The 57671-nt window shown below is 57.7% G+C and carries 46 protein-coding genes and 7 pseudogenes (2 of these 53 running past the window's edge); 21 read left to right on the forward strand and 32 right to left on the reverse strand.

Translation table 11 applies throughout. From position 1 onward, the window contains the following. From LT974_RS08250 to ilvA, 12 genes and pseudogenes are all read right to left on the reverse strand, one after another. Nucleotides 1-522, reverse strand: partial view of a UbiD family decarboxylase gene (locus LT974_RS08250; protein ID WP_408611714.1) — the 5' end (the start) only. 975 nt of this gene lie to the left of the window's left edge; 522 of the gene's 1497 nt are visible here — the first part of the coding sequence; the start codon lies at nt 520-522; its stop codon lies off the left edge, out of view. A 9-nt stretch (nt 523-531) separates the two neighbouring features. Further along, nucleotides 532-1032: a hypothetical protein gene (locus tag LT974_RS08255; protein WP_232587203.1), complete on the reverse strand. Its 501-nt coding sequence runs from the start codon at nt 1030-1032 to the stop codon at nt 532-534. Between the two features lie 232 nt (nt 1033-1264). Beyond that, nucleotides 1265-1717 (reverse strand): annotated as a pseudogene (locus LT974_RS08260) (integrase core domain-containing protein); the annotation flags it as partial. Between the two features lie 8 nt (nt 1718-1725). Further along, complete coding sequence (locus LT974_RS08265) at nt 1726-3009, reverse strand: amidohydrolase (protein WP_232587204.1); 1284 nt, start codon at nt 3007-3009, stop codon at nt 1726-1728. Nucleotides 3010-3052: 43 nt separating this feature from the next. Further along, nucleotides 3053-3811 carry a hypothetical protein gene (locus LT974_RS08270; RefSeq protein ID WP_232587205.1) on the reverse strand — a complete coding sequence of 253 codons (759 nt, stop codon included), beginning with the start codon at nt 3809-3811 and terminating at the stop codon, nt 3053-3055. Between the two features lies 1 nt (nt 3812). After that, the gene (locus LT974_RS08275; RefSeq protein WP_232587206.1) at nt 3813-4523 is read right to left on the reverse strand and encodes a DUF5058 family protein; all 711 of its coding nucleotides are present in this window, start codon (nt 4521-4523) and stop codon (nt 3813-3815) included. Nucleotides 4524-4721: 198 nt separating this feature from the next. Continuing rightward, nucleotides 4722-5121, reverse strand: a pseudogene (locus tag LT974_RS08280) (lipoyl synthase); the annotation flags it as partial. Beyond that, nucleotides 5118-6542: an aminomethyl-transferring glycine dehydrogenase subunit GcvPB gene (gcvPB, locus tag LT974_RS08285; protein WP_232587207.1), complete on the reverse strand. Its 1425-nt coding sequence runs from the start codon at nt 6540-6542 to the stop codon at nt 5118-5120. The gene gcvPB and the pseudogene LT974_RS08280, both read right to left, overlap by 4 nt. Then, complete coding sequence (gcvPA, locus tag LT974_RS08290) at nt 6542-7903, reverse strand: aminomethyl-transferring glycine dehydrogenase subunit GcvPA (protein ID WP_232590235.1); 1362 nt, start codon at nt 7901-7903, stop codon at nt 6542-6544. The genes gcvPB and gcvPA overlap by 1 nt, the downstream gene beginning before the upstream one ends. Before the next feature lie 19 nt (nt 7904-7922). Then, nucleotides 7923-8306, reverse strand: a complete 384-nt coding sequence (gcvH, locus tag LT974_RS08295) for a glycine cleavage system protein GcvH (RefSeq protein WP_232587208.1) — start codon at nt 8304-8306, stop codon at nt 7923-7925. A gap of 27 nt (nt 8307-8333) precedes the next feature. Continuing rightward, entirely contained in the window at nt 8334-9425 is a 1092-nt protein-coding gene (gene gcvT, locus LT974_RS08300; protein WP_232587209.1) for a glycine cleavage system aminomethyltransferase GcvT, read from the reverse strand. Nucleotides 9426-9521: 96 nt separating this feature from the next. Continuing rightward, nucleotides 9522-10742 carry a threonine ammonia-lyase gene (gene ilvA, locus LT974_RS08305; RefSeq protein WP_232587210.1) on the reverse strand — a complete coding sequence of 407 codons (1221 nt, stop codon included), beginning with the start codon at nt 10740-10742 and terminating at the stop codon, nt 9522-9524. A 383-nt stretch (nt 10743-11125) separates the two neighbouring features. Here ilvA and LT974_RS08310 point away from each other — a divergent pair, with 383 nt between their 5' ends. The 3 genes from LT974_RS08310 to LT974_RS08320 all read left to right on the forward strand — a co-directional run bounded on the left by LT974_RS08310 (nt 11126) and on the right by LT974_RS08320 (nt 14957). Continuing rightward, nucleotides 11126-11881, forward strand: coding sequence for an IclR family transcriptional regulator (locus tag LT974_RS08310; protein WP_232587211.1), 756 nt, complete (start codon nt 11126-11128; stop codon nt 11879-11881). 461 nt (nt 11882-12342) lie between these two features. Then, nucleotides 12343-12951: a rod-determining factor RdfA gene (gene rdfA, locus LT974_RS08315; RefSeq protein ID WP_232587212.1), complete on the forward strand. Its 609-nt coding sequence runs from the start codon at nt 12343-12345 to the stop codon at nt 12949-12951. 53 nt (nt 12952-13004) lie between these two features. Next, nucleotides 13005-14957 carry an archaea-specific SMC-related protein gene (locus tag LT974_RS08320; protein ID WP_232587213.1) on the forward strand — a complete coding sequence of 651 codons (1953 nt, stop codon included), beginning with the start codon at nt 13005-13007 and terminating at the stop codon, nt 14955-14957. 496 nt (nt 14958-15453) lie between these two features. On the opposite strand, the gene LT974_RS08325 is transcribed toward LT974_RS08320, so the two are convergent. Beyond that, nucleotides 15454-16140 carry a hypothetical protein gene (locus tag LT974_RS08325; RefSeq protein ID WP_232587214.1) on the reverse strand — a complete coding sequence of 229 codons (687 nt, stop codon included), beginning with the start codon at nt 16138-16140 and terminating at the stop codon, nt 15454-15456. 159 nt (nt 16141-16299) lie between these two features. Here LT974_RS08325 and LT974_RS17930 point away from each other — a divergent pair. Continuing rightward, a pseudogene (locus LT974_RS17930) lies at nt 16300-16386 on the forward strand (pirin family protein); the annotation flags it as partial. 39 nt (nt 16387-16425) lie between these two features. Here LT974_RS17930 and LT974_RS08330 read toward each other — a convergent pair. Both LT974_RS08330 and LT974_RS08335 read right to left on the reverse strand, forming a co-directional pair. Continuing rightward, nucleotides 16426-16896 (reverse strand): FKBP-type peptidyl-prolyl cis-trans isomerase, encoded by a 471-nt coding sequence (locus tag LT974_RS08330; RefSeq protein ID WP_230890351.1) that lies wholly within the window; start codon nt 16894-16896, stop codon nt 16426-16428. 52 nt (nt 16897-16948) lie between these two features. Next, complete coding sequence (locus LT974_RS08335; protein WP_232587215.1) at nt 16949-18034, reverse strand: M24 family metallopeptidase; 1086 nt, start codon at nt 18032-18034, stop codon at nt 16949-16951. Between the two features lie 261 nt (nt 18035-18295). Between LT974_RS08335 and LT974_RS17935 the strand changes: the two are divergent. Beyond that, a pseudogene (locus LT974_RS17935) lies at nt 18296-18412 on the forward strand (IS6 family transposase); the annotation flags it as partial. Between the two features lie 25 nt (nt 18413-18437). Here LT974_RS17935 and LT974_RS08340 read toward each other — a convergent pair. Beyond that, nucleotides 18438-19073, reverse strand: coding sequence for an IS6 family transposase (locus tag LT974_RS08340; protein ID WP_232587216.1), 636 nt, complete (start codon nt 19071-19073; stop codon nt 18438-18440). 631 nt (nt 19074-19704) lie between these two features. Here LT974_RS08340 and LT974_RS08345 point away from each other — a divergent pair. Continuing rightward, nucleotides 19705-20308: pseudogene (locus tag LT974_RS08345) on the forward strand (IS6 family transposase); the annotation flags it as partial. A gap of 611 nt (nt 20309-20919) precedes the next feature. Here LT974_RS08345 and LT974_RS08350 read toward each other — a convergent pair. Further along, nucleotides 20920-22401, reverse strand: coding sequence for a sodium:solute symporter family protein (locus LT974_RS08350; RefSeq protein WP_232587217.1), 1482 nt, complete (start codon nt 22399-22401; stop codon nt 20920-20922). Between the two features lie 3 nt (nt 22402-22404). Beyond that, a complete protein-coding gene (locus LT974_RS08355; RefSeq protein WP_232587218.1) occupies nt 22405-22659 on the reverse strand; it encodes a hypothetical protein in 255 nt (84 codons plus the stop codon). Nucleotides 22660-22858: 199 nt separating this feature from the next. Here LT974_RS08355 and LT974_RS08360 point away from each other — a divergent pair, with 199 nt between their 5' ends. Further along, a complete protein-coding gene (locus tag LT974_RS08360) occupies nt 22859-24985 on the forward strand; it encodes an oxidoreductase (protein ID WP_232587219.1) in 2127 nt (708 codons plus the stop codon). Between the two features lie 6 nt (nt 24986-24991). Here the strand turns inward: LT974_RS08360 and LT974_RS08365 are convergent, their stop codons facing one another. Both LT974_RS08365 and LT974_RS08370 read right to left on the reverse strand, forming a co-directional pair. Beyond that, nucleotides 24992-26662, reverse strand: coding sequence for a (2,3-dihydroxybenzoyl)adenylate synthase (locus LT974_RS08365; RefSeq protein ID WP_232587220.1), 1671 nt, complete (start codon nt 26660-26662; stop codon nt 24992-24994). Between the two features lie 1426 nt (nt 26663-28088). Continuing rightward, on the reverse strand, nt 28089-29363 hold the full coding sequence (locus tag LT974_RS08370) for an IS4 family transposase (RefSeq protein WP_232590237.1): 1275 nt from the start codon (nt 29361-29363) through the stop codon (nt 28089-28091). 355 nt (nt 29364-29718) lie between these two features. On the opposite strand from LT974_RS08370, the gene LT974_RS08375 reads away from it, so the two are divergent. The 4 genes and pseudogenes from LT974_RS08375 to LT974_RS17940 all read left to right on the forward strand — a co-directional run. Continuing rightward, nucleotides 29719-30483 (forward strand): IclR family transcriptional regulator, encoded by a 765-nt coding sequence (locus LT974_RS08375; protein WP_232587221.1) that lies wholly within the window; start codon nt 29719-29721, stop codon nt 30481-30483. Nucleotides 30484-30748: 265 nt separating this feature from the next. Beyond that, entirely contained in the window at nt 30749-31384 is a 636-nt protein-coding gene (locus LT974_RS08380; RefSeq protein WP_232587222.1) for an IS6 family transposase, read from the forward strand. Between the two features lie 169 nt (nt 31385-31553). Beyond that, a protein-coding gene (locus LT974_RS08385) for an IS630 family transposase (RefSeq protein WP_232587223.1) occupies nt 31554-32554 on the forward strand; the annotation gives its coding sequence in 2 pieces (ribosomal slippage) (nt 31554-32043 and nt 32043-32554; 1002 coding nt in all). A 30-nt stretch (nt 32555-32584) separates the two neighbouring features. Beyond that, a pseudogene (locus LT974_RS17940) lies at nt 32585-32941 on the forward strand (response regulator); the annotation flags it as partial. Between the two features lie 387 nt (nt 32942-33328). Here LT974_RS17940 and LT974_RS08390 read toward each other — a convergent pair. The 5 genes from LT974_RS08390 to tcuA all read right to left on the reverse strand — a co-directional run bounded on the left by LT974_RS08390 (nt 33329) and on the right by tcuA (nt 39503). Next, the gene (locus tag LT974_RS08390) at nt 33329-34495 is read right to left on the reverse strand and encodes an ISH3 family transposase (protein ID WP_232587224.1); all 1167 of its coding nucleotides are present in this window, start codon (nt 34493-34495) and stop codon (nt 33329-33331) included. A gap of 121 nt (nt 34496-34616) precedes the next feature. Further along, the gene (locus tag LT974_RS08395) at nt 34617-35381 is read right to left on the reverse strand and encodes an IclR family transcriptional regulator (protein ID WP_232587225.1); all 765 of its coding nucleotides are present in this window, start codon (nt 35379-35381) and stop codon (nt 34617-34619) included. Between the two features lie 492 nt (nt 35382-35873). Then, entirely contained in the window at nt 35874-36860 is a 987-nt protein-coding gene (locus LT974_RS08400) for an aminopeptidase (protein WP_232587226.1), read from the reverse strand. A gap of 70 nt (nt 36861-36930) precedes the next feature. Continuing rightward, the gene (locus tag LT974_RS08405) at nt 36931-38094 is read right to left on the reverse strand and encodes a 2-methylaconitate cis-trans isomerase PrpF family protein (protein ID WP_232587227.1); all 1164 of its coding nucleotides are present in this window, start codon (nt 38092-38094) and stop codon (nt 36931-36933) included. Continuing rightward, nucleotides 38094-39503, reverse strand: a complete 1410-nt coding sequence (gene tcuA / locus LT974_RS08410; protein ID WP_232587228.1) for an FAD-dependent tricarballylate dehydrogenase TcuA — start codon at nt 39501-39503, stop codon at nt 38094-38096. The genes LT974_RS08405 and tcuA overlap by 1 nt, the downstream gene beginning before the upstream one ends. A 588-nt stretch (nt 39504-40091) precedes the next feature. Between tcuA and LT974_RS08415 the strand changes: the two genes are divergently transcribed. The 7 genes from LT974_RS08415 (at nt 40092) to icd (ending at nt 47857) form a co-directional block, all read left to right on the forward strand. Further along, on the forward strand, nt 40092-41069 hold the full coding sequence (locus LT974_RS08415; RefSeq protein WP_232587229.1) for an aminopeptidase: 978 nt from the start codon (nt 40092-40094) through the stop codon (nt 41067-41069). A 125-nt stretch (nt 41070-41194) separates the two neighbouring features. Next, nucleotides 41195-42229, forward strand: coding sequence for a Bug family tripartite tricarboxylate transporter substrate binding protein (locus LT974_RS08420; RefSeq protein ID WP_232587230.1), 1035 nt, complete (start codon nt 41195-41197; stop codon nt 42227-42229). Between the two features lie 109 nt (nt 42230-42338). Continuing rightward, nucleotides 42339-42929 carry a tripartite tricarboxylate transporter TctB family protein gene (locus tag LT974_RS08425; protein ID WP_232587231.1) on the forward strand — a complete coding sequence of 197 codons (591 nt, stop codon included), beginning with the start codon at nt 42339-42341 and terminating at the stop codon, nt 42927-42929. After that, on the forward strand, nt 42917-44410 hold the full coding sequence (locus tag LT974_RS08430; RefSeq protein WP_232587232.1) for a tripartite tricarboxylate transporter permease: 1494 nt from the start codon (nt 42917-42919) through the stop codon (nt 44408-44410). The genes LT974_RS08425 and LT974_RS08430 overlap by 13 nt, the downstream gene beginning before the upstream one ends. A gap of 53 nt (nt 44411-44463) precedes the next feature. After that, nucleotides 44464-45912 carry an SLC13 family permease gene (locus LT974_RS08435; RefSeq protein ID WP_232587233.1) on the forward strand — a complete coding sequence of 483 codons (1449 nt, stop codon included), beginning with the start codon at nt 44464-44466 and terminating at the stop codon, nt 45910-45912. A gap of 44 nt (nt 45913-45956) precedes the next feature. Further along, nucleotides 45957-46385 (forward strand): universal stress protein, encoded by a 429-nt coding sequence (locus LT974_RS08440; RefSeq protein WP_269785364.1) that lies wholly within the window; start codon nt 45957-45959, stop codon nt 46383-46385. A gap of 212 nt (nt 46386-46597) precedes the next feature. After that, nucleotides 46598-47857, forward strand: a complete 1260-nt coding sequence (icd, locus tag LT974_RS08445) for an isocitrate dehydrogenase (NADP(+)) (protein WP_232587235.1) — start codon at nt 46598-46600, stop codon at nt 47855-47857. 130 nt (nt 47858-47987) lie between these two features. Here icd and LT974_RS08450 read toward each other — a convergent pair whose 3' ends face one another. Beyond that, complete coding sequence (locus LT974_RS08450; protein WP_232587236.1) at nt 47988-48785, reverse strand: SDR family oxidoreductase; 798 nt, start codon at nt 48783-48785, stop codon at nt 47988-47990. A gap of 92 nt (nt 48786-48877) precedes the next feature. On the opposite strand from LT974_RS08450, the gene LT974_RS08455 reads away from it, so the two are divergent. After that, the gene (locus tag LT974_RS08455; RefSeq protein ID WP_232587237.1) at nt 48878-49948 is read left to right on the forward strand and encodes a hydroxyacid dehydrogenase; all 1071 of its coding nucleotides are present in this window, start codon (nt 48878-48880) and stop codon (nt 49946-49948) included. A gap of 11 nt (nt 49949-49959) precedes the next feature. Here the strand turns inward: LT974_RS08455 and LT974_RS08460 are convergent, their stop codons facing one another. From LT974_RS08460 to LT974_RS08470, 3 genes are all read right to left on the reverse strand, one after another. Next, nucleotides 49960-51393, reverse strand: a complete 1434-nt coding sequence (locus LT974_RS08460) for an MmgE/PrpD family protein (RefSeq protein ID WP_232587238.1) — start codon at nt 51391-51393, stop codon at nt 49960-49962. A 157-nt stretch (nt 51394-51550) separates the two neighbouring features. Beyond that, nucleotides 51551-52735, reverse strand: a complete 1185-nt coding sequence (locus tag LT974_RS08465) for an MFS transporter (RefSeq protein ID WP_232587239.1) — start codon at nt 52733-52735, stop codon at nt 51551-51553. A 156-nt stretch (nt 52736-52891) separates the two neighbouring features. After that, the gene (locus tag LT974_RS08470; protein WP_232587240.1) at nt 52892-53353 is read right to left on the reverse strand and encodes a phosphoenolpyruvate carboxykinase (ATP); all 462 of its coding nucleotides are present in this window, start codon (nt 53351-53353) and stop codon (nt 52892-52894) included. A 433-nt stretch (nt 53354-53786) separates the two neighbouring features. On the opposite strand from LT974_RS08470, the pseudogene LT974_RS08475 reads away from it, so the two are divergent. After that, nucleotides 53787-54458: pseudogene (locus LT974_RS08475) on the forward strand (IS6 family transposase). Between the two features lie 256 nt (nt 54459-54714). Here LT974_RS08475 and LT974_RS17750 read toward each other — a convergent pair. Further along, the gene (locus tag LT974_RS17750) at nt 54715-54837 is read right to left on the reverse strand and encodes a hypothetical protein (protein WP_269785365.1); all 123 of its coding nucleotides are present in this window, start codon (nt 54835-54837) and stop codon (nt 54715-54717) included. A gap of 202 nt (nt 54838-55039) precedes the next feature. Then, entirely contained in the window at nt 55040-56197 is a 1158-nt protein-coding gene (locus LT974_RS08480; protein WP_232587241.1) for an aminotransferase class I/II-fold pyridoxal phosphate-dependent enzyme, read from the reverse strand. Between the two features lie 187 nt (nt 56198-56384). Between LT974_RS08480 and LT974_RS08485 the strand changes: the two genes are divergently transcribed. Continuing rightward, a complete protein-coding gene (locus tag LT974_RS08485) occupies nt 56385-57407 on the forward strand; it encodes an NADP-dependent oxidoreductase (protein WP_232587242.1) in 1023 nt (340 codons plus the stop codon). A gap of 24 nt (nt 57408-57431) precedes the next feature. Here LT974_RS08485 and LT974_RS08490 read toward each other — a convergent pair whose 3' ends face one another. Then, on the reverse strand, nt 57432-57671 hold the end of the coding sequence (locus tag LT974_RS08490; protein ID WP_232587243.1) for a pyridoxal phosphate-dependent aminotransferase. The gene runs 906 nt beyond the window's last position; 240 of the gene's 1146 nt are visible here — the last part of the coding sequence; its start codon lies off the right edge, out of view; the stop codon is at nt 57432-57434.

Here is a 57671-nt window from a genome sequence, read left to right on the forward strand (position 1 = left end):
GTGGATCATCGCCCGATGGGCCGACCAGTCCGTCCACGTCGAATCCGGATCATCAACCACCATCGTATGCAAATTTGAATACCGGCCGCCATCGCCAGCATGGATGTATGGCCACGGTAATGTGAGCAAATCGGCGTCGTCTCCGCGATGTACGACCGATTTACAGGCCGCCTCGTCACGATCCACAACTTTCGATTCGATCGGATGTTGTAATCGGTCGATGATCTCCTCGTAGTAGTCGTCTGCGGAAAGGTCAGCGGGAAGTCCAAGCGCAACTGCGATGTGGTCCCATGGACGCTCCCGGCTACCCCGGTATGGGTCTCCAACGAGCCGGGCGTCGACTTCCGAACCTTCGACAGTTTCAAACACGGGGATCTTGTCATCCCGACGGTTCGCGAGCATCGTGACTGCGCTTGCCTCCAAGTCCCACGAGATAGGTGTTTGAATGCGGTTCAGAACTTCGTAGTCGTCGAGGCGGTCCAAATACTCTCGGAACCCACTGACAGGTTTTGATACCGACATATCAGTCATTTATTCATCATCTCCGACGAGCCGTTGTGACATTTGTTCGTGCTTGAGATCCATTCGCTGGCTAACATACTGATCAAGCAGGTCTGACTGTGTCTCCGAGAGGTGGTTCAGAAATACCGTACGGACAACTTCCGAGACGGAGTCGTATTCACCAACTTCTACGAGATACGTCGCGAGCGCCCTCACTTCTTCACTGCGAACTGTGACCACATTAGATTTCGACTGACTCTCCCTGATACACTTACGGAGCACAGCTTCGTCGATCGGACGCGTGCTCGGCTCCGTTTCGATGACCTCGATGTACCACTGTTCTTCAGTGTTCTCGTGGGGGCCACGCATAATTGTCAGCATATCTGGGTCATCAAGCTCGTCCGCCTGACGAGACAAACGAGCACGCGTCTGGAAAATCTCTTTTGTCTCCTGATCTGTGACCTGGATCGTGACCTCACCATCTGTGTCCTCAGGGACGTGATCCTCCGAAGTAATGTACGTCGTACTCATTTTCCACCACCACGGTGTGAGACTATTCCTGACATACCCATACCTTACTTTCCTGCTAGTATAAATCTACGGTAGTGGTAGTAGCCATTCCGAATCTGCTCCACGGTCTCCACTGACCGGCATCGACCGGGGTTGACTGTCCGGTAAGCTAGTTCGTGGGCAGGAAAGTCGCCAAGACAGGGAGATCAGATGATTGTAGAGTGACCTAATGAGAACCGTGGCACGGGCTGGTTTAGCACTCTTGAGCGGGCGCTCTTCCATCGAGCGATTGATGCGGTCTCTGATGGTTGTAGTAATGTACGAACTGTTCAAGTCATTTGCATGCGCTCGCCCGACTGCCCACCCACGAGTTATGGAAACTGTCGAGCCGCATTTTGGGGGAGTGAAACCATTTTTCGGCGAGGGTTCGGTCGGGATAGTCTACTCGACCGTTCAATCCTAATCAAGGGATGATAGTTCGATAGATGGGCTGATCAACGACAAGCACAGCATCAGAGCTATCGTGTTCCTCGCCGAATCCAGCCAAGAATGCAGCCACTGGATTACTGCCATGTCGTCCGAACAACTGGACATCGGGGGTCAACTTTGCATCGGGTTATATTGCATTATATTATCAAGACCATTCATCATTAATCTTGATAGTAGTTTCGTCAACGGCGACCCGCTTCGGCTGCGCCTCAGCGGGCGGGAGGTTCACGACAAGAGGTCGAGGATGGCTCCTGAGAGAACCGAAACACCGATCAACAGACAATCTTCGTCAATATCAAACGTTGGGGTGTGGTGTCCACTAGGATTACCGCCACCAATTCCGACATACGTTGCTTTCCCGCCGTTCTCTTTAACGGCTCGCATAAGGTAGGTCACATCCTCGCTAGCACCTGTACTACCGCGTCGATGTACTGAAGAGACCTCGTCGACATCGCCTGCAATCCCGTCGACGAGATCAACCAGCTCTTCGTCGCTGTCTTCACGGATCGCTTCTCCAATAAGCGAGGTCTCGGCCTCACAGCCCTGCGCTTCCGCCGCTGAATCGATGTGCCGGAGAACTGAATCGCGCATATACTCCATCAATTCATCCGAATCCCCGCGCACTTCTACCGTTGCAGTCGCTTTGCTGGCGATTACATTAGCGGCGTTGTCGGAATTTATCTCCCCGACGTTTACCCGAGTGGCTCCATCTCTGTGACGCGGAATGCCGTAGATATTGCTCGTGGCATCCACAAGTGCTTGGACCGCATTCTGGCCCTGATTCGGGGCTAACCCGGCGTGGGCAGATTCGCCAGTGAACGTGACATCGAAGCGCGAGAAGGCAAGTACTTCGTCGAGGCCCGCAACCACGGTTCCGGTCGGGTGGTCGAGTCCGACGTGTGTACCGACCAGGTAGTCCACATCATCGATGTGCGACCCGGCAGCCATCGCTTTGCCGCCCCCGAGGAGCTCCTCCGAAGGTTGGAAAAAGACCTTGAACGTCCCGCTGAAATCGCTTTCGAGGACTGTTTGAAGCGTTCCCAAGCCGAACGTGATGTGTGCGTCATGGCCGCATGCGTGCATAAACCCCTCATTCTCGGAGCGGTAGCCAGCGCCGGTCGGCTTATGGCTCTCGTTGGCCGACTCGGTGATCGGGAGAGCATCGATATCAACGCGAAGCCCTACCGTCGGACCGTCACCGCGATCGACAACTGCGACAACCCCAGTATGCCCGCCTGCAACCTGTTCGAGGATGTCGTCTCGGTCCGTCCGAGCTGCCGCTCGTTCGAGCCATTCGGATTGTGCCTGTTCGTCTGGAACCCCTAATCGCTCGTCGGGATCGAGCGCTTCAGCCCCGATGTGAATCTGGTCAACATCCAGGCTTTCGAGTTCTTCGACGATTCGGGTCGTTGTCCAGAACTCACGCCACCCGGGTTCCGGGAATTCGTGGAATTCACGCCGGAGAGCGATGAGTTCCTGCTCCGTTGGTAGGTTCATGTTCGTTGTCATGGGTGCTTGTAATGTGTGATCGTTCGTAGTGCAAATATCTTTGTTACTCGCTTGCCTCGTCGGGCGGTGATATCATATCGCGTTGCCACATCCAGCGAGCGATAAGCGTTGTACCGAATACAGAGACGATTATCACTGCATACAGGGGATAGCTCGGCAGGAAAGCTAAGTAACCAAGTTCCAATAACAGCGTCATGGTCAACGCGATCGTGAACCCGATACCCGCAACCTTCGGGTAGTCTCTCCCGAACTGTGCGAAGATCGCACCGAAGACTGCGGGTACTAGGTACGATTCGAGCGCGCTTCTCCAGATTTCGGGGAGTGCCTGGAACGCTGATACGAGTGCGACCGCACCAATTCCCAAGACCACCGTGTTAACGAAAATCGAAGCAGCGATTGCTACCGTCGAGATGATACTCGCCTGCGGCGTTCCTGCCTCGACGTCTGACGCTTCCTGGGCCGCTGCGGCACAGGGTAGTCGAAGATTTGAGATATTCCCCGACAGGAACGCCATATACGTCCCAGGAATCCCCAACACCGGATAATACGACAGCGGTTCGATAACCCAAGCCCAACCGAACGTGATCGCGACCGATGTGAACGCTCCGACAATCGCCGCTGAGGGGGGAAGGATACCGAAGACGGCCAGCAGAGTGACTCCTGGCCCCAACGAGAGTACGACCGCAAGCAGGTTGGTCCTCCTCCCCCATTTATTGATATACGGAACGAAATTATCCTGATAAATGTCACTACTGTCTGTCGTTTGAGACTTGTTGACTTGTTCGCTCTGACCTTTAGACATCTTACCACCAACCCCCGACGGTCACTTGGATTGCGACACCGACTAGGAGGCCAACGAACATCGCCGCCCCTAGTGCCCACTCTCTGAGCCACTGAATGCCTCGTCTTTCGGCGAGTTCCAACAGCATGAGCATCACAAGACCCCCGGCCGCGATGGAACCAGTCTCCGGAGTCCCAGCAGTGACTTCACCACTCAGAAAGTACGCGAACGCCCCAAGCATCGCTGCGGCGCTGATGATCGGTATGAGTTTTTCGTCGCCGTTGCTGATCTTCGTTCTGACTGCCTCCATATGCCGCGTGCCAAAGGCTGAAACGAGTAACCAACCAGTCCCACCGAGTGTCATCGACCAGACAGCCGTTGCGTACGCCGTCTCAGTGATGTCCCCATCACCAAGGCTGTATCCGAACTGGCTGACGCCTAGCTCAGCAGCTGGGAGCTCAAACGCCACCGATCCGATCACTGAAAGACGCATCCATGCAACAGGACCACCGACAGTCGCAATCAGGGCCAACATCCCAGCTAACACCGCGACGGAAGGGCCGATAGACGATATCACCCCCGTCTTAAATCCCGTCTTCAGTTTCTCTTCTGATAGCCCCATCTCTTTCCCGTCATGCCACGCACGACGGAGGAAGATGACAGCTTGCAACAGTACGACTGAAACAACTGGTAGCGTCGACAGCCACAACCAACGACTATTGGCAATATCCATATACGCTGGTGCTATCGGTGCTAATGTATGCCATACCATGGCATATCCCCAATATACGAACAAATATATAAAACCAGTGGTGACCTTAGAAGGCCGTGACCGTATAGACGTAACCAGGTGAATAGAAGGTTCGAGGCGAAAATCCACGGCTTCAGCCGTGGGTCGTTCGACCTCGTATCCGGCTTCTGCGTCTGTTTACTACTTGGTCCGTACTCGCTCGCGTGCCCGTTCGATATCTTCGCCGTCGAGTACTGCGTCGACGAACAGTTCACCGGCACGGTAGGAGGACCGAACCATCGGGCCGGCGGCACAGTAGCGGAAGTTCAGTTCCTCTTCGGCGACGCGCTGCCAGGTATCGAAGGCGTTGGGGGTGGACGTACTCGGTAACATCGAGGTGCGATCGGGAGGGCTGAAGGTACTGTCCCAACGTCACGATGTCAACCCCGACCTCCCGGAGATCCGACAGCGTCTGATAGATCTCGTGAGCGTACTCGCCGACCCCCAACATCAGACTCGTTTTCGTGTAGATATCCGACTCCCGGTTCACCTGATAGAGCGCGGAGAGTGACTGTTCGTAGCCGGCGCGCCACTCCCTCACTCCAGCGCGTGCCAGGAGAGACGGGGATTTCGAGCCGCGCTCGTCTGGTCGATGCGACGGGCCGCCGTCGATGTCGGTGCCGTCGACAGCGACTCTTCATCCTCTCCGGCCACCGCATTAAACGCCTCGGCGAGCTGGTCGAGGGTCGCTTTCCCTTCGATTTCCGTCGGTTCGGTCATGAGGGCCTCGGATACGATCTCGGGCCACTTCGTCGTTGGCGGGTGGACGCCGTAGTCGAGCATCCGCTTCGCGAAGTCGGCGGCGTCACGGTCGCCGGCGCTGGCGACGAACTCGTGATGGAACGGACCGAACGGAATGTCGAGGTCGATCTGCGATCCGAGATAGTTCGCGTTCAGTACCGCCTTCGCGCTCGTGTCCGCCAGTCCCTCGTCACCGAGCCGTTCGATGTAGGCGTAGGCTTTCAGAAGGACGAGCCAGTTCCCCATCGCGCCGTGAACCTTGCCGATGGAGTGTTCTGGCTCGTACAGTTCGTACTCGTCGCTGTCGGCTCGCACCTGTGGTGAAGGGAGGAATTCCGCGAGGTCCTCGGTGACGCCGATCGGGCCGGCTCCGGGGCCACCGCCGCCGTGGGGCGTCGCGAACGTCTTGTGGAGGTTGAAGTGCATGATGTCGAACCCCATGTCGCCCGGTCGGGCCTGACCCAGTAAGGCGTTGAGGTTCGCGCCGTCGTAGTAGAGCAGGCCGCCCGCGTCGTGGACAATTTCGGCGATCTCCTCGATGTCGCGCTCGAAGAGCCCGAGCGTGTTCGGGTTCGTGAGCATCAACGCCGCCGTGTCGTCGCTGACAGCCCCTTCCAGCGCGTCGAGGTCGACGCGGCCGTCCTCGCCTGGCGGGAGTTCGACGACCTCGTAGCCCGCCATCACCGCGCTCGCGAAGTTCGTTCCATGCGCGCTCGACGGAACAATCACCTCGCTACGGTCGCCCTCGCCGTTGTGCTCGTGGTACGCTCTGGCGACGAGGATACCGGTGAACTCGCCGGACGCGCCGGCGGGCGGCTGGAGCGTCACCGCGTCCATCCCGCCGATGCGCGCGAGGTAATCCTGCAGGCGTGCATAGACCGCGAGCGTGCCCTGCGTGCTCTCGGCCGACCGGTCCGGATGAACGGCCGCGTCGGCGAGCGCGGCGACCTCCTCGGTGAACTTGGGATTATACTTCATCGTGCAGGACCCCAGCGGGAATGGGCCGCTCTCGACCCCGTAGTTCATCTGGGAGAGGCGCGTATAGTGTCGCGCAATTTCGGGTTCCGAGAGCTCCGGAAGCGTCACCGATTCGCGAGTCAAATCGTCGGGGAGCGCAGTCCGTTCCTCGACGTTGACTGTCCGTTCGTTCTTTTCCGCGAGTAGGGGCTCGTACCGAGGGCCATCGGTCTCGCTCCAGACGGCCTGATCGTACTGCTGCATCAGGCCACCACCTCAGTAACTGCCTGGACGAACTCGTCCCGTTCGGAGCGGTTCGCGTCAGTAATGCAGACCTGGATTCGGTGGTCATCGACGGCATGAACCGCGAACCCGGCACTCTCGAGGTCAGCGACAACCCGCTCGGCATCCTGGCGAGTCTCTGCGAGGAACTCGCGGAGATGGTGCTGATCGTGGACCGGTGCCGTAACCCCCTCGATGTCATCGAGGTCAGCCGCCAGTTCCCGGGGGAGTTCAACGCACTCTTCGGCCAGGTCGACCAGCCCGGTCGCGCCGAGCCAGGTGACGTGGATCGCGGTCCGCAAAGCGACCCACGCCTGATTCGTGCAGATATTGGAGGTGGCTCGCTCTCGGCGGATGTGCTGTTCACGGGTCTGCAGTGTCAGTGTGTAGGCGCGGTTGTCGTTTGCGTCCTCGCTCACGCCGACGAGCCGTCCCGGTACTTGCCGGAGGTAGTCCTCACGGCAGGCGAAGAGACCGAGGCCCAGCCCATAGGCCGGTGACAATCCGAGGACGCTCGCATCGCCGACGACGACGTCCGCGCCGACGGTGGCCGGTTCCTCGAGCAGCGCGAGCGCGACAGGGTCGGTCCCCAAGCAGAAGGTGGCGTCGTGCTCGTCGGCGACATCGCCGGCCGCCGAGAGGTCCCCCTCAACAGTGCCGACCGACGTGGGATTCTCGACGTACACCATCACCGTCTCGTCGGTGACGTGGTCAGCGAGCGCTGTCGGATCAGTTGTCCCGCCCGCAGTCGGATACGTCTCGATCGTCAGCTCGGTACCGGTAAGGTAGTTCTCGAGGACCGACAGCCGTTCTTCGCGGACGAGATCCGAGACCAGCACCTGCGACCCGCTGGTTCCGCGGACGCGATCGGCCAACAGCGCTGCCTCGCCCAGCGCCGTCGCCGCATCGTACATCGAACAGTTTGCGACTTCGAGGCCGGTGAGTTCGACCAGCATCGACTGATACTCGAACAACGCCTGCAGGAACCCTTGAGCGATCTCAGGCTGGTACTGTGTGTAACTCGTCAGGAATTCCGAGCGCAACGAGAGAGTATCGATGAGCGAGGGCACGTAGTGGTCGTACCGGCCGCGTCCGAGGAACTCCGTAAGCTGGTCGTTCCGCGCAAGCGTGTCCGATACGTCTCGGACGACCGCCTGTTCCGACGCGGACTCAATCCCGAACGATCCGTCGAACTGAACGGACCGCGGAACGTCAAATAGAGCCTCGATAGACTCGGTGTTGATGGCGTCGAGCATCGCCTCGACGTCTGCTTCGGTGTGCGGTGCGAAGGGGGTTCCCTCGGATCGATGCTCGCGTCTCGTGTCCTGTATTTGCTGTGTCATTATTGCTCGCCCCGCATGATTATTCGATCTGCTCTCGATACTCGTCGGCGGACAGGAGCGATTCCGTATCGAGATCGCCATCGAGCTCCAGTTCGATCAGCCAGCCGTCACCAAAGGGGTCCTCGTTGACGAGTTCGGGCTCGGACTCCACAGCCTCGTTAGCGTCTCCGACGACGCCAGCAGCGGGGACGTAGACGTCGGAAACGGCCTTGATACTCTCGATGACGGCGAGCTCGTCGCCGCCGTCGAGTTCGGTTCCGGTCGCCGGCAATTCCACGAAGACGATGTCGCCGAGTTCGTCCTGGGCGAAGTCGGTGATCCCGATCTTCGCCGTGTCTCCGTTCGGGTCGATCCACTCGTGCGATTCGGTGTAGTACGGTCCGTCGGGTACGTCAAATTCCATTAGTGGTATTCCTCGTTCGCTGGTAGTTCAATCACGATGCTCCTGGAGGAAGCGGTGGTTCGCGACTGTCGCCGCTACCGTCTGGTTCCGTACCTCGACGCCCAGTGAGGTCCCCTCATCAACGTGCGCGGCATCGACGTAGCCGAGCGCGATCGGCACCTCGAGCGTCGGGCTCATCGTCCCGCTGGTCACGTGGCCGACCTGCTCGCCGTCGCGTAGGATCGGATACCCGTGGCGTGGGACGGCCCGTTCGTCCAACTCCAGTCCGACGAGCAGTTCGTTCGGATGGTCAGCATCTCGGAGCGACTCCTGTCCGACGAAGACGGGCTTCGAACTGTCGACGACGAAGCTCAGCCGCGCCTCGTAGGGTGTGCGCGGTTCGTCATCCGGGTGGAAGTCCTGCCCGGAGAGCAGCAGTCCAGCTTCGAGCCGGAGTGTGTCGCGTGCCCCGAGCCCGCAGGATTGCACACCGTCGAACGCATCCCAGACTGTCTCGGAGTCGTCGGCGTCGAAGATCAGTTCGAAACCGTCCTCGCCGGTGTAGCCAGTCCGAGCGGCGAGGCAGTCGGCGCCGTCGATTGTCGTCTCGCGGGCGCTGAACGGAGCCATATCCTCGAGGGGATCGGCCGCAGCCGCCTGGACGTTCTCGACCGCGTTTGGGCCCTGCACGGCGAACATTCCGAGAGCCGCGGTCCGATTTGAAACAGTTGCGTCGAGGTCGTGTGCCGCCGCGTGGTCGATCCAGCGGTCGGTCATCATCTCGTCGTTCCCGGCGTTGGGAACGAAGAGATATTCATCGCCGCCGGGCTGGAAGTAGACGACGGTGTCGTCGATGATCGTTCCGTCCGCTGCTAGGATGCAGGCGTACTGAGCGTCGCCCGGGTCGAGCTCGGTCACGTCGTTGGTCGTGAGCCGATTCATCAGATCTGTCGCATCCGGACCGCCTACGGTGACTTCACCCATATGACTGACGTCGAAGATGCCGGCTGAGTTGCGGACCGCCGCGTGCTCAGCCGTAATCGAGTCGAACGAGACCGGCATGTCCCAGCCGCCAAAATCGGTGAAGTCGGCCCCGGACTGCAAATGCTTCTCGTGGAGTGGTGGCCTTCTGATCGACACGCTTTGGTTGCTTTCCTGCAACAGTATATAGCTTACCGTGGGCACAATCCCGGTTGTGTGACACTATCGTTCAGTCGCGAGACTGCGTGCCGCACATCAGTTGAGGCGGGTGATTTCGTAGCCCGCGTCTTCGATTGCTCGGCTGATTTGGCGGGTGTGTCGGTCGCCACTGGTTTCGATCCGAATGTCGAGGTACGCCTCGCCGACTTTCAGTTCGTCGACGGCTCGTTCGTGATTGACGGTTCGGATGTTGGCGTTCTGGTCGGCGATGATGTTCGAGATGTCCCCCATTTTTCCGGGTTCGTCGATGATTCGAACCCGGAGCTGGACAAGTTGCTGTCGGTAGGTGAGTTCGTGCGTGAGTGTCCGTTGGAGCATCGTCGCGCTGAGATTCCCGCCGCTGAGAACTGGAACGACCGTCTCGTCGGTGACGTCGAGTTGGTCGTTTAAGAGCCCCGCGACAGTGGCAGCTCCGGCTCCCTCGACCATCTGTTTGGTCCGTTCGAGGAGATAGCGGATGCTATGCGCGATCTCTGTGTCCGAGACCGTCACAACCTCGTCGACGTACCGGTCGATGAGGTCGTACGTGAGTTCCGAGATGCCGCCTGTCGCGATTCCGTCGGCGATCGTCTGGACCGAATCGATAGTCTGTGGGGCGCCCTTCTGGAGGCTTTGTGGAACGGTCGCTGCGTCTTCAGCTTGGACGCCGATGACACGGACGGATGGAGCCAGTTCTGCGACGGCCGTCGCGACACCACCGATGAGCCCGCCTCCGCCAACCGGCACCACGATCGTATCGACATCCGGGACTTGGTCGAGAACTTCGAGGCCGAGTGTCCCCTGCCCAGCAACGATGTCTGGGTCATCGTACGCATGCACGAAGACAGTGTTCTCGTCAACTAATGACTGAGCGTAGTCCATCGCCGTCTGGAAATTCTTTCCGTGGAGTTCAACATCGGCACCGTAGCCCCGCGTCGCGTCAACCTTTGACTGCGGCGCGTTCGTCGGCATGACGATGGTTGCTTCGAGGCCGGTTTTCGCAGCAGCGAGCGCGACGCCCTGCGCGTGATTGCCAGCGCTGGCGGCAATCGCCCTGTCGATCGACCGTTGGTCGTCATCTTCGACTTGGGTAAGTTTGTTGTACGCTCCCCGTGTCTTGAACGAGCCCGTTCGCTGCAGGTGTTCCATCTTCAGGAAGACCTGAGCGTCGGTGTCGGAGTCTAACGTGCGACTCGTCTCAACCGGTGTTTCTCTGGCAACCGATTCGCTATCAAGGCGGCCTTGCGCTCGCTGAATGTCATCAAGTTCTATGGCCATGGTTCTCCTGGACCGGTGGTTGGCTTCCGGGTGGGTCCCATCAGCGAACCGGACGGTAGCGTACCGATCATCCGTATTAATCGCGTGACCCGATTTATAGATACTGGTGGCCGGAACTTGGGTCCATGTGTCCTTTGGCATCCTTCGAGATTCAGGATATGGGTAACTGTACCCTGCTACGCCGGTCTAAGAGAGGGATCAGAGTCTATCGACGGGTGAATCGGCGGAGATATTAATCGAGAGTTATGATTCCAAACGTTAGGTGCGAGACCAGATTGCAATACAATAGATTCTGTCTGAATAGCATGGTATATAGTTCCCCATATTGGGGAAAGATGTCGGGGGAACCCAGATTTAACACCCTTCCCCGACAGTGATGAAGTATGACACGGACCAACGACGGAGAATGGCGGAAGACTACAGCGACGTCGCTGCGCATCGTTGATGCCATCGAGGAGCTCGACGGTGCGACCCTCTCGGAAATTTCGGAACACATGAGGCTTTCCTCAAGCACGCTGTACACGCACCTCAACACCTTGGAGGAGCTCGGGTACGTCACGAAGATCGGTGAAAGGTACTGTCTCGGATTGAAGCTTTTCCACCTTGGGGAAATATCTCGTTATCGGGATGATCGGTACAGGTTAGCGAAGGAGAAGGCCTTCGAACTCGCGAATATGACGAACGAGGAGGTCAGCTTCGCAGTCGAGGAAAACGGTCGCAGCATCATCCTCTTCGACGAAACCAACGCCCCTTCGAGGGAGGGGTACCAGGTAGGTCGGTATTTTTATATGCACAACTCCGCCAGCGGCAAGGCTATGCTCGCTGAATTCGATGCGGAGTACCGTGAAGAGGTCCTAGATCGATGGGGAATGCCACGGGAGACGGAGAACACCATCGTCGACCGGGACGAACTCCACACTGAGCTCGAACGTGTTCGAAAGCGCGGCTATGCCGTCAACGATCAGGAGGCCCTGGAAGGACTCCGTTCGGTGGGTGTCGCGGTCAAAAGTCCGGACGGAGACGTATTCGGATCGCTGGACGTCTCCGGACCGCCATACCGACTTCCTCCCGACGAGGAATTGGCCGGCCTACTCCAGAACGCGGTTGGTGAACTTGAGGCTTCGATAGGAACGAAGTAATTCGTCGGCCGGTACCTTCGCCATTCATCATACTGCGCCCCCGAATCGTGACAGCTGTCTCGTCAACGATGACCTGCTTCGGTTTTAACTCAGGCGCGTCGTATTGGCTGTCGGTAAACCGATGAAACCTGTCCCAGATACGCCATGAGAACGTTTAAACCCAGATATGAGGGGGCTTTTGTTGTCGCCTGAATCGAACAACCGGCTGGTGCAGGTGGATAGTGATGTCCGTCGAAGCATTCTGATCCAGTCATTTGCCCGAGGGCCTTCTAAACCAGTGCCATATCCCTTACAAAGCAAGCTTTCAATATTACCCTAAACCAATTCCACGGTATATCACACACTAAAACTTACTCAGACAGGTAGCTCCTCCGGAGATATACGAGCGCGATTCACGCGATAGGCAGCCACCATAAGATTACACCGATATATTTGTAATGATGGAGCGAGTAGCTGACGACATGAGTGAGTCTCCGTCGCGACCAAACAGCAAGGTCGCACGCGTCATCGAGAAGTACGACCTTAGTGGTATGGGCGAACAACTCGAAGTCGCTTGGACGGGCGAACACGGCGATCGAACGAGCCTGCGAGACCTCGCCGACGAGTTCAACCGCGCGGTACTGGACGCAGCCATCCGGCGCTCGGACGGCGGCATCTCCGAGACCGACCTCCAGAGCGCCTACCAGACGCTCACCGGCGACGACGTCTCCAGCGCCGATCGCATGCGCAAGCAGCGCGAACTCGAAGCGATGGGCGTCGACGCCGATGCCGTCCAGTCCGACTTCGTCACACACCAGGCAATCCACACGTACCTCACGGAGTACCGCGAGGCCGAACTCCCCGACCAGTCCGGCGACCCCGACCAGAAAGCCGAGATGCTCGAACGCCTCCAGGGCCGCACCTCCGCCGTCACCGACTCGACCATCGAAGGCTTGGTGTCCAGCGGCGAACTCAGCGAGCGCGACTACGACGTCATCGTCGACGTGCGCGTAATCTGTGGGGACTGTGGAACCGACTACGCCGCCGGCGAACTGCTCCGGCAGGGCGGCTGCGACTGTAGCGAGGCGTGAGGAAAACAGAGGGTGACAACATTTAAGCCGTAGCCCCTCGTCAAACGTAACTAATGGCATCACAGCAGCCTGTCGAACGTGACGTGCGTGTTCACGCTCAAAACGTCGGCGGCATCGACGAGGCCGAAGTCTCGCTCCCCCCGGGCGTGACCGTGCTCACCGGCCGGAACGCCACCAACCGAACGTCGTTCCTGCAAGCGATTATGGCGGGCCTGGGGAGCGAGCGCGCCTCGCTGAAAGGCGACGCCGACGAGGGCGAAGTCGAACTCCAAGTTGGCGACGAAACCTACACCCGCACACTCACCCGAAGCGGCGACACCGTCGTCTACGGCGGCGACCCCTACCTCGACGACCCCCTCCTCGCCGACCAGTTCGCGTTCCTCCTCGAAAACACCGAAGTCCGGCGCGCCGTCGCGCGCGGCGACGACCTCCGGGAAATCATCATGGACCCGGTCGACACCGAGGAAATCGAGTCCCAGATTCGCCAACTCGAAAACGAGAAACGCGACCTCGACAATCAGATCAAGGAGCTCGAGCGAATCGAGCACGAGCTCCCGGAACTCGAAGCCGAAAAACAAACCCTCGAAGACGACCTCGAGGCCGCCCGCGAGGAGCTCGCCGAGGTCGAAGCCGAAATCGAGGAAAAAGACGTTAGCCTCGAACAGAGCCGCTCCCAGAAGGAGGCCATCGAGGACGCCTTCGAGGCGCTGCGGGACGCCCAATCCGACCTCGAAGACGTCGAGTTCGAACTCGAAACCGAACAGCAGACCCTCGAAGACCTCCGCGACGAGCGCGACCAGCTCGAAGCCGAACTCGACGACGTCGACGAGCACGACGAGAACCCGGACCGGCTTGCCGGCCGCATCGACGAACTCCGCGAGCGCAAGCGCGCACTCGACGACACGATTAGCCAGCTCGGCAGCGTCATCAGCTTCAACGAGGAAATGCTTGAGGGCGAAGGCCTGGACCTCGACGAGTTCGGTGACGACACCGACACCGATGCCGACCCGACCCAACAGCTCCTCGGCGAGGCCGAGGACGTCGTCTGCTGGACGTGTGGCTCCGAGGTCGAGCGCGACCACATCGAGGGGACTGTCGACCACCTCCGCGACCTCCGTGCGGAGAAACTCGACGAGCGCAGCGACCTCGACAACCAGATCGACGAGCTCTCGTCGACCCGCTCGGAGATTCAGCGACAGCAGCGCGAGCGCGAGCGCACGGAACGACGCCTCTCGGAGGTCGAGAACGAAATCGAGGCCACCGAGCAGCGCATCGACTCCCTCGAGGACTCCCTCGAAGAGCAGCGCGAAGAAGTCCAGCGTCTCGAAGCCGAGACCGAGGACGCCGGTACGGGCGGCGACTACGACGAAGTGCTGGAACTCCACCGCAAGTCCAACGAAGTCGAACTCCGCGTCGAGCGCCTGGAGAGCGACCTCGAGGACGTCGAAGCCGATATCAAAGAGCACGAGGAGACGCTCGGCGAGCGCGACGAACTGGCCGAGCGCCGCGACGAAATCGACGACGAACTCACCGACCTCCGGACGAAAGTCGACCGCATCGAGGCCGAAGCCGTCGAGGAGTTCAACGACCACATGGAGTCCGTGCTCGCAGTGCTGGAGTACGACAACATCGAACGCATCTGGGTGGAACGCCGCGAGCGCGAGGTTCGCGAGGGCCGCCGCAAGGTCGAGAAGACCACCTTCGACCTCCACATCATCCGCGCGACTGACGACGGCACGTCCTACCGGGACACCATCGACCACCTCTCCGAAAGCGAGCGCGAAGTGACCGGACTCGTGTTCGCGCTGGCGGGCTACCTCGTCCACGAAGTGTACGAGGACGTCCCGTTCATGGTGCTGGACTCCCTGGAAGCCATCGACTCTGACCGCATCGCGCGCGTCGTAGAGTACTTCAGCGACTACGCTGACTATCTCACCGTCGCCCTGCTCCCCGAGGACGCCCAGGCGCTCGACGACGACTACGCCTACGTCGAGCAGATCGACTGACGGTCGCGTCCCCGTTCGACGGCTTTGCTATCAGGACGGTGAATCTGCTGCCGTCGCCCGTTCGAACGTCACTATTTGAACTGGCCAAAGAGATTCGAGAATCTGATATTTTTCTTCCCCTATCCGATTTATTATCTTCTCGACTTCGGATTATACCCCCATATTCTAGACGATAGTTCGGGAATGCGGTTGGAGTTGCCGGCAGAGCAGTATCGTGCGAGAAGACGGTATAACGGACCGTTAAGCCAGTACTTCAACAGTCTTGGTTTCGTCGTGAGTTCGTGATAGCGTTCGATACCGAGAGCAAGTGAATTCCCCAATATTTACCTGAAATACATCTATAGGCCCTCAAAGCCTCTTTTCTAATTTCTTCTCGGGTGAGAAACCACCCCTCGCCGACAAATAACGGAAAGAATTCATAAATTTCAATCTCGGCTCCATACACCATAGAAAAATCAGGAAAAGAGAATATACATAAATCTGGTATTTCTTTTCCTTAAGACTGCCCGTCGGGCCGTGCGAACAACGCGAGCGCCATCAGCACGGACCCGGCGACGATAGTGGCGCTGGACCAGACGAGTAGTTGTCGCGTCGTGCCGGGAGCAGTGGCGGCGAGGTCGACGAACACTCGGACGTCGAGCGCCACGACGAGCGCCGCGCCCACGACGTCGAAGACGAGGTCGTAGGCAGTATCCTGCCAGCCGTAGTACACCAGCACGGGGTCGACGTCGTAATGCTCGCCGACGGCGCGCGCGACCAGCTCGCCGAATTCCCAGCACACGCCGGCAACGACGGTGTAGCTGACAGCGGCGACCGCGACGACAGTAATGGAAACCGAGCTACCGACTGTGACGAGGAGGCCGGCGTACACGAGTGCGGTCAAGAGCGCCGCGGAGAGCGTGTGGGTCAGGTGATCCCACCACCAAATCGAGTCGTAGGGACCGAGCATCCCGATAGAGTGAATGAGCCCAGCAACTGCCGTCCAGAACGCGAGTTCCGGGGCGACGAAGCCACGCTGGCCGAACTCGAATCCGGCAGCAGCCGCGACCGCGACCCCGGCGATGCCGAGCGAGACGACGGCGTTGACGGCCGCTGCGACGTTCCTGCGACGCACGGCGAGCGCGAGCACGAACGCAATCGCGCCGAGCAGTGCGGTCAGGAGGGCTATCGCAACGTTGTTCATGGAATTCGGAACACCGATGCGCGGAAGATGGCGACAGTCCGATAAGACTCTTTGGACCGCGTGCATCCACCCGTCGACGCCGCGCGTATATGTGGCTGCGGCACCTCAGACGACGTATCTTGCACTCGGACTCCGCCAGCCTCCACAAGGCCCCCCGCACTCACGGCAGAAACCGACGCAGTCCTCGTCGCGTTCCTCGTCGACCCCGACGCCCCCGTCACGCGACAGGGGACGGTCGGTCGCTGAGAAGGGGCAGCACTACTCGAACGCTGGCGCGTTTGGCGTTCAGTTGACGTCGACGATTTCGACGTCGAACTCCAGCGTCTTGCCGGCGAGTTCGTGGTTGAAATCCACGCGAATCTCCTCCTCGTCGGCGTGAACGATTTCGCCAACCTGGCCGTTCTGGGCTTCCAGATACGCGCCCTCTTCGGGCGTCTGTCCGCCGAGCATCTCGCGGAGTTCGGCCGTCTCGAAGGACTGGACGTTCTCCTCGTCCCACTCGCCGTACCCCTTCTCGGGCGGGATTTCGATGGTCGTCGACTCGCCCTGCTCGAGGCCGACGAGGCCTTCTTCCATCCCCTCGATGACTTGCTGTTCGCCGACGTCGAGCGTCAGCGGCGCGTACTCGCGCTCGCCCTCGGCCTCGGTCAGGCCAGCGTCCTCGGCGACGGCTTCACGCGAGGTGTCGAAGACTGTGCCGTCGTCCATTCGGCCAGTGTACTCCAGGGTCACAGAATCGCCGGTAGCGATTGTCATACTCGAAAAAGTATCGACGCACCGATAATCCCTTTCATCGACGGACGAGTGACTACCGTTCGAGGACTGCGTGGCGTTCGAGCGTCATCGAGGAGTCGACGGCCGAAACCGTCGTCGTCGGCCAGTCACCCGTGACGGTCAACGGGTCTATCTCCTCGGCCGTCACGAGGTAGAGGTCTTCGCTCTTCGCGCCCTGCACCGTCGGGTTCCAAGCGTACGCCATCGGCAGCTCGACCGGTTCACGGCTCTCCGGCGTCGCAATCCACTCGCGGCCGGCGAACCCAGCGGCACCTCCTTGGTGGTGGTGTTCCCACTCGCCGTCCCAGCCGAGCGCCGCATACGCGTCCTGAATCGCCTCGAAGACGTCGCCGGCCGTGCCACCCACGCGGCCCACTTCCTGGGTCGCGGCGAGCGCACTGGCTTCCACGCGCATCGCGTCGTGGGTGCGTTCCGTGAGCCACGCCGGCGCGTCGTCGAACGCGACGGTTCGCGTGCAGCTACTGAACAGGCCGTCGCGGTGAGCAGTGACCGAGACGAGCGCGTAGCCGCCGAGTGGTTCGTCCTTCGGGGTGTAGTGCCGGTAGGCCTGCGCGCGCTCGCTGCCCCCGACGAGGACCACCGGAGCCGCGAGACCCTGCGATTCGAGTCGGGTCCGTAGCGTCGTTGCCGCGCCGCGCTCGGTCGTCTCCGGCGAGAGGGAGCGAGCGACCGATTCGACCGCGTCCGCCACGTCGCGAGCGAGGGCGCGGTACGTCTCGATTTGGTCGGCCGTCAGCGGCTGCCTGAGCGGCGACGCGTCGACGGCTGCGAACCCGTCGACGGGGAAGTCCGCGGCCGCCGGTGTCGGGCTGCCGGCGGCGACGGCGTCCGCGAGGTCGTCCTCGTACCACTGGTACGTCTGGATTGTAACGTCGTCCGAGAGTTCCTCAGCGCGCAGTCGCGGCGCTTCGATGTTGTTTGTGATGACGGTCACCGCGTCGCCATCGTAGCCCACAGCCGCCTCGCCGACGTCCGCCGTTCGGTCGACGATGTTGTCTCCGCCCTCGGTGAGCCACGCGAACGAGTTCGGTCGCGCGAACCACACTGCTTCGTAGTCGTTCGACGCCAGATACGCGTCGAGACGCTGTTCGACCGTCATCGGCAGTCAGCGCCGTCGTCAGAACGTCGACCGTTCGTCGCCACCGTGCAGGTATGCAACGGAATTGAATAGACACCGGACATCAGTTGTCCGTAAGACCGCGCGCATCCTCTTAAATTTGGTCGGCCGAGGGTTACGCTCACCGCTGTGGTGTCGTTCCACACGACGTTCGTCGTACGAGATGTCTCCGAGTCGTATTGAGCGGTGTTACGACAAGGGAGAGGCGAGTCGGAGCGGTCGTTTGGGTGGTCAAGGCTTAAAATCAGCCGCTTCAACCGTGGTAACGACTACGTCGAGTTTGATTTTCTGGACCGTGAGGCGACACCCAAGCCAGCGATGAAATTCGGTATCCAGCTCCATCTCGACTCACCATCACTTTTGGGGCACTGTCTAGTGGTAGTGTTCAGATAAGCTGATTCCATGCGAAGCTGAAGGATCTGAGCCAATCGTCGGCGGTGGCTGCGTCGGCGTTGCTGAAACAGTTTGAGAACGATGAGGTTCGTCGTTTTATCTCTCGAAAGACACGTTCGACAGCATTCCGATTCCCATGTTTTTCATACTGGAATTGGAGGCCGTGTCGGTTGCAGGCGTCTTTCAGCGTGGGTGCGCCATCAACGAGAAACACAGCAGTATCGACGTCGTGTTTCTCGCGGAGTTTGGCGAAAAACGAGCGAGCAATCACGTTCGTACGCGTCGGTTCAAGCTTTGTATGAAGTAATTCGTTCATTTCGGGATCGACAGCAGCGTACAGCCAGTACTGCTCGTTATTGAGTCGGATCACGGTTTCGTCAACCGCAATCTGATCCGGACTGGTATCGCTGACCGGCTGTAGATCAGCTTTCTGCACCCAATCATGAACGGCTTTCCGAGAGCGCTGGACACCGAACTTCTCAAGTTCTTTGACTGTGTTCGAAAGTGAGAGTCCAGCCAAATGAAGTCGAATACCAAGCCGCATCCGCTCGCTCGGTGTCCGCTCTCGCTCCACAAACTCTAACTCAAGCCAGTCGCTACAGCCGCTGAGGCGAGTGATTTCAGCCATGGGCGGCAGAAATCACTCTCGCCTCACTTTTCAGCCTTAACTAAACACGACCCTGCTCACGGTAGTGTTCAGATAAGGATTGGTCTGACTGCAGCTTCAGCCGTCGAATCAGCCGATTTCCTGGTGGTCGCCGGGAGAGCAACGCTCTCCCGAGGCCTCGGAAATCGGAGATTTCCGGCGGATTGAAAGGGCGAGGCGCGCGTGGCGGCGAAGCCGCCACGTTTTGCGGCGGTCGGCGTAGCCGACCGCCCACTCAACGAACCCCGGCGTTCGGAAGACGCGACGCGTCTCTCGTCGCAATTCGCGAGGGCGGCGAACGCTTTGCGTTCGCCTGCTCTCGAAAGAGCGCTGTGCGCTCTTTCGGCGACAGAGAGGGAGCAAGCTCCCTCAGGCAGCCGGCGGGTATGCCCGTCGGCGACAGCGAGCCGCGGGAGTGTCGTGAGTGCAACGAGCGAGACCACGGGAGACGAGCATAGCGAGTCTCCCGACGGTCGAGACTGCCGAGGGCGTTCAAAAGGCAACGTCGTCTCCGCTACTTTCGTCTGCTTATCTGAACACTGCCGTGAGCGGACGGCGACGTGACGAGGCGCTCCGCGTCTCGTTCGCACATCAGAACCGTTGGGTTCTGAGGACGCCCGTCAGGGCGTTCGCCGTCCGCCTTCACGCGACCGGTTGTTCACTCAGAGAGACAACAACGATTCTCGCGGAATTGGGCGTGGAACGCTCTCACAAGCAGTTTGGCAGTGGGTACATCGGCTGTCTGATAGCGTTCCCGACCCGCCTGAGGCGCAGCCGAAGCGGGTCGCGGTTGACGAAACTGCTGTCAAAATTAACGGTGAGTAGTCTTGGTTGTACGCTGCAATATACCTCGACACAAAGCTCATTCTTGACGTTGCGTTGTTCGGACGCCATGGTACCGATCCGGCGGCTGCGTTCCTCGCTGGACTGGTGAAGAAACACGATCTCTCCGACGCAACGTTTCTCGTCTATCAGTTCGCTACCGGACTGCACTTGGACGATTAGGACTGAACGGTCGGGTTGACTACACCGACCGAAACCTCATCGAAAAATGGTTTCACACACTGAAAATGCGGCTCGACCGTTTCCATATCTCGTGGGTGGGCAGTCGGCGGAGCGTTCGCCAGTAGCTTGCGTTATTTGCGCATTACTACAACCGCCTCAGACCGCATCAATCGCTTGGTGATCGAACGCCAGCTGACGAGGTCCTAAACTAGACAGTGCCAATCAAGCAATCACCGGGACGTATCCTTTCTGAACTTCGCAAGAACTATGTCGTCGACGACGCGCTGATTGTCGTCGATTCTGTACCGTGACTGCAAATCGCACGTCACTGACACGACCTCCGATTCCAGTACGAACGCTACGGGTATTGGAACATCGTCAAACATGTTTTTCGAGTGTTAAAATATCAAACCAACCAGTTTACAAACTGTTTTAGCCACGCTGACGCAAACCCCGTCAGAAATCACCTGCAAGCATACGCCTTCGCATGGGAACAGCTAATCTGAACACCAGCGGCGTTCTTCCCAAAAGATTTTGACTAACTATCCAGTACGCTCGCACACCAACGGGAATGAACGCCGGTTGATACGATGACCGAACGGGCACTGTCTAGTTGAGTCAGTTTGAGAAGTGAGCAGGTCGTTGAGTAAGTTGGTAAAGATGCTCGCAGACCTGCTCGCTTCTCAAACTGACTCAACTAGACAGTGCCCTTTTAGTGATATTTCCAGGTTGCGTCGAGTCAGGCTACGAATCGTGGTTGAAAGTGGATCATAGCTAGCTCAAAACAATATCAAAGTTCATCGCGGAAGAGAAGGTTTGTCAGCTACCAGACATCCGAGAAGAGATCCTCGTACTCCTCGAGTGGGGCATCATCGGGCACAGACGTCGAGTACGTCGCCAGGACCATCACGACGAGCTGGCTGACAAGGACTGGGATGAACGGGAGGAAGCCGAACGTTAGGCTACCGGGGAGGTATCCGAGTTCGAACGCCCAGATACCAACAAAGCCCCAGATCAGTCCCGTGTACGCGGTATACTTGGTGGACCGTTTCCAATAGAAGGCGGTGATGATGGGGAAGAACATCAACGCATACCCGGAGAAGGCGAATGTTGCTGTGTCGATGATAGAATCTTTCGTCAGGAGTGCCCCGACGTATGCGGCGATGAAGATGAGGATGAGGAAGGCACGCGTGAACCAGATCTCGTTCTGTTCGGTGGTGTCGAAGAACTCGCGCACGACGTCTTCAGAGAACATCGTGCTGAGTGTGAGTACTTGGCCGTCAAGGCTGGACATCAGTGCCGCGAGGATGCCGGCCAGTGCGAAGCCAATTGCCCACACGGGGAGTAGTTCGCCGACCATCGTCGGGAGGATGAAGTCGGGGTTAGCCAGATTGGGGAATTGCGCGATTCCCCAGAAGCCGAGGATAACGGCCGGAGTCCAAACGAGAAGCACTGCGACCGGATAGAGGACGGACGTGTTCTTCAGAGTCTTGATGGAGTTGGCGGTCATGTACCGAATGAAGAGGTGTGGGTACACGAACGCGCCAAAGGCGACGATCAGTCCCTGCGAGAACCATGTTTTCGGACCGAAGGGCGGGATTCCTCCGCGGTTCAAGAACACGCCATTCTTGATTTCAGCGACGGCCTGAGTTGCTTCAGCGAACCCGCCAAGTTTGAGTGGAATCCAGATGAAGATCGCGAGTAAGAACAGGATGAAGACGGCGCCTTGGAAGGTGTTCGTCCAGCCTGTTCCACGCATGCCACCTTGGTACACATAGAATGCGACGACGGCTAACGTGACTAATGCGCCCGCCCAGTAGGGGACAAGGCCGTTGGTGATTGCTTCAAGCGTAATGCCTGCTCCCTGCACGCCGACAAGGACGTACGGAATTGTCCAGACGGTGAACAGCGCCAAGAGGACGAGGCCGAGATATTTTGCATCCCAGCGATGATTCATAATCTGGCCGGGGGTAATATGTTCGAATCGTTTTCCGACCAGCCAGATGCGGTAGCCGATGGTCATGATGAACACCGGGAAGAGGAACGCGAACAGGGACACGAAGAACCCATACGCTCCGGCACCGGCACCATATGCAAGTCCTGGTGCCCCGATCATGACGACTGCTGTCATGTTGGTCGCGAAGAGGGCGGCGAGCAGGACGATGGTGTTGAACGATCGGTCCGCCATGAGGAAGTCCTCTCGGTCGGATCCGGTTACTCGTGACGCGAATTGTCCGATGCCGAGGACGATTAAGAGGTAGACTCCCGTGATTCCGAGGATGATTAGGTTTGCTGTTGATACCATGTGTTATCCCTCCTTGTTGGTGTCAAGGGTTTCTGGGGGTTCTGGCGCTGCACGGTACAGAACGTAGAGGATCGCGATTCCGATGACGTTGAATAATGCATCGTATGCGATTTGCATCGGTAACCAGCCGAAGACCAGTGTTGTTGAATCCACCAGGCCGAGGAATTGGCTTTGATGGACGCCGATCATGAGTACGATCACTCCGAGGAACGAGATACCCCGAAGTGAGTTTGGGTACCATATGCTACCACGGAACATGTGCACCTGCCAGGTTATCGCCCCCTTCCATAAATGTTCCGTATGAATATTTATTGATAGGTGTGTGTGGCGAGTTGAACGTCGGTGAGGGTAACCGTTATTAGGACCGGGAATAAGTTTGTGATGTGATGGCAGAGACCGCGCTAGCAGCCAGTAGCTACCAGTACAACCCGCGCTCACGCCACGAGGTGGATGAATAATGGACGTCACCACAATCGGTGGCGGTCCTGGCGGCCTCTACGCGAGCCTCCTCCTGAAAGAAGCAAACCCAGACTGGAACATCACCGTTTACGAACGAAATCCTCGTGGGGTCACCTATGGGTGGGGGATCGTCCTTCCGAACCGCACGCTCTCCAAGCTCGAGGATACTGATGCCCCCTCCCACGAAGCGATTCAGGAGACCGCAACCCGCTGGGATCCATTCGATCTCTACTACCAAGGCGAGCGCTACCGCTCGGAGGGTCATGGATTCATGAGTCTCCAACGAACGGACCTCCTGGACCTCCTACAGAAGCGGTGTGACGAACTAGGAGTCGACCTCGTGTTCGACCACCCAATCGAGAATCCACGCGAGTTGACAGCCGAAGCCGACCTCGTCATCGCCGCTGACGGGATTCACAGCAACACCCGACGCGAGTATGCAGACGAATTAGGCGCGGAAATGATTACGGGATCAACGCGATTCTCTTGGTTCGGTACCGATGCAGACTTCGATGCACTCAGCCACATCTTCGTCGAGAATGAGGACGGAATCTGGTGTGCGCACACATATCCTGGACCGACCAGTACCTTCATCGTTGACTGCGACGCGGAAACGTGGGCGAACGCGCGTTTAGACGAACGCTCTGAATCGGAATACCTCGCCTACCTCGAGGACGTATTCGCCGAGCATCTCGACGGCCACGAACTGCTTTCGCAGACGGACAAGTGGCGAACGTTCACAACGGTCAAAAACGACCGCTGGCACCATGACAACCTCGTTCTCCTCGGAGACGCCGCCCACACCGCCCATTACTCCGTCGGGTCTGGGACGACCATGGCGCTTGAAGACGCCATCAGTCTCGCGAACGTCTTCGAAAACTACGATGGCGATCTCGAGGAAGCGCTCGCTACGTATGAGTCGAATCGTCGACCGAGCTCAGAATCGCTGCAGCGAGCGGCGGAACGGAGTCGACTGCACTTCGAACACATCCGTCGCTTCTATGGGTTTGAGGGCGTCCAGTTCGCGCTCCACCACCTGACGCGTTCAGGGCGACTCTCCTACGACAGCATGCAGCGCCGTGACCCGGAACTAGTCGCGGAGTTCGAAGACTGGTTCCAGAGTAAAACAGCAGGGGGAGGAGACTACTCGTCACCGAGCCTGCAGTCACTCGACTTGGATGGGCTTGAGCTCAACCAGCGGACGGTTCGCGCAAGCGAACCAACGGTGTCTGCATCCGATGGCCAGCTCCCCAGTCACAAGGCGACAGCGTACCGTGAACTCGCAACCTCCCACGATGGACTTACGCTCACCGAACCGCTCGCCGTCTCCCAAGATGGCCGGCCAACAGCGGGAAGCCCGGGACTCTACACAGACGAACATCGTGGCACTTGGGAACGGATCGTCTCGGAGAGCGATACGCCCGTCGGGACCCAACTCGTGCATGCGGGCAGCCGTGGTGCTGGACAGCCACGCGCGTTCGCGCTCGATCGGCCAACGTCACGAAACGAGGCCTGGGCCCCACGGTTGACCGATCAGTATCCGACACGGCCGGAAGCGTTTGCCCCAGAATCGATGGACGAGGAGCTCCGTGCGCGCGTTCGCGACGATTTCGAAGCCGCGACTGAGCGGGCAGTAGCTGCAGGATTCGATTATCTCCAGCTTCACCTTGGGAATGGATATCTGCTCGGCTCCTACTTGTCGCCGGTGACGAATTCCCGTGAGGATCAGTTTGGGGGAAGTCTTACGGATCGCTTGCGGTTCCCATTAAGTGTCGTTGAAGCTGTGAGTGAGGTCTGGCCGGCCGATCGGACACTCGGCGTGGCGATTCAGGCAGACGATTGGGCAGCCGATGGATTCACGCTGAGCGACGCGATCGAAGTCGGGGAAGAGCTGGTCGATGCTGGTGTTGATGTCCTCGCGCCAGTTGCAGGTGGGGTCGTTGCCGATGAGAGCCCAGACCAGGTTGAAGGCCTAGCAAACTACAGTGACCATCTGCGGAATGAACTTGATGTATCGACAATTGCGACGGTTCATGCCACTACTCAGGACGAAGTGGACACACTTGTCGCAACTGGACGCGCGGATCTCTGTACGTACTACGGCCCGTCGATAGAAACGGAGTAAGCGGCGTTAGTTTGCGTTCTCTGCAGCCAATTCTTCCAGGCGCTTCTTGTCTAACTTGCCGACTTCAGTACGCGGGAGGTCTCGCATCACTTCCAGTCGTTCCGGGCGTTTGAACACGGCAACCCCACGCTCTTCGAGGAACTCGGTGAGGTCATCTAAGGTGAGGGGTGTTGCGTCTTCAGTAAGTTCGACGAATGCACACGGCCGTTCCCCGAGGCGTTCGTCCGGCATCGCTACAATCGCCACGTTCGCGATATCGGGGTGTTCAGCCACGATGTCCTCCACTCCTGGTGCGTAGATGTTCTCGCCGCCACGGATGATCGTATTCTTGATTCGCCCGAAGACAGCGTAGTTCCCGTCTTCTCGATGGGAGAGCACGTCTTCGGTGTAGAGCCACCCGTCGTCATCGAAATTATCGGCATTCTCTTCGTCATTCCGGAAGTACCCAGTGAAGTATCCCGGACCGCGAACAGAGAGTTCTCCTGTCTCCCCCTGTGGGACGGTTTCCTCGCGGTCGAAACCAACGATTCGAACCTCAGCACCGTCGGAAATTGGACGGCCAACTGTTTCGGCTTGGATATCTACGTCGTCTTCGGGGCGGGTACAAATGAGTGGGCCTTCTGCCATCCCGAAGATGTTGCAGAATCCGACGTCCCATGCGTCCACGCTATCGCGAACGACGTGTGGTAGGACTTTCTGGCCGCCGCTAATAATGACTTCGAGGCTGGAGAGGTCGTATTCGTCTAGGTCGGGGTGTTCGAGAATGTCGATGAGTTGGGTGGGGATGAACAGCGAGTACATCCCGCCCTCCCGTTCGATGAGATCCATCAAGGCTTCGGGTTTGAGCGTCGGCTCGACTGCGACAGTCGCGCCTTCCCAAATAGCGGCGCCGACAATACAGTTTAGGGAGGCATTGTGACCAATCGGAACGCTAGGGAAGGCGACCCAGTCGCTGTCGACACCAGCGACGTCAGCCATGTGCTCCCACTGGTACAGATAATCATTATGGGTGCGCGGGATTCCTTTCGGCATTCCGGTAGTCCCACCAGAAAGCAGCATCACTCCGGGTTCAGTTGGTGAGATTTCGAGGGAATCGAGTCGCTCGTCGTCCGGCGTGGTTTCGCACAGTGAGTCGAAGTCCTCCCAGCCTCCTGGGAGTGAATTAGCATCGTCGGCGACGCCGATGAGTGTCTCGAGGTGGGGGTATTCCGACTCGATATTGTCGACGAGCGAAACAAAGTCGAATCCCATCTCGTACCGATCGCCGGCAGTAAGGTAGGCCGTTGTATCGAAGTTATCTAGGAGATGCCGGACTTCGGCTTCACGATGGCGAGGAAGTGCTTGTACAGGGATTGCGCCGACTCGGGAGCAGCCGAAGAACGCTTCAAGGAACTCGACTGAGTTCGGCAATTGGAAGATAACTCGTTCGCCGGCGGTGACGTCGTTTGCGTTGAGGGCAGTGGCTAGGCTCCGGGAGCGTTTTGCAAGTTCAGCGTAAGTTAGTTCCCGGTTTGGGCCTGTGACGGCGACCTTCTCTGGTGTTTCGTCTGCGCGTTGGTCAAGCAGCTCGTGGAACGTCAAATCGCGCCAGTAACCTGCGTCACGGTAGCGGTCGATGCGTTCCTGTGGGAAGGGAACGTACCCCTCTAGGGATGCGGGTGAGAGATCGTCACTCATGGGCTTCAATACCACAATAGGGAACGGCTCTCATAAATCATCGGTGTCCTGATTGGGGCAGTGTTCAGATAAGCAGACGAAAGTAGCGGAGATGCCGTTGCGTAATGAAAGCCCTCGGCAGTCTCGACCGTCGGGAGACTCGCTATGCTCGTCTCCCGTGGTCTCGTTCGTTGCACTCACGACACTCCCGCGGCTCGCTGTCGCCGACGGGCTATGCCCGCCGGCTGCCTGAGAGAGCTTGCTCCCTCTCTGTCGCCGAAAGAGCGCACAGCGCTCTTTCGAGAGCAGGCGAACGCAAAGCGTTCGCCGCCCTCGCGAATCTTCGATTCGCTCAGTGACGAGAGAGCTCTGCTCTCTCGGACCACGCGCGTTCGCTCCCGGTGGTCGCTCACGTGCTTGCGTTGCCGGGGTTCGTCGAGTGGGCGGTCGGCTGCGCCGACCGCCGCAAAACGTGGCGGCTTCGCCGCCACGCGCGCCTCGCGCTTTCAATCCGCCGGAAATCTCCGATTTCCGAGGCCTCGGGAGCGCGTTGCTCTCCCGGCGACCACCAGGATTACCGGCTGTATCGGCGAGCACATCAAGCCAGTTTCAGTCCTTATCTGAACACCGCCCCTGATTGACTGTATTTGATGCCTGGATTATACTTTGTACGTCGTTTGATAGTGGTGCATGAATATTAATGCGGAATGAGATTTCGAACTGTATAAGTATTTTATGCAAAATATGTTCGCCCAAATGAACCATATTATCTGATTATGTCCGAACTTGTTCGCGTTGTCCGCGTATATCGTGGTCAATTCACAACCTAATTGGAGTTATCAGTTTGGTTCCGCATAACGAAAAATCAATTCAAACCTCCGGAAGACCACTTATAATAGACGGGGATTTTTTCCGTATTACGGAATTGGAACCGATATAGGGTATGAGGGGCAGTGTTCAGATAAGCAGACGAAAGTAGCGGAGACGACGTTGCCTTTTGAAAGCCCTCGGTGGTCTCGACCGTCGGGAGACTCGCTATGCTCGTCTCCCGTGGTCTCGCTCGTTGCACTCACGAGACTCCCGCTGGTCGCTCACGTGCTTACTTCGTCCTCAGAACCCGTCGGGTTCTGATGGGTGGTTCGAGAGGACGAAGTCCTCTCGTCATCCCGAGAGACGCCGTCGGCGTCTCTCGGTCGACTGCGGAAGACGCGTCGCGTCTTCCGAACGCCGGGGTTCGTTGAGTGGGCGGTCGGCTGTGCCGACCGCCGCAAAACGTGGCGGCTTCGCCGCCACGCGCGCCTCGCCCTTTCAATCCACCAGGAAATCGGCTGATTCGCCGGCTGAAGCTGCAGTCAGACCAATCCTTATCTGAACACCACCGTATGAGGGGTAGTGTTCAGATAAGCAGACGAAAGTAGCGGAGACGACGTTGCCCATTCGTCTTTAGCTAAGCCTCACACCTCGGTTGCGTAGCGGTAGCGAGCGTCTCTTGCAGTATCGGTCGTTGCTGGTGGATCTTCTGTGCGTCTTCGATCAGCCGCTCCAACAGCGGCGGTGGTGAGTAGCCGAGGAACTCACCGAGTTCGTGAAGAATGAGCTGGGCGTGCGACCGGAAGGTCGCCGCCCAGCGTTCCGGTGGAAACACGATCTCGTCGTCAGCCTGCTCGGTGACCAGATCCAACAACTCACGGCTCACTAGCAGCGACAGCAACGCCGCATACAGCAAAATCTCCACCACAACAGGGTTGCTCGTGTCGAACTCATCTAGTTCGTATTGCGTCTTCAACTCACGAAACAGCGTTTCTACCTCCCATCGACACCGATACAGCGTCCCTAGATCTGCCGGGAGAAACTCTTCTCTCGGTAGATTTGTGATGTACAGATGGTAGTCGTCGGCGTCCTCGTCCCGGACGCCGACGACGCGGAACCGCTTCGTGTCTAGCGACCGTGTTCCCTCGTACTGACCCCGCTTGAACTCCGCTTCGACCTCTACGTCAATGTACTCCCGCGAGAGATCACCGACTACGTCGTGGATCTTCTCCTCTTCCAAGGGAATGGCGCGCCCGCGCCATTCCCGTAACTCCTCTGTTATCACCGGATTCGCGTTCTGCTTCAACCGGCTCACAAAGTAGCCGTCGTTCTCGTCGATCAGCGCAAAGCGGCGGTACTTGAAGTACGCTAGGTCAAACAAAACCAGCCGTCCATGCAGCCACGACCCCGTCTTGAACAACGTGCTGTCGTGCGCTTTTTCATCGGTCACGTCAATCCGTTCAATCGTCTGGTCGGTGGCATTGTGGAGCAGGTGGAGCTTCGCTCCAGCCTGCTCCTCGTGGCGAGCTTGGAACTCGTCGGAAAGGAACTCGTGCAACCGCAGCACCGTTCCATCAGCGATCATCACGTCTCTAAATCGGTCGATATCAGCGTCAACAGCGTCGGGAACAGCGACCTCGTCGAGACCACGCTCGACGAGGTCGCGGAGATACTCTGCAAGTGACGGCGTCAGCCGGTGATAGAAGCCACCGGGAGAGATCGTCTCATCGGCTGTGGAGTTGTAGCTACGTCTGAACCCAGCGAGTGTTCGGCTCTCTCCTGTGGCGAAGCCGAACACGAGCGCCCATACGAGGACGGGAATCTGAAGCTTGCCCTCGCGTTCGACCACGCCGAGTTCCTCGGCGTGCTCTTCGAGGAACTCAGAAGGAAACAGTGTAGTAAGACGACGCATGATTCTCGATGAGGAGGCGTCTTGGTGCACACTTGCCGCCTCCTCGTTCCTCTCAAAAAGTATCCTCGATAAGCCGCTGCTGTCACGCGGTTCCTCGCTTAGCTAAAGACGAATGCGACGTTGCCTTTTGAAAGCCCTCGGCAGTCTCGACTCCCGCGGCTCGCTGCGCGCGTTCGCTCCCGCTGGTCGCTCACGTGCTTACTTCGCCGGGGTTCGTCGAGACCACCTCGCCCTTTCAATCCACCAGGAAATCGGCTGATTCGCCGGCTGAAGCTGCAGTCAGACCAATCCTTATCTGAACACCACCGTATGAGGAGGGGAAACCACTATGATACCAACCACGCATTATGGATGTATGAACAACGATCAGACCAAACGAGTGCAGGCCGACGATACCCTGGTCTCAATTCTGGAAGCGATTCAGGATACAAGAGGTGCAACAGCCTCCGAGATAGCAGATATTGTGGGGGTATCCAAAAGCACAGCCTACAGACACCTTACGACACTCCACGATCATCGGTTAGTCACGAAGCAGAACGGCACCTACGATCTTAGCCTTCGATTCCTGGACTTAGGTGGCTACGCTAGAGAGCAGAATACAGTGTTCGGGGACATCAAACCCACCCTCAAAAATATCGCAGAAGAGACGGGCGAATTCGTGGGGTTTCTCGTCGAAGAAGACGGTCTGGGTGTCTACTTACATGGTGAGATGGGGAACAAGGGAGTGCAAAACGATGTCCGAATTGGCCGTCATGTCCACCTTCACCAATCCGCCGCCGGCAAGGCGATTCTTGGTTCACTCCCGGAACAACGCGTCGAGGAAATCATCGACGAACATGGACTTCCAGCCAAAACTCCAGAAACAATCACTGACAGAGACCATCTCAAAGAGGAATTAGCAACCATCCGTAACCGCCGATACGCGTATGCACGCGATGAACATACAGATGGACTCTGGGCAGTTGGCGTCCCAGTTCACGACCGAACAGATCAGGTCGCAGGCGCCATCCTCGTTGCCGGCCCAACACATCGCATGCATGGAGAGTGGTTCGAACAAGGCCTTCCCGAATATCTCAAAGGGACCGTCAAGGAGTTTGAGCTCAATCACTCCTTCTCGTGATATTGGGTATTACAGAGTTATGCTTGTAATGGTGTCGATGTGACACCATCCATATAGTCCTCCTATGTGAACCGCTTCGGGGTAAAACCCCGAGGCACTCGGCCTGTTGCTCCTGTATACCTCCTTACCAACGCGAGAGAACACTCCTAACAAATTATATATTAAATCTGGATCAGGGGCTTTCGGCCATTCATTAGCAGGTCAGATTCAAGGGCGGTGTTTAGTTAAGCGTGAAAAGTGAGGCGGGAAAATTTCTCGGTGATCTATGCCAGAAATCGCCCGCCTCACCGGTCATAGAGACTGGATTGATTTGGATTTTGTGGAGCGCGAACGGACACCCGAGCCCGCGATGGCGCTGGGTATTCAATCGCATATTGCCGGGCTGTCGTTGGCGAATACCGTCGAATTGCTCGATGCGCTGGGTGTCCACCGGAGCCGCAAAGCAATCCACGATTGGGTGCGGAAAGCTGATCTACAGCCCGAATCTGGGAAATCACCGAATCAGATCGCGCTGGACGAAACAGTGATTCGAATCAACGATCAGCAATTCTGGCTGTACGCCGCCGCTGATCCAGCGACGAACGAACTGCTTCACGTCCGACTATTTTCAACGACTACGACCGCTCTAACGGAAATTTTCCTGCGTGAACTGCGACAAAAACACGATGTTGAAACGGCCGAATTTCTCGTCGATGGCGCGAAACACCTCCAAACTGCACTCTCCCGAGCTGGCCTCCGATTTCAGATGCGTCGCCACGGAAATCGGAACGCAATCGAGCGCATTTTTCGAGAGCTGAAGCGCCGAACCTCCTCATTTTCGACCTGCTTCAGCCACGTCGAACCGGAAACAGCCGAGAATTGGTTGCAGAGCTTCGCTCGCTGGCACAATACTCCAAACTAAACACTACCCCGCTCACGCTCCCAAGTTTCTTCTAAATCCGGTTCATACCTCTCGCTGAGCAGGTCTGCGAGCATCTTGACCAACTTACTCAACGACCTGCTCACTTCTCAAACTAACTCAACTATAGTAGTCGGTAGAATTATTTGCAATAAGGTTGTTGCAATAGGTAGTGGAGCACCTCGACGAAATCTCCATCGAAGAGCTGCAAGATGCTCTCGAGAACGTGGAGGGAAAGAAGCCAACAGAGCGGTTGTTAGCCGCGATCGCGTACAAAAACGGTGTCACGAAAGCCGAGCTAGCCCAGTGGTACGACGTTCACCGGAAAACAATCTACAACTGGCTCAACCGACTCGACACCGACGACTCGCTTGAGCACGCTGTCTCTAACACTCACTGTTCTGGAAGAAATCGAAAACTCTCAGAAACACAGCAACAACAGTTCGAAGCAACGGTCCACGACTCACCCGAGGAGGTCGGGTTGGATGCGCCGGCGTGGACGCCGGCGCTCGCTCAACAGCATCTCGAAGACACGTACGGCGTCGAGTATTCAATCCCGAGCTGTCGGCGGCTGTTGAAAGAAGCGGGATTGAGCTATCAAAAACCACGCCGTACAGCCGCTGAAGCCGACGAAGATGAACAAGAACAGTTCCACGAAGAGTTCAAAAAAAGCACCGGGAGCTGGACGCCACCGTAGTCTGCATCGATCAAACGAAGAAATCTGTGCAAGTTGAGCCGCGTGCCGCATGGTTTCCGCGCGGCACGCGGCCCTCCGTGGAACTCTCTGGCCAACGCAAGTGGACGTGTTTGCTGGGCGCGATCACCGAGGACGGTGATTGCTTCTTCTCCCGCTTCGAAGAGTACGTCACCGCCGAACATGCGAAACATTTCATTCTTGCATTATGTGAAGAGTTCGAAGATGACTTGCTCGTGGTGCTAGATGGGGCGCCGTATTTTCAGGCGTCGGCCGTCACAGACCTGGCGGCCCGTGACGACCTCGCCTTCGTGACGCTTCCATCGTATTCGCCGGAGTTGAATCCGGTCGAGGAATGCTGGCGACAGCTACAAGCCGCTCTGAGCAATCGCTTTTTCGACTCACTCGACGAGCTGACAACGGTGATCGACACCGCTCTCGACCAACTTTCAACCCCTAAAGTAAGCAATTACTTCTAACGGCTACTATAGACAACTGCAGTATCGGACGTTCTCCGAGAACGCACAATCGCAACAGTCAGTATCGCACGAACGGTCGCAAAGGCACACGATACCGTCGTTGAGGTGGATTTCGAGTGTGTCATCGCTGAATACGACTTGCAGGAGGGGACAGGTATCGAGTTGGTTGAGACAATTTGCGAGACGAACGCGACTTTGCCCGTTCTGTTGGGGTCTGCGAACGGGATCGAAACGATTGTGAGCGAGGCTATCAGAGCAAGTATCACCGATCATCTTGCTGTTCGGATCCGGTTGACGAAATTCTCGATGATATCGTGGACGCATCGAACGGGCAATTCGGATGGCCCAACGAACGGCGACACAACGCGAACGCACCCGCCAGTTTGACGCTATCTTCCACGACACCCGCGCCGCTACCTGGGTTCTCAACCCTGACGGGTCGCTCGCCGTGTTCGTCAGTTCACGCGACTTCGAGTTGTTCGCCCATGCCACCCAGATCGTACTCCTCGATCACGGTGCAACTTTACTGCTCGATTGCGACGTAGTGCCAGTCATAGTGCTCACACCCACATTAAGATTACATCAGTATCAGTACCTCACAAAGCATCCACAGCTAGCTGTTTCTGCGGCCTAAGTTCTGTCTCGAAGCGGTTGTACTGATGGTCTCGATGAGATGATTACGGACGGATCGACGGAGAGCTGTCGCTGTCGGCGGCGGTCAGCCGCCGACGCGACAGCGTTGCCACTCACTTTGCTGGCTTGCTCGGTCGGTGGTTAGCGGTGGAACCGGTCGTCAGGTGGCCGATTCGCGGGGACGGCCCGACGCACCGCGAGGGCCGTCCACGCAGCTCGTCGAACCATATTGACGAACTCCTTGTACGGCCACCACCAGAGGCGACGCCCGCCTCGGCGGGGCGTCGCCACATACTCGTAGTGAAGGTACCGCCAGACGTTCTGTAATAGCAGACTCACCACGACGTACAGCAGCCGTACCGTTGGATCTCGTGTGGTTGTTGTCGCTATCGCTTGTTCAAACAATCGATAGCTCGACTCGATACCGAACCGCTTGGTGTAGTGGTATCGAGCGTCGCGTGGTGAGTCGATGAACGGCGCGTCAGCGGCGTAGCCGTGACGCGCCACACCGTTCTCGTCATACTTCCCGTTTAGGTACGTACAGTCGATGTAGACGGGAAACTCGACGGTCCAGCTGTGGCCGTCGAGTTTCCCTGTCAGATCGTGCTGAATGACACGACTCCACCCTTCCGAGAGCTCTTGCTGAATCGTCTCACCCCACCGGATGATTGGGATCACGTACGCGTAGTCGTGCGTCTGAAGCAGCGTGAGGCACTTGCTGTCGTAGAATCCGCGATCAAGGTAGACGGCCTTGATCTCGGTGTCAAGGCCGTCGAGAATACCGAGGAACTCAGCGAGGACGCTGCTGGCGGTGTCGCCGTCTTCGAGACGGCGCACCGCCAGCGTGTAGCGTTTGTTCGTCACACGCGCGTAGAGTGTGGCGTAGGCGTGGAACGCGGTGGTTCCACGCTTCGCTACCGAGTGATAGAGACCGTCTGTGTCGGCTTTGTCACCGTAGTAGGGTCGCAGGTGGAGGTCTGCGCAGACCTCCACCTGCTTGGGGAGCAGTTCATCGATATCCTTCCGAAGGAGCGTGTTAGCGACTCGTTCGAGCCGTTCCGGCTCGAACTTCGTCCGAAGATGGTAGAGGATCGTGTTCGCAGTGGGTGTATTCTGGCTCGACGCACAGAGCGTAGAGACAGAGGTCCCGTCGGCGCAAGCGCCGACGAGGACCTCATAGATGTCCTCAGCAGCGATTTCAGCGTTATTTGCTAAAGAGATTGGAACTTCCTCGTCAAGGCGGTTGACGAGAAAGTTAAGAAGTTGGTCCTCGTGAATCTCACCGTCTGCTTGCTTGTTGGAGTACACATCCTCAGCAAGCAGACGTTCTAACTAACCGGCTTTGTGAAGTACTGAGTATAGGTGTAACGACACAAATAGATGGGATTGTACAGATGTGTGTTTTCAAACTCAATAGATTCTGACGGCCCTATTCGAATTGGATTTTCAATTCCAGTTCATTTGCAGATGCAAGGATCAAATCTGGAAGTTCCTGCCGAAATTTCTCTCCTTTGAACCGGCGCGCTGGTCCCGAGATGCTAAGAGCGCCAACCGGGAGACCATCGTTTCCACACACTGCCGTACCGACAGCGCGTAAACCGACAGTTGATTCCTCTTCGTTAAACGCAACTCCGGATTCACGTATGTCTTCAAGCTCGTCGAAGAGTGACTCCTGGTCCGTAATCGTATTGGGGGTTGACGCCGATAACCCATATTCATCGATAATTTCGTGCACACGGTCGTCCGGTAGCGCGGCTAGGATTGCTTTCCCGGACGCACTAGAATGAAGATGACCCTGTTTTCCAAGATTTGCGTCAGTCTGCACTGCGTTCTCCCCTGTCTGAGTGTAGAGGTAGTACCGGCGTCCGTGTTCTTCAACGATAAACTGTACGCGCTCTTCGGTCTCTGCTGCCAGTTGGTCGACTTTTTGTTTGGCGAGATCGTATCCGTGATGATTGTTTTGGACGTGCCCGCCGAGGGTGAGAAAGCGCATGCCAAGTTGATATTCTTGATTCTTCACAATATAGCCCTGTTTACGAAGCGTGAGGAGGTGGCGATGTACCGTACTTGGCGCAAGGTCAAGTTCCTCCGCGAGTTCATCAATAGACGCAGTCTCCTTTTCTTCGAGAGAGTGGACGATTGCCAGAGTTGTGTCGAGTGTCGATACCGTTGATTTGCTTGTGGCCCAGTTCATACTCATACAACATTCCAGTGTTATTTAAAATCCCGTATTATCGGATCCGCGCATATGGCCTCCAGTGTGGACTGCATAATAGTTGAATCGTTAATGTAGTATATATCGTAGCAGAAGAGTATCCATGAGTTCGGGGGGAAAATCACACCTAAAACGTCACCTGAAAGCAGATCGTTTAGTAATATCCCCTATAATCTCGTATACCACAATATATAACCGAATTTTCCACCTGTAGATAGCTTAACTCCCATATTTGGGGGAGTGTTTCCCATTTCCGAATATACGGGATTTCTAGAAAACGGTAAAATATTCTTACTATATCCATAGTTAGTGGGCTATCTTACTGATCGCCTGTCGGACTCCGCTTGAGGGGGTTTTCCGTATCTGACACCATCCCCGTGGTCCCTACGTAGTACCCGGCCTTCCAGGAGTCTCCTTCTCAAAAATACGCTTCCCGAATATCTGGGTGACGTCCAAGAGCAAACTGAGGGCCTATTCGAGCAGTTCCCGGCGGAGTGAACCGTTTTCGACTACAACTGTATCATCAAGTTTGACTGTCGGTTGCCGAAGAACACCATCAAGGTGGATGTCGCTCTTCGTTGTTCCACCAAGGGACTCGTTATCGCCGACAGCGAAATGAACGGTTCCCTCTTGTTTCTTGTCTTCCGCGAGGTTTCCGATCAGTTTTGCTTTGGGGTTAGTGCCCATTGCGAACTCCGCGAGGTTCCGTGCACTCTTACCGTGCTGCTCGAAAATTTCCTCTAGTTCCTCAGCCTGCGCACCTCCAGAAACCTCTGTGACGAACCCGTCGTTGAGCGTGAGTTCAATAGGTTCGTCAAGTTGACCAAGGTTGTCCATCGACACATCGATGACGATCGTTCCATTTGCTGTTCCCTCTTTCGGGTGGGTGGGTGCCTCACCAGGTGGGAGCGTCGCGAAGCCATACTCTTCGTGGAAGTAACCGTCGAGCGAGAAGGACTGGCAACCCTCAATACTAAACTCAACGTCCGTCCCCTGCTCTGAGGTGACGTGTGCACGATCAGCCTCTGTAACGAGTTCTGCGAGTGCTTCTGTGCGCCGTCGAAGCACTTCGAAGTCCACAGTCATCGCGCCCTCAATCATCATATCTTCAGTGACGCCGCGGAGGACGCCGATTCGGGTTCCTTCCTCAGCGGCGCGAAGGCGTGCGCGTGTGTGGGTAATTGCGTGCGTAGTGCACGTGAATGCGACATCTGCTGTCGCCATTCCATCTGCAATAATGTCGAGTGGTTCGTTACCGTGGCTCTCGAGTAGCGGCATGACTGACGTCACGACATCTGCTCCGATCCCGTTCGCTGCTGTCGCGATGCTACGACCGACAGCGAACGTTTTCGGATCAGCGATCACTAGAACTTCTTCATCTGGCTCAACACTGAGGCATTTCTCCACGATGGCCTGCGAGGCGCTGGCCATCTCTAGATCGACTAAATCTTGTGCCATCGTACCACTGTCTTACCTCCTGTGGTATATATCTTCAGTAATCGATACTGATAAATGAGGCGTGGCTACTCTAGAGCGTGTAGTAGCCAGTTCCATCCATCAGACGACGCTGTGTCCGATAAACCGTGACAGCAGAGACATACTCTTCGTCTGGATCTACATCCGCTGTTGCGGACATCGTCCCCTTGGGATGGCCGAGTGTCACAGTATCTCCATCCAATTCAGCAACTTCATTTGGAATCGTTCCTGGCAGAAGGGCAGCTGCAGACGTACACGAGACACCGGTAACCGCATAGACCGGATGAAGCTTTTGCATACTCATGTACCGTGCAACAAGATTCACTTCGTTTGCGGAAACATCGCCTCCCTCAGGCGTCGTATAATCTGTTGGCGGTGCAACAAAGACAAGCTTCGGGTAACCTGGTGATTCGACAGACGCCTGGTCAGGGTCATCAACAAGCCCAAGTTCCGCACAGACAGTACCGCGGATACGCTCAAGACGTTCGAGGAGTTCCGGGTTGCTATCAATCTCTTCTCTTCCTTCAGTTGCCGTTAGACCGAGATCAGATGCCCGAACGAATGCAATTGGTGTTGTAACGTCGAGTACCGTCATTTCGACGAGCTCACCATCAACTTCTATCTCGGTAGTTGGCCCACCTAATGGATAGAGTTCACCTGTTACGGATCCCGCTGGATCACGGAACGTTGTGTCGACACGCGCTCCCGTTCCCGGGACACCATGAATTTTGAAGTCGCCCTTGGTCGCGGATTTCTCTCCGTGGAGAGGGACACGTTGATCGATGACCGAATCGGTATTAGTGTTATAGAGACGAAGATCGACTGAATCAGCACCCGTGGGTATATCTACCATTTCCTCGTCGACGGCAAATGAGCCGATTGCACACGTGAGATTTCCACAGTTACCACCGTAGTCAATAACGGGTTCGTCGATGGCCACCTGACCGAACGTGTATGAAATGTCAACGTCATCCGGGATATCGGCTGTCTCAACCTCATCAGGGACTGACTCCTGATCTGGCGTACCGATAATCATGAGCTTCGATGTCGTGGACGTCGCACCGCCAAGACCATCGATTTGGCGATCATCAGGACTACCGAATAATGATAGAATCGCCGCATCAGTATCTTCTTCGGGGACTTCCGAACGAGGGAGAAATACGCCCTTACTCGTCCCACCACGGACGATAGCGCATCGAAGCGTCTGCTGGTCCATTATTTCTCCCCCAGATATTCGTTAGTGTGTTCAGCCGCCAACTTCCCGTACACTGCGGCATTCTGGAGGCCAGTCCCACCGGGGTAATTCTCGTAGAACAAGCCACCGGTTGTGTTGCCTGCAACATATAGGCCAGGGATGGGACGGCCGACCGTATCAATAGCACGTCCGTTGGTATCGGTTTCGATGCCACCGAAGCCAAACGTGATACCGCCAGTGACGCTGTAGCCATAGTACGGCGGTTCGTCGATCGGAAGAGCCCAATTCGACTTGTTGAGATCAAGCCCTTCCGTACTATTCCCATCAAGGCTATCAGGATCGAACTCACCCGGGTCACAGGCTTTATTGAACTCTGTGACCGTCTCTTCTCCTTGTTCGGGATTTTCACAGCCTAGTTTATTGAGGAGTTCCTCGACGCTGTCAGCCTCTGCTCGCTCACCCGGGCCGGTGGCACGCATGAGATCCTTCAACGGTTCGTCCACGACGATGTATGCTGTATGCCCGGGTTGTTCAAAGATAATACGTCCGAGTTTTGCGTACGTATGCGCGCGAGCGTCCTCCCCCTCGTCGAAGAACCGTTCGCCGTTATTGTTAATCAGGAGTCCGTATTGATACCCGTCGACACGGTTTGCACCACCTTCGACATCAGGTGATTCACTATCAATAAGTGCCATGTGTGCACCGCCCCACTGGCCAACGGGATTACCGCCCGCATCCTCGACCATTTCGATGGCTTCACCAGTATTATATCGACTACCACGGACCTTCATCGCGTCGTAGTCACTACCATAATACTTCGTACGCTTCTCCGGGCTGGATTCGTAGCCGCCAGCACCAACGATAACGGCATCAGCCTGGTATTCAACAGGACCGTCATCAGTCCGGGCCCGCACACCGGAAACTTGACCATCGTCGTCGAAGATGAGTTCGCGGGCCTCGTTCTTGTAATAGAACGTTGCGCCGTCCTCCTCGGCAGCCTCAACGAGATCAGCAACGAGTTCCTCCCCTTCGAAGAATGTCCGGGCAACAGTGTATCCGACGTTCAGGGGTTCCATATCCCACGAGACGCCACGCTCGGTGAGCCACTCAACGGTTTGACCTGCATTATCTACGAGCGTGCGTACGAGGTCGGGGTCAGCCCGCCCCTCCGTCTGCTTCATGATGTCGTCATAAAACTCATCCGCAGTGTAGTCCGAAATTGCGAATTCGTAACCGTATTCCTCCAGATCAGCATCTGCGGATGGAACACGGAACGACTCGCTGAATCGTGTGTGGCCACCACGACGCTCTTTCGGGGATTTCTCCAATACCCCGACATCGAACCCTAATTGCGCAGCACGGTTTGATGCAGAGAGACCAGCCATTCCACAACCCACGACAATTACATCGTGATTGTTGATGATTCGCATTGCTCAATTGTACCAGACTAACTTGGTGCACATATTTGTTTCGTAGCTCACTCAAGCTTGCGGGAACCTAACCTGTCGAAGTGTGCCTGTAATAAAGAGGAAGGGAATGATCCGCACGCTCAGGCGTTTCCGTAAATGTTGTACGATGCGCGAATACGCGTGTCCAACATATCGGGCTCGTGGCTGATCGGGACGTGAACTCCGCTGCGAACGTACTCAAGCGTGATCAGAACAACTATGAGTAGTTCACTCCGAAGCAGCGCCTGCGTCGACTGCGATCGCTACGTCCGTCACCGAAGGACGTCCTTCGCTGTGGTGGAAGCAAGTTGCGTCGTTGAGTCAGGAAGCCGCACCCTTAACGAACCCATAGTGAGTCGGGTGCCGTAGTTTACAGTGGTACTAGCGAAGCCCCCTGGCTTTAGCTGTGGGTAGCTGGCGTGCGGTATCGGGTGAAGTGGCGATTTCCGTGGTTGTAGACCTGCAACTGTTTGGGGGTTGCGTGAACGTGGAGGAGGGCATCAATAATGATGGTGAATCTTGGCACGGTAAGTAATGTATAAATGTATGTGACGATTCGACGAATACGATATGGACTCTGTTCAAGAGATGAAGGGTGCCAGTATCGTTGTGGAAACCTGTGCTGCCGTTGAACCTGGCGAGGATGTACTCGTCGTTACGGACTGGAAGGTTGCGGACGTGGCTGAGCGTGTCGCCGCCGCTGCTAATGAACGTGACGCGAACGTCACAATGACGATGATGGACCCACGGGAGTATGACGGTAATGAGCCGGAGGAAACTGTTGCCGCTGCAATGATGGAAGCAGACGTCATCATCACGCCGGTCCACCGGTCAATTACACACTCCAGTGCCGTCGCCGCTGCGAAAGACGAGGGTGCTCGCGTCGTTAGCATGGTGAAGTTCACCGGTGAACAGCTCGTCCGTGGTGGACTGTATGCTGACTACGAAGGAATGCGTCCGTATTGTGAAGAGATGGCGGAAAAGTTTTCTGAGGCCAGTGAAGCTCGAATTACCTCCCCCCAGGGAACAGACGTCACTGTCGGTCTTGAAGGTCGAGACGGAAATGCGCACCCTGGCATCGCTGATGAGCCCGGTGAATTCACCGCACTCGTTCATATTGAGGCAAATATCGCGCCAGTTGAGGGTACGACAAACGGGACGGTCGTGTTCGACGGCGCAATCCCGAACCTCGATATTGGCGTCTTAGAGTCTCCGGTAGAAATGGAAATCGAGGATGGATCGGTCACTTCGGTTGAAGGTGGAGCCGAAGCACAGCGTATCGCTGATGTTTGGGAAGAACATGATGACCCGGCAGTTTACAACATCGCGCAACTTGCAGTCGGCATGAATCCTGAGTGCCCTGAATTCAACGGATGGTTCTCGAATGATCATGGCCGGTATGGAAACGTTCATTTCGGAATCGGAACGAGCAGCAACCTCGGTGGGACGACTCGTGCCCCCGTTCACTTCGACGCGATGATGGCTGAACCTACACTTGAACTTGATGGTGAAGTCGTCCTTGATGACGGCGAATTCACGTTTTTCTAGGGCCCTTATTGCCTTCCCCCCGCATTTTCTTTCCTCCAACAGCTATAAATAGTACCTTGTTTCGGGCTGAAACATCATCCACATTCCATAACATTCATAGTTAATCACTGTCAGGGTGCAGTTGCATGCCAAGTGAAGGCAATAGGCACTCGGTAGATCGGCGATCGTTCCTTAAATACTCCGGAGCAGCATCGGTAGCTGCTCTGTCCGGCCTAGCCGGCTGTTCTGGCGGGGGCGACTCTGGGGATGACTCCTATCCATCTGGTGACCTCCGATATATCGTCCCGTTCTCGGAAGGTGGGGGTACGGACACCTACGCCCGTCAGATCATCCCTGAGATGGGTAACGAACTCGGCGTTAATATCGCAATCGAGAACCTTCCCGGGGCAGCGTCCCTTCGTGGCACCGGCCAGCTCTACAACTCCGACTCGGACGGCAGTACGTTCGGCGGATTCAATCCGCCATCAACGCCAGTCTCTGCGATGGTCAACCCACCAGAGTTCGACCTCCAAGATCTGGTTGGTGTTGGCGCGTACGCACGTACACCCTTCGTCATCGTCTCGAACCCCAAATACGAAATTGAGAACATGAATGACCTGCTCAGCCGCTACCAGAGCGGGGAACTCACCACCTTCGGCGGGAAAGAGCGAGGTGGCGTGGACCACGTTCTCGCTCTCTTGATGAAGGGGAACTCCGAGTACAACCTTTCCTTTGAGCAGTACGTCGGATATGCAGGGTCTGGGCCTGCAGTGCAGGCAGTTATCTCCGATGAAATCCCGGCATCGATTAGTACGGACACCGCCGCCGCAGCCGCTGCTTCTGACAACAGTGTCAACACTGTTGCGTGTCTTTCCAGCGAGGGTACCAGTGTCTTCCCGGACCTCCAGTCCGTCACTGACGAGGGCCTCCCGAACATCGACTACCTTGGTCAACTTCGTCGGGGAATGTTCCTGCCTCCCGAGACGCCAGATAATGTTGTTGAGACGCTCAGTGGCGCGCTCGAGACGGCTCTCCAGACCGACCGCGTTCAAGAGTGGTCCGAAAACACCGGGAACGTTATCGAGTACGGCCCGCCTGAGGCGGCTGAGAACGCTGTTGCGAACGCCTTCGAAAAAGTCCCGAAAAACGTCGATCTTGAGGCCATCCGAAACTCCAACTAAACCCAGGTCCTCCCCCTACTAGGAACGCCCTCGTAGGTACTGGGGGAAGCATAATGTTTAGTACGTAGTTTCATAAAATACACTTACACCCGATGTATTGGTGTCCATAATGACCGTACAAGAATTGTATCAGCACCTCGTCGAAGACGTTATAGATCCTGAAAAGGCACTGCTAACCGTAATGACAATCATGTCAGGATACATGCTCTGGGGAACTACGCAGTTCGACATTACTAGCGCCGCTCGATTCCCCAGACTTACCGCATCAGTGGTTTTTATTGGGTCAATCCTTCTCCTGGCCCGAGAATACCTCCCGGACCCAATTGAGCAAGCAATTGTTAGCGAGGGAGCAGCGTTCGAAGCAGACGAAGAGTTCACCGAGCGCAAAGAAGAAATGGAGGAGGAAATTGCCGCTGAAGCCGAAGGCGGGGTCTCTGCGGTCGACAGGCCCATACATGACTCGATGTTCACAGCGCTCGCGGTCATCGGCTATGCGCTAATGGGCTACGCAATTGGGCTCCTCTGGGCTACACCGCTGTTCGTTATCACCTACGCGCGTTGGTTCCGTATTGACCCACTTCGGACAGTTGTCTTGGCAGTAATCGGTTTCGCCATCGCGTACAGCTTCATGGTCGTCCTCAACGTGCCAATAGATGCTGGTAAAGTCGTCCTTACCGGAGGTGCACCATGGCTGCCATAGTCGGTCCACTTACAGAGGCTGCTTCCACGCTCCTCTCGTGGCCAACGCCGCTCTGGGTAGTCGTGGGGCTTATCCTCGGCATGATCGCCGGGGCCCTCCCTGGTGTCGGTTCCTCACTTGGGATGGCGATTGTCCTCCCTCTCACGCTCCCACTTAGTCCAATAAGTGCTCTCGTCCTTCTCGTGAGTATGTACAGCGGGGCGATGTACGGCGGCAGTATCGCTGCCATTCTCGTGAATGTTCCGGGGACAGGTGCTGCAGCCGCAACAACGTTCGACGGTTATCCGATGTCGAAGGATGGACGGGCAGTAGAGGCTCTAACAATCTCTGCGACGTCCTCCGCACTCGGTGGGTTCCTTACTGTACTCACGCTTATTGCAATTTCACCGATCCTCATCGAGGCCGTCCTCTTGTTTGGGACGCCCGAGTATTTCTTGATGGCTGTCCTGGGCCTCTCGATGATCGGCGTTGTTGCTCGCGGGTCGGTCATCAAGGCAATTGTTGCTGGCGCATTCGGCATGCTGCTGACTACAATCGGTATTGCACCGAATTCTCCTGAGCTCCGATACACGTTCGGCTCCCTGTCACTATATGACGGGATCGACTTCATCGCAGCACTTATCGGTATGTTCGCAATCGCCGAGATGATCAAACTATCCGCCCAACGGGGCGGTATTGCCGAGACTGGCATCGAGCTTGGCGGGAACGTTCTTGACGGCGTTCGAACGGTGCTCAGTCGTCCGGTTACGATGATTAAGTCCAGCTTTATCGGGATGTTTATTGGTGCCGTCCCTGGTTCGGGTGCTACCGTCTCGAACTTCATCTCGTACGGTGAAGCCATGCGGAGTTCCGATAATCCGGATGACTTCGGCAGCGGTGAACCGGACGGCGTGATTGCCGCGGAAGCTTCCAACAACGGGACAGTCGGTGGCTCTCTCATCCCGACAATCTCATTCGGAATCCCTGGAAGCGGCTCGACTGCGGTTCTCCTGGGTGGCCTACTGATGCACGGTCTGCGTCCCGGTCCGCAGCTGTTCGAAGCTGAGCTTGCGACGACCTACACCTTCATGCTCGCACTTCTGGTTGGAAACCTCTTCATCCTGTTCGTGGGTGTAACTCTCGTCACTCGTCTCGGCGTACTCACGCAGATTGACACGCACTACATCGTCCCGACTGTCATCGTGCTGTCGATGATTGGTGGATACACCCTCCGTACGAATTGGATGGACGTCGCGACGGTTGTCGGTCTCGGCGTATTTGGCTACCTCATGGTCAAGTACAACTACTCAGTTATCGCATTTGTTCTCGGGGTTGTACTCGGGCCAATCGCAGAAGAGAATCTCATCCGGTCACTGCAGCTATCCGGTGGCTCCTATTCGATCTTCGTGACGAAGCCACTTTCGTTGCTCATCGTGGCCGCGATTCTCGTCATCCTGTTCGGGCCGGTTGTCAAGCCACGCCTAGAACGGCTAATATCTTAACACCCCGTCATAGTCCTCCACGTAATTTTCATCGGAACATACAACGAACATTCATGGAAAATAGCACTAACGGTAGCGACGGAGAACGCCTCGATGCTCTTATCCAGATTAGTGGAGTGGCAACTGCCATCGCAGTTATTCTCTGGAGCCACTTCACACAGCCGCCGATGGGACTCACTCCCGAAATGCAAAGTGTTCTCGCAGTCTTCGCATTTTCACTCGTTCTCTGGCTCAGTAAGGCGGTCCCTTACGTTGTCTCGGCAGTTGTTTCGGTCGTTCTCTTAGTTGCGTTAGGTGGTGTTGAGAGTTTTCAAGCGGCGACGATCGGGTTCGCTTCTTCACTCGTCTTTTTCCTCTTGTTGTTGTTACTCCTCGGGCAGGCTATCGCTAAGGTGGAACTCGACGCGTGGTTTGCGGCCCGCCTTCTCTCAGCGGGAACGCGGTCTTCGCGTCCGATTCGATCTCTGTCCAGGCACATGCTTGCCCTCTCGTTCGTTATGCCGTCGGCTGTCGCTCGTGCAGTCACGTTCATCCCAGTTGTTCGACAGATAACGGATTCCTACGGACTTGGACACGACAGTGACTTCGAACGAACGTCGTTCCTCGTTCTTGGGCACATAAATCCAATCGCGTCAATGTCACTTATGACTGGGGGCGGGATGGCGATCATCACGTCCGAACTCATCCAAAGCGAGATTCGACCAATTACGTGGGTCGAATGGGCGGTTTTGATGATTCCACCAGTTGTGATTCTATACAGCCTGGCTGCGTTTACTGCTGAGCGGTTTTATGGCGCCCAGTCTGAACTCGACTTAGCTATCGACGAGGCGGACGACGAACTGCTGCTTTCCGACGACTCGGAGGCAGCCGCGGACTTCGAATTCACTCGAGACCAGGCTATTGTTGGAGCGGTAATGGTTGCTTCCGTCGGGCTGTGGGTCGTTGGTTCGTTTATCGGGGTGCCAACGATAGTTCCAGCGGCACTCGCGGTCGGATTCCTATCGCTTCCTGGGATTGACATCATTACAGCCGAGGATATAACCGAAGTGAGTTGGGGGATCCTCTTCGTCATCGGGACGATGTTTTCCATCCTCGATGCGATGGAAACTTCCGGAACTCTCACCTACATCGTGGATTCGATAACCGCTATCATCCCATTTGCGTCCCTTACTCACTGGCAAATAATCGCAGTCCTTCTCGCGCTCGCTGTCTTCATCCGGATATTCTTCTCAACCGCATCAGCAGCTATCATCGTCGTTCTTCCGATCATTCTACAGTTCGGCGAATCACTCGGTGTAAACCAGCTCTATCTCGCATTTTCAGTGCTATTGATTGTTGGCTCGACAACAATACTCCCGTTCAACACAACGTCAGTTCTACTCTCATTCGACCGCGGCCCCCTCTCAAACAGTGACGTTGCCGCGTTTGGACTGGTGACGATGGTTTATGCTGTCTTCGTCATCATCTTCGCGTGGACCGTTTACTGGCCTCTGTTTATCTGATTTGGGCCATATACTTATTATCTCATGGCCCATCGTACTGAACGATGCCAGTTATTGTAGCTGTTGACAGAGATCAATCTGTGACAGAACTCGTCACGGAGGGCGCAAAGTTAGCTAATGCTTTCGACGAAGAACTGGAGGTTGTTCACGTGATGAAACGCGAAACATTCCGTGAGCTCGAAGAGGAGAGCGTCGAAGAGACCGGGAAAACCGTGAGTTTGGACAACGTTCGTGCCATGGCGCGCGAAATTTCCTCGGACGCCATCGAGGACGCAGATGTCGATGGAACCGCAGTCGGCCTCGTTGGCAAACCTGCGGATGAAATAGTGAAGTACGCTACAAAACACGACGCGTCCTACCTGGTAGTCGGTGGACGAAAGCGATCTGCCGTCGGGAAGGCAATCTTCGGGAGTGTTACGCAATCGATACTGCTTGACGCCGAAAGTCCGGTCGTTGCAGTCATGGGTGACTAATCACCCCTCTGTTCAATCTGTGCAAGCGGTAATCCCTTGATTTATCGCCGCCGTATCCCGCTGCAATCCCGCTCGTAGAACGTTGGTTTCTCAGTGAAGATGGAAAAAATACGATGGTTGATGCTTCTATTCGTGTTACTGTCCGATAGTCCCGGAACGGTTTACCTGAAAGGCTGCTATTTTACTGCGTTCGCCGTGACGTTGATACGATTATGAGCTACGAGAACGTCGACATCCCCGAGAGCGGGGAGAAGATTACCTACGACGAGGACGCCGACGAAATCCAGGTTCCGGACACCCCGATCATCCCCATCATCTTCGGGGACGGCATCGGGAACGACGTCGCCCCCGCCGCACAGAACGTACTCGACGCCGCCGCCGAAGCGACCGGCCGCAACATCGAGTGGGCGCGCGTCCTCGCCGGCGAATCCGCACGCGAGGAGTACGACGAGAACCTCCCCGAAGAGACCGTCGAGGCCATCCGCGACCACCGCGTCGCCATCAAGGGCCCGCTGACGACCCCCGTCGGTGCCGGCTTCCGCAGCCTCAACGTCGCGCTCCGCAAGAAACTCGACCTCTACGCGAACGTCCGCCCCACCTACTACCTCGACGGCGTCCCCTCCCCCGTCAAGAACCCCGAGGCGATGGACATGGTGAACTTCCGGGAGAACACCGAGGACGTCTACGCCGGCATCGAATGGGAGGCCGGCACCGACGACGTCGAGGCGGCCCGCGACTTCGTCGAGGACGAGATGGGTGTTGATGATGTGATTCACGACGGCCCGGTTGGAATCGGCATCAAGCCCATCTCGGAGTTCGGCACGAAGCGCCTCGTTCGCCGCGCCATCGAGTACGCCATCGAAAACGACCGTGACTCGGTGACGCTCATCCACAAGGGCAACATCATGAAGTTCACCGAGGGCGCGTTCCGCGACTGGGGCTACGAGGTCGCCGCCGAGGACTTCCCCGAGGAAACCATCGACGAGGACACCCTCTGGGAGGAGTACGACGGCGACGCCCCCGAGGACACGGTCGTCGTCAAGGACCGCATCGCGGACAACATGCTCCAGCAGCTCCTGACGCGCACGGACAACTACGACGTCCTCGCGATGCCGAACCTCAACGGCGACTACCTCAGCGACGCCGCGGGCGCCCAGATCGGCGGCCTCGGCATCGCGCCCGGCGCGAACTTCGGCGACGGCCGCGTGCTCGCCGAACCCGTCCACGGCTCCGCGCCCAAGCACGCCGGCAAGGACAAGGCGAACCCGACCGCGCTGATTCTCTCCGGCAAACTCATGCTTGAGTCCATCGGCTGGGACGACGCCGCCGACCTCGTCCACGAAGCCGTCGAGAACCAGATTAGCGAGCACCGCGTCACCTACGACCTCGAACGCCAGGTCGAAGGCGGCGTCAAGCTCTCCACCTCCGAGTACGCCCAGGAAGTCGTCGAACGCATCAAAGCTCTCGCCTAAGACGAGGTCTTCGAACCCTCGGCTCGCACCGAGGACGTCGAGGATGACACAGTGGTAACAGCGCGGAAACCCACTCCTTTAGCGGTAGGAGGAAGCGCGTATGCTCGGTGACTAACGCTGCTCAAGTGGCTTAGAAAGCATGGCGATGCCAGCCGCCGTCAATTGGAATTACTGCACCGGTGAGGTAGTCTGCGGCGGGTGATGCCACGTACACTGCTGTTCGGGCGAACTCCTCGGGCTGTCCGAGTTCGTCAAGTGCCAGTTCGTCAGTCCGGCGTTCCAACGCTTGTGTCTCCGTAATCCCTTCACGTTCGGCGAGTGCTTCGATTTTCTCCTCAATACGATTGGACGTCACGCCACGAGGAGCAACACAGTTGACTCGGATGCCATCGTCTCCGTATTCTTCAGCGAGGACCTTCGAGAGGCCGTATATGCCGGGGCGGAAGACGTTCCCGATGACACCGCTGGCGGACGGTTCGAGCGCAGATGCCGCGACGAGATTCGTGATCGTCCCTTCTGCTTTTTGGAGTTCTGGAAGGCACTCTTCACACGCGATGATCGTGCTGCGGAGGACGCTCTGATAGCCATTATCGAACTCTTCGATTGAAAGGTCAGGAAAGCGCGACGTTTGGGGTCCACCGTGATTCGTGACCAGAATATCAAGGCCGCCAAGTTGATCGATTGCTTCGCGTGAGGCGGTTCGAATCCCGTCCTCGTCATCAAGATCACAGACGACGTAATCGATGGCGTCTGCTTCACAACCCGTCTCTTGTCGAATCTCCTTGACAGCAGTTGTAAGTCGGTCCGTATTTCGTGAGGCGATGATAACGGAAGCGCCATCGCGTACGAGTTCTGTCGCAACTGCCTTCCCGAGACCCTGACTTGCTGCTAGGACAAATGCACGCTTCTCGGAGAGACCTAAGTCCATACACAGCGTAGAATCCGTGTGTTCAAAAGGCTATGTGGATCTTCGGCCAGATCTCACATGCACACCGACTGTGCAGGTGAGTGTTCTACCATTTGGACATCGGGATCGTCGTCGTTCACGCTAGGCGAGATATCGTGACGGAATACGTAGAATCGCCGGAAAGAGTTCCTATATATGCCTCTCCGAAGACGGTTCTGATCATGACACGACAGTGGAATGTGTTGCTCCCGCCGACAATCGATCCAACCGGTCCGGATTCCCTTTCCGACATCGCGGACTCCAAAAGCCGCGCGGAATACGAGGACGAAGATGCGCTCCTCGCAGAGATCAATCAGTACGATGCAATCATCACTCGGACGCAGCCAGTGACTGCTGAACTGATCGCAGCTTCAGACCGTCTTAAAGTGATAACGAAACACGGTGCAGGCGTCGACAACATCGACATTGAGGCTGCGACTGAACACGGTGTCATCGTGTCGAACACTCCCGGTGAGAATACGACATCGGTTGCGGAACACGCAGTGATGTTGTTGCTCGCGGCGAAGCGGAAGGTCGTTCGGGCAGACCGCGCAACCAGGAATGCCGACTGGCGACGGCAGGACTTTCGCGGTCACCAGCTAAGCGACCGCACTCTGGGGTTATTCGGTGCGGGGAACGCTGGTCAGCGAGTGGCCGAATTCCTTTCCGGGTTCGATGTGTCGTGCGTGGCATACGATCCATACGTGGACCCTGAAGTCCTCCCGGAGAACGTCTCGCTCGTCGAGACCACGCCTGAGCTATTCGAGTGTGTCGATGACGTGAGCGTCCACACCCCACTTACCGACGAGACACATCATGCCGTCGGCAAGGAACAGCTTGAATCCCTGCCGGAAGACGCCGTCGTCGTGAACACAGCACGTGGTGGTGTCATCGACGAAGAAGCGCTCGCAGTTGTGCTTCGAGAAGGAACAATTGCAGGCGCAGGAATTGACGTATTCGAGTCTGAGCCACCCAATCCTGATAATCCACTCCTCGATTGTGAGACAGCGATTTTCACCCAACACACTGCAGGTGTGGCGGTCGAAGCCCTCGAAAACGTGAGCCAGGCGGTTGCAGCAAACGTACGGACAGTTTATGAGGGTGGGGTTCCAGAGACCGTGCTGAATCCCGAAGCTCTCGAGTGAACTACCCCACCCTACCGCTCGCCTGACGGCTCGCGCTTGAGGCTGGGGCTTCCTGATACAATACTGTCAATTAGTTCCGTGATGTCCTCGACCTCCTCGAGACGGTCGAGCACGTCTGCTGATTCATCGGCCCGGTCAGCCGAAAGCAAGCGAGTCGCACAGCGATGATACTTGCGCTTGAGTTCGGCGCTACTCATGGGGTTCTCTGCAGAACCTTTCGGGCAAGCGACTCTCGCAGATTCTTCGATACCGTCGCCCAGCGTGACCGTTACCCGCGCACCCCATTCGTCCTCGGCAAACTCCCCGGCGCGTTCCTGAACAGTAACGCCGCTCAAACAAGCCCGTCGCTGGTCGTCCTCAACAGCATCCATGGCGAAGTCGTCGAACCAAATGTCGCCATCCTGAAGGGCTGCGATGACACAGTATTGGACGCTGAATTTGGCGTCAAGCTGTGTTTGTGGATCTGGCCGATTCGTATGGCCGAGACGCCGTGGATGTTCTTCGATTTCGATAGATGCGATATCTTGGACGCTAACATTATCATTCAAGTTTTTGCGAACTTCGAGCGCGGCGTCAATCGCCCCATGTGTACTCCCACAGCATGGATAGGGCTTGAAACCGACCCGTGGGGTGACGATCTTCCAAGGATCGCCAAGTGTCTCGAAATGATCCGCGAACTCGTACTCGGAGGTTCCCCGGAATAGATCGCAGAACCCACCAAATTCGGCCTCGAGAGCGTCAGGGTTCGACGTGAATCCTTCAGCAGCGAGGCGTGCCGCCTCAATCGCTGAGGATGCGGCACGGCCGACGTGGTAGGATTTCGTCATCGTTCCGAAGTTCGCCTTGATACCACTTGCTTGGGATGATGCGATGCCGACTGTCTGTTGGAGGGTTTCGCTATCGTGGTCGTATAGAGCGCTAACAGCGACCGCAGCACCAACCGTTCCGAGGATTGCAGTCGGATGCCAACCGCGCTCGTAGTGGCCGGGATTGAGCACGTCTGCGAGCGAGATTTCGGCCTCAGTTCCGAGTACGAACGCTCGGAGAAACTCCTTTCCGGACGCGTTCAGGTATTCTGCAGTCGGCAGTAACGCGCTGAGTACCGGTGATGATGGATGTCCTCCCATATCTGGATGAACGTCATCAAAGTCGAGGGCGTGTGCAAGGATGCCGTCAAGCAGTCCAACGTCGCCGAGCGTTCCTTCGATCGATGTTCCGGGTACTCGAGCAACGCCGTGTTCTGATTCAGGTTCCCTGACCTTCGCCGCTCGTGCGCGTTCGAAGGGCTCGGTCTCCGTCGCAGCGAGCGAGACGCCGATGGCGTCGCGAATCATCAGCTTCGCGTGTGCGACAACGTCATCTGGGATGTCGTCGTACTCGGTATCCGCGACAAACTCACAGAGCTGTTCGGTCGGTCCGGACGTCCGTTGGACAGACGATTCCATGCGAACAAACGACGAATTTCGCTGTGATAAGGGTCACTATTTCCCGGATTGTGTATTGGCCCGGGTATTTTCGCACATTTTCTAGAGGAACCTGGAGGTTCCGCGACGACTAAGTTCGGTAGGAATGATACAAACTCCGTAAAAACGGAACTGAATCTCAGTGATTTCCGCCGGGATCTGTGACGAGTAACCAGACCGCGATGAGGGTAGCAACAGTGTTGGCAGCTACAAGGAGACCGAACGCCGCCCGAAAGTCTGCATACTCGGAGACGTACCCGACGACTGCGGGGGCGACAGCACCTGCTCCCATCAGAACTGTCCGTGCGACGCCGAGCCCACCACCCGCCAGTGAGTCTGGAATCAAGTTGACGAGATGGATGCCGCGGATGGGACGGAATCCATGGCTCCCGAGCCCGATCACGACGACAGCGGCGCCGAGCACGAACGGTGAGCTACCGACGAGCAAGCCGAACAAGCCGATTGTCGCGAGCGCAAGCGTGCCGACGACGACTGCGAGCAGGCTGAACCGATCGCTCAACTCGCCGGTGATTAGCTGGACGAGACTTACTGCGAACAGCACGCTGTACAGCAGGCTCGCGGTAGCACTACTGAGGCCCGCAGCACTAGTGAGGTATAGGGGAAGGAACGCAGTAAGGCCGTTATATGCGAAGGAGAACCCAACCGTGACGAGGAGGAATGCGTCAAATCGATAGTCACCGAGGAGGCCGCGATAGTCGTCGAGGGATGGATTGTCACCTACTGTCGTCTGCCCAGTCGAGACAACGTCGGGCGTTCGCATCCAGAATACACTCGCGAGAACGACCGCAACAACGCCGCTACCAAAGAAGAGTGTGCGCCATCCGGATCCGCTCATAACTGCAACGACGACGGCGGGGGCGACGACGCCGCCAAAAGCGCCGAATGTATCGTGGACGCCCAGTGCGCGGCCGCGGCGTTCCGGGTAGAGTGTCGAGAGCAAATCAACTGCAACAGTCTTGTGGACACCCGTACCGAAGCCCATGAGCATCATGCCGCCGATGAGTACGGCTAGCGGGACCGGCATCGCTAGTGTCAGTGATGCGACTCCCGTGACGATGACACCGGACGTAACGACGCGTGCTGTCCCAAAACGGTCAGCAACGACACCAGCGGGGAACTGCAACAGCGCGTACACTAACATCATAGCAGTGAACGCACCACCGAGCACGCTATTCGAGACGCCGTAGAGAACCTGAAACTGGGGGAACAGCGGTGGGAACGCGTAGCGTAGAAACTTTGCGAGAAACCAGATGCTTGACGTTAGAAGCAACACGTCGGGGCCGGTATCGTTCCGACCTCTCATTATGTACGTTCGCTGCTTGCGTAGCTAAAATAGTTCCCTCTACCGCAAGATGCTCTCGCTGCGCTGCAGGTCGCAGAACCCAGCACGAGGCCGCGGACTGCTTCCACGTCTTCGGCGTACCCCACTGTCCAAGCCAAAATTGGAATGTCGCGGATATCAGTAGGTGGCGTCGACGATGTCGTCGTCGAGGTCGTCGAACTGATCGAGGTAGGTCAGGCGTTCTTCGCGGAGCGCGGCGTCGAAGTCGTCGACGCGATCGGGGACGCTGAACTGCTCGGCGTCGATGCCCGGCACGTTGCTGGGCACAGTGAGGCCGAGTTCGTCGTCGTGTTGCCAGTCGATGCTGTCGCGGGCGACGCCTTCGAGGATGGCGACGGTTTCCTCGACGCCGACGGCGGCGGGGTTGTCGGTGCCGACAGCGCCCGTGTTGATGACGTAACACTCGACGTCGAGCTCGGCGATGAGGTCGCGGAAGCGATTGCCCTCCTCGCCTTGGCAGTGTTCAGATAAGCAGACGAAAGTAGGAGAGATGCCGTTGCGTTTTGAACGCCCTCGGTGGTCTCGACCGTCGGGAGACTCGCAGTGCTCGTCTCCCGTGGTCTCGTTCGTTGCACTCACGACACTCCCGCGGCTCGCTGTCGCCGACGGGCTATGCCCGCCGGCTGCCTGAGGGAGCTTGCTCCCTCTCTGTCGCCGAAAGAGCGCACAGCGCTCTTTCGAGAGCAGGCGAACGCGAAGCGTTCGCCGCCCTCGCGAATTGCGACGAGAGACGCTCCGCGTCTCTCGGACCACGCGCGTTCGCTCCCGGTGGTCGCTCACGTGCTTACTTCGTCCTCAGAACGCTGCGCGTTCTGATGGGTGGTTCGAGAGGACGAAGTCCTCTCGTCATCCCGAGAGACGCCGATGGCGTCTCTCGGTCGACTGCGGAAGACGCGTCGCGTCTTCCGAACGCCGGGGTTCGTCGAGTGGGCGGTCGGCGCAGCCGACCGCCGCAAAACGTGGCGGCTTCGCCGCCACGCGCGCCTCGCCCTTTCAATCCGCCGGAAATCGGCTGGTTCGCCGGCTGAAGCTGTGTTCAGACCAATCCTTATCTGAACACCACCGTGAGCGGACAGCAACGCCCGTCAGGGCGTTCGCCGTCCGCCTTCACGCGACCGGTTGTTCGCTCAGGGAGACAACAACAATTTTAGCTGAATTAGGTGTGGAACGCTCTCACCAAGCAGTTTGGCAGTGGGTACATCGGCTGTCTGATAGCGTTCCCGACCCGCCTGAGGCGCAGCCGAAGCGGGTCGCGGTTGACGAGACCGCTGTCAAAATTAACGGTGAGTGGTCTTGTCTATATGCTGCAATAGATCTCGACTCAAAGTTGATTCTTGACGTCGCGTTGTTTGGGCGGCATGGTACTGATCCAGCGGCTGCGTTCCTGTCTGGACTAGCGAAGAAACACGATCTCTCAGACACCACGTTTCTCGTCGATCAGTTCGGCTATCGGACTGCCCTTAAACGATTAGGACTGAACGGTCGGGTTGACTACACCGACCGAAACCTCATCGAAAAATGGTTTCACACACTGAAAATGTGGCTCGACCGTTTCCATATCTCGTGGGTGAGCAGTCGGCGGAGCGTTCGCTAGTGTCTTGCGTTATTTGCACATTACTACAACCGCCTCAGACCGCATCAATCGCTTGGTGATCGAACGCCAGCTGACGAGGTCCTAAACTAGACAGTGCCACCGAACGCTCGCCCTCCGAACGCCGAACTGAACTCGACCGCCGTCTCGGAGCGATACTGGCGTCCACGGACGCGAGTAGCCTGTCGCTGGCGCGGTCGACCGTACTGGAATACCCCGACCGGTGGTTTGGCAACTCGCTGCGCTTTCCTACAACACAGACGCAGACACACCCGACTCGGATGCAGTCCTGCCCGCAGCGACGGCCGTCGAATTGCTCCGTGGATACTGCCGCCTGCGGACCGACCTCCTAACCGACCGCAGCGAGGACGTGGCGGTCGTCGGCGCGACGCTCGCGGACGCAGACGGCTCCCACCACGAGCAGTTCGCGGACTTTGGCCGTGGATACAGCGCCGCACGCTACGTCCAGCACGTCCTCAACTCGTCCGGAACGGTATTCGCTTATCCCCCTCGACATCGACGAGCAGGAACTCCGTCGGTACGGTGCACAACGGTTGGGAGACGCAGAGAGCGAACTCGACTGGCTCGCGTCGATCACCGATGTGTCGTCGCTACGGGCGTTCGTTGCGGAGCGGACACCGAACGCAATTCGGTGTTGAGCGGCGCCGAGCGGACTACCGATTGTCGGCGACGAACGTCTCGAAGCGGTCCAGGCCTTCTTCGAGGTTCTCGAGGCTGTTGGCGAACGAGAGCCGGAGCTTGCCCGCGCCACCCGGGCCGAAGCCGCTGCCGGGCGTGAGGACGACGCCGTAGTCGTCACAGAGCTCTTTGGCGATTTCGAAGTCGTCGCCGAGCTCGGAGACGTCGATGAACGCGTAGAACGCGCCGTCGGGCGTAGGCGCGGTGACGCCGTCGATGTCGGCGATGCGGTCGGCGACGTAGTTGCGGCGTTCGAGGAACGCGTCGTACATCTCCTCGATCGGTTCTTGGTTGCCGGTGAGCGCTTCCCTGGCTGCCGCCTGCCCGACGCTGGACGGCGAAGCGGTCGTCGCCTCGTGAATCTTCGTCGTCTCCGAAATCAGGCCTTCGGGGCCAGCGAGCCAGCCGACGCGCCACCCGGTCATCGCGTACTGCTTGGAGACGGAGTCGACGACGAGCACGTTGTCCGTCTCCGCGTCGGCAGCGAGACTGCACGTCGGGCCGTCGTACGTCAGTCCCATGTAGACTTCGTCGGAGACGACCCACGCGTCGTGTTCGGCGGCAGCCTCGACGACCGCCAGCGCAGCGTCGCGGTCGAACACCTGGCTGGTCGGGTTCGCCGGCGAATTCAGCACGACCGCCGCGGTGTCCTCGGTGATGGCGTCGCGGACGACGTCCACGTCGAGCGCATATCCCGCTTCCTCGTCGAGCGGGACGTTGACCGGCGTCGCATCCGCCAGCTTCGCCTGCGCCTCGTAATTCGGGTAGACTGGCGACGGGATGACGACCTCCTCGCCGTCCTCCGCGGTCGCGAGCAGCGCCAGGTGCAGCGCCTCCATCCCGCCGACCGTCGCCATGATTTCGGACTCGGGGTCGAAGCTCACGCCGCGCTCGCGCTCGAATCTCTCCGCGACGGCCTCACGGAGTTTCAGCGTCCCCGCGTTCGGCGTGTAGTGCGTCTCGCCGCGCCGGGCTGCCTCGGCGGCCGCTTCGACGATGTGCTCGGGCGTGTCGAAGTCCGGCTCGCCAACTTCCAGTCGGACGAGGTCGCCGTCGTGTTGCTCCGCGCGGTCGAACATCATGCGGATGCGCGAGCGTTCGACGCCCCGCACCCGCTCCGTGACGTCGGGCATGCTCGCACCGACACCACCCGACGGCTTACGGCTGGTGGTTGCGGCGACCTGTGACCGACGGAGACTCCGTGACGGCGGAGGCGGTGAATTCGTGTGCCCTGCGTGCGACGAGCCCGGAGCGAATCGCTGCACCGGAACGCCCTGCTGGAAGCGCAACCATCCTCCGGGGCGAGCGAGAAGACGGGGTATGCGTGATTCGAACCGCGAGTGGGTGTTCGCCGAACGCCCCGAGGGCGAGCCGGACATGGACAGCTTCGAACTCCGCGAGCGCGACGTGCCGAATCCGAAGCACGGCGAACTGCTCGTGCGCGTCCACTACCTCTCCGTGGACCCCTACATGCGAGGCCGGATGCGTGACGCCGAATCGTACGCCGAGCCGTGGATCGTCGGCGACCCGATGGAGGGCGCTGTCGTCGGCGAAGTCGTCGAGAGCGAGAGCGACGCGTACGAGACCGGCGACCTCGTAACGGGCAACGGGACGTGGGCGGACTACAGCGTCCTCGACGCCGACAGCGTCGCCCCCGTCGACCCCTCGGTTGCGGATCTGCCGGCGTATCTGGGCGTCCTCGGGATGCCCGGCCGGACTGCCTACTTCGGACTGCTGGAAGTCGGCGAGCCCAAGCCCGGCGACACGGTCGTCGTCTCCGGAGCGGCGGGCGCGGTCGGCTCCGTCGTCGGTCAAATCGCGAAGCTCAACGGCTGTCGCGTCGTCGGGTTCGCGGGGACCGACGAGAAGGTCGCGTGGCTCACCGACGACCTCGGCTTCGACGCCGCAATCAACTACAAGGACGTCGACGACTACCGCGGTGCGCTCGACGACGCCGCACCCGGAGGTGTGGACGTCTACTTCGACAACGTCGGCGGCCCGATTACCGACGCCGTGTTCACGAAGCTGAACCTCGACGCACGCGTCGCCGTCTGCGGGCAGATTGCCCACTACAACGACGAGGACGTGCCGACCGGCCCGCGGAAGCTCCCACAGCTCATCGCGCCCCGCGCGAAGGTGCAGGGGCTGCTCGTCGGGGACTACGCCACGCGATTCGGTGAGGCCAGCGAGCAACTCGGCGAGTGGGTCGCGTCTGGCGACATCGCCCACCGGGAGACCGTCGTCGACGGCCTCGAAAACGCGCCCGACGCGTTCCTCGGCCTGTTCTCCGGGGACAACGTCGGCAAGCAAGTCGTCGGCGTCGCCGACTCGGAATCCGAGTAGCGCGGCACGCGGCCCGCGTCCCGATTAATCGATGAATTCTTCGATGCGCGCGAGCGCTTCCTTGAGGTCGCCCAGTCCCGTCGCGTACGTGACGCGCAGATGCCCTTCGCCGCCCGTGCCGAAGACGTCGCCCGGGACGACCGCGACGCCCTGTTCCTCGATGAGCGCTTCGGCGAACTCGCCGCTGTCGTCCCACGGGCACTCGGGGAAGACGTAGAACGCGCCCGACGCGGAGAAGCAGTCGATGCCCATCTCCTCGAAGCG

The organism is Halobacterium noricense, assembly GCF_021233435.1.
Classification (GTDB): domain Archaea; phylum Halobacteriota; class Halobacteria; order Halobacteriales; family Halobacteriaceae; genus Halobacterium; species Halobacterium noricense.

Coding starts and splice junctions, on each gene's coding strand:
- LT974_RS08255 (WP_232587203.1), bottom strand. CDS start 1,032: ATGAGTACGACGTACATTACTTCGGAGGATCACGTCCCTGAGGACACA.
- LT974_RS08265 (WP_232587204.1), bottom strand. CDS start 3,009: ATGACAACGAACATGAACCTACCAACGGAGCAGGAACTCATCGCTCTC.
- LT974_RS08270 (WP_232587205.1), bottom strand. CDS start 3,811: ATGTCTAAAGGTCAGAGCGAACAAGTCAACAAGTCTCAAACGACAGAC.
- LT974_RS08275 (WP_232587206.1), bottom strand. CDS start 4,523: ATGGATATTGCCAATAGTCGTTGGTTGTGGCTGTCGACGCTACCAGTT.
- gcvPB (WP_232587207.1), bottom strand. CDS start 6,542: ATGCAGCAGTACGATCAGGCCGTCTGGAGCGAGACCGATGGCCCTCGG.
- gcvPA (WP_232590235.1), bottom strand. CDS start 7,903: ATGACACAGCAAATACAGGACACGAGACGCGAGCATCGATCCGAGGGA.
- gcvH (WP_232587208.1), bottom strand. CDS start 8,306: ATGGAATTTGACGTACCCGACGGACCGTACTACACCGAATCGCACGAG.
- ilvA (WP_232587210.1), bottom strand. CDS start 10,742: ATGGCCATAGAACTTGATGACATTCAGCGAGCGCAAGGCCGCCTTGAT.
- LT974_RS08310 (WP_232587211.1), top strand. CDS start 11,126: ATGACACGGACCAACGACGGAGAATGGCGGAAGACTACAGCGACGTCG.
- rdfA (WP_232587212.1), top strand. CDS start 12,343: ATGAGTGAGTCTCCGTCGCGACCAAACAGCAAGGTCGCACGCGTCATC.
- LT974_RS08320 (WP_232587213.1), top strand. CDS start 13,005: ATGGCATCACAGCAGCCTGTCGAACGTGACGTGCGTGTTCACGCTCAA.
- LT974_RS08325 (WP_232587214.1), bottom strand. CDS start 16,140: ATGAACAACGTTGCGATAGCCCTCCTGACCGCACTGCTCGGCGCGATT.
- LT974_RS08330 (WP_230890351.1), bottom strand. CDS start 16,896: ATGACAATCGCTACCGGCGATTCTGTGACCCTGGAGTACACTGGCCGA.
- LT974_RS08335 (WP_232587215.1), bottom strand. CDS start 18,034: ATGACGGTCGAACAGCGTCTCGACGCGTATCTGGCGTCGAACGACTAC.
- LT974_RS08340 (WP_232587216.1), bottom strand. CDS start 19,073: ATGGCTGAAATCACTCGCCTCAGCGGCTGTAGCGACTGGCTTGAGTTA.
- LT974_RS08350 (WP_232587217.1), bottom strand. CDS start 22,401: ATGGTATCAACAGCAAACCTAATCATCCTCGGAATCACGGGAGTCTAC.
- LT974_RS08355 (WP_232587218.1), bottom strand. CDS start 22,659: ATGTTCCGTGGTAGCATATGGTACCCAAACTCACTTCGGGGTATCTCG.
- LT974_RS08360 (WP_232587219.1), top strand. CDS start 22,859: ATGGACGTCACCACAATCGGTGGCGGTCCTGGCGGCCTCTACGCGAGC.
- LT974_RS08365 (WP_232587220.1), bottom strand. CDS start 26,662: ATGAGTGACGATCTCTCACCCGCATCCCTAGAGGGGTACGTTCCCTTC.
- LT974_RS08370 (WP_232590237.1), bottom strand. CDS start 29,363: ATGCGTCGTCTTACTACACTGTTTCCTTCTGAGTTCCTCGAAGAGCAC.
- LT974_RS08375 (WP_232587221.1), top strand. CDS start 29,719: ATGAACAACGATCAGACCAAACGAGTGCAGGCCGACGATACCCTGGTC.
- LT974_RS08380 (WP_232587222.1), top strand. CDS start 30,749: ATGCCAGAAATCGCCCGCCTCACCGGTCATAGAGACTGGATTGATTTG.
- LT974_RS08395 (WP_232587225.1), bottom strand. CDS start 35,381: ATGAACTGGGCCACAAGCAAATCAACGGTATCGACACTCGACACAACT.
- LT974_RS08400 (WP_232587226.1), bottom strand. CDS start 36,860: ATGGCACAAGATTTAGTCGATCTAGAGATGGCCAGCGCCTCGCAGGCC.
- LT974_RS08405 (WP_232587227.1), bottom strand. CDS start 38,094: ATGGACCAGCAGACGCTTCGATGCGCTATCGTCCGTGGTGGGACGAGT.
- tcuA (WP_232587228.1), bottom strand. CDS start 39,503: ATGCGAATCATCAACAATCACGATGTAATTGTCGTGGGTTGTGGAATG.
- LT974_RS08415 (WP_232587229.1), top strand. CDS start 40,092: ATGGACTCTGTTCAAGAGATGAAGGGTGCCAGTATCGTTGTGGAAACC.
- LT974_RS08420 (WP_232587230.1), top strand. CDS start 41,195: ATGCCAAGTGAAGGCAATAGGCACTCGGTAGATCGGCGATCGTTCCTT.
- LT974_RS08425 (WP_232587231.1), top strand. CDS start 42,339: ATGACCGTACAAGAATTGTATCAGCACCTCGTCGAAGACGTTATAGAT.
- LT974_RS08430 (WP_232587232.1), top strand. CDS start 42,917: ATGGCTGCCATAGTCGGTCCACTTACAGAGGCTGCTTCCACGCTCCTC.
- LT974_RS08435 (WP_232587233.1), top strand. CDS start 44,464: ATGGAAAATAGCACTAACGGTAGCGACGGAGAACGCCTCGATGCTCTT.
- LT974_RS08440 (WP_269785364.1), top strand. CDS start 45,957: ATGCCAGTTATTGTAGCTGTTGACAGAGATCAATCTGTGACAGAACTC.
- icd (WP_232587235.1), top strand. CDS start 46,598: ATGAGCTACGAGAACGTCGACATCCCCGAGAGCGGGGAGAAGATTACC.
- LT974_RS08450 (WP_232587236.1), bottom strand. CDS start 48,785: ATGGACTTAGGTCTCTCCGAGAAGCGTGCATTTGTCCTAGCAGCAAGT.
- LT974_RS08460 (WP_232587238.1), bottom strand. CDS start 51,393: ATGGAATCGTCTGTCCAACGGACGTCCGGACCGACCGAACAGCTCTGT.
- LT974_RS08465 (WP_232587239.1), bottom strand. CDS start 52,735: ATGAGAGGTCGGAACGATACCGGCCCCGACGTGTTGCTTCTAACGTCA.
- LT974_RS08480 (WP_232587241.1), bottom strand. CDS start 56,197: ATGCCCGACGTCACGGAGCGGGTGCGGGGCGTCGAACGCTCGCGCATC.
- LT974_RS08485 (WP_232587242.1), top strand. CDS start 56,385: ATGCGTGATTCGAACCGCGAGTGGGTGTTCGCCGAACGCCCCGAGGGC.